Below are 55,985 nucleotides of genomic sequence, written 5' to 3' on the forward strand. Positions count from 1 at the left end.
CTCACACCGCGCGAATTCGCCTCGACCGCGCCCAAGCCTGCGGCGAAGAAACCGGCCTGCAAATGCTGATGGTTCAGGCGGGCACGGCCTCGCGGGTATCGGCGATCCAGCGCGCCAGATCGGCCTTGGCGCGCGCGGTGTAGGCCTCCTTGCGCACCTTCTTGCCGACGTCGTGAAGCGGCGGGAACAGGCCGAAATTGACATTCATGGGCTGGAAGGTCTCGGCCTCGGCATCGCCGGTGATGTGCGATAGCAGCGCGCCCAGCGCGGTGGTGGCGGGCAGGGGTTGCCAGTCACGTCCGGCCAGCTCGTGCGCGGCCATGATCCCGGCCACCAGACCGATGCTGGCGCTTTCGACATAGCCCTCGCACCCCGTCACCTGCCCGGCAAAGCGGATATGCGGCGCAGCGCGCAGCCGCAACTGCCGGTCGAGCACCTCCGGCGAATTGAGGAAGGTGTTGCGGTGCAGCCCGCCAAGCCGTGCGAATTCGGCATTTTCGAGGCCGGGAATCGTGCGGAACAGTTCGATCTGCGCGCCATATTTCAGCTTGGTCTGGAAGCCGACCATGTTCCACAGCGTGCCGAGCTTGTTGTCCTGCCGCAGCTGCACCACGGCATAGGGCCAGCGGCCTTGCGGAAATTCGGGCGTCACGTCGAAGGGATTGTCGAGCCCCACACCCTTCATCGGGCCATAACGCAGCGTTTCCCAGCCGCGTTCGGCCATCACCTCGATCGGCATGCAGCCGTCGAAATAGGGCGTGTCCTTTTCCCAGTCCTTGAAATCGCTCTTCTCGCCATCAAGCAGCCCTTGCACGAAGGCGCGATATTGCGCCTCGTTCATCGGGCAGTTGATATAGTCGCCGCCCTCGTTCGAGGCCGCGGTGGTCTTGTTCCAGCGTGACTGGATCCAGCATTTCGACATGTCGATGGAATCGCGGTGCACGATCGGGGCGATGGCATCGAAAAAGGCGAGCCGCTCGCTGCCTGTCGCCTTGACGATGCTGCCCGCCAGCGCTTCGGCGGTGAGCGGTCCGGTGGCAATGATGGTGAGGCCGGCGGCCGGCAGTTCATCCACCCGCTCGCGCACGATGGTGACATTGGGATGCCCGTGCAGCGCCTTTTCGACCTCGGCGGAAAAGACATCGCGGTCGACCGCCATGGCGCTGCCCGCCGGCACCCGCGCCAATTCGCCTGCCCGCATCACAAGGCTGTCGAGCATCCGCATTTCATGATGCAGCAGGCCGACAGCGTTTTTGGTGTCGTCATCCGAACGGAAGGAATTCGAGCAGACCAGCTCGGCCAGCCCGTCAGTCTGGTGGGCGGGGGTCATATCGCCGCTCCCGCGCATCTCCGACAGGCGCACCCTGAACCCGCGCCGGGCCAGCTGCCAGGCAGCCTCGCTCCCGGCAAGGCCGCCGCCGATGATGTGGACATCGTGATTTGTCGCAAGTGCTGTCATGGCGGGGCAGGTAATTGCGTGATAGCTCGCCTGCAAGCCCGATAGACGCACAGGGAGGCAGTACGGCAATGGCAAAGCAGGCGCTGATCGAACAACGCCCATGGCTGCTGGCGAGTATCGCGGCGGCGACGGCCTATTATTTCCTGCGCGACAATCCCGTAGGCGAGGGCACCTGGGGCCTGCTCGCCAAGGGGGCATCGGTCGGATTGCTGGCGCTTTATGCGCTGCTGCGCGTGCCGCACGGGCGGCGCGGACTGGACGGGGTGCTGCTGGTGATCGCGCTGGCGCTGGCATCGGCGGGCGATGTCGCGATCGAGCTCGATTTCCTTGTCGGCGGCGCCTTCTTCGCGGCGGCGCATGTGGTGGCTGTGGCGCTCTATCTCAGAAACCGCCATGCGCGCCCTTCGCCGGTGCAGAAGCTGATCGGCCTTGCCCTGCTGCTTGCCACGCCGGCGGTCAGTTACCTCTTGAGCGGTCAGCCAGAAATCGCGCTCTATGCCGCTTTCCTCGGTGCGATGGCGTCAGCGGCATGGATGAGCCACTACCCGCGCTACCGGGTGGGCACCGGCGCGGTGCTGTTTGTGGTGAGCGACTGGCTGATCTTCTCGCGCCTCGGTGCCTATGACCTCGCCCCGCTGCCCGATCTGTTGATCTGGCCGCTCTACTACGCCGGGCAAGTGATGATCGCGACCGGCATCGTGCAATGCTTGCGGGGCGAGCAGCCGGTCAGATAGCGCCTGCCGATTTTTCAGGCACACAGCAAAACGGGCAGGCGGCGATCACACCGGCTGCCCGTTTTTTCATCACGATGTCGCGTTATCGTGTCAGTCGGCTGTGGGCTCGCTGCCGCTGCCCATTTCCGCGGCAATCGCTTCTTCGGCCGGGTTTTCCGGCTCCTCGCTCTCGTCGATCAGCGCCGCGCCGACGATGTGTTCGTCCTTGGCAACGTCGAAGATCTTGACGCCGGATGACCCGCGTCCGGAGATCGCGAAGCCCTTGAGGCTCTCGAACCCGCCTTCGATCAGGTGGCGGAAATCGATCCCCAGCCGGATCAGCTTGGCCTGATCGGTCACCAGCATCAGTTGCGACCCGTGCTTCACCGGGAAGCTCGCCACAACCGGCCCGTTGCGGTCCGGATTGCTTTCGGGCGTGCCGATATTGGTGATCCCTTGCCCCCCGCGCGATGTGGTGCGGTATTCATAGGCAGAGGAGATCTTGCCGTAACCATTGGCGGTGATGGTGAGAATGAACTCCTCGGCCTCGGCCATTGCCGCCATCTGGTCTGCGGGCAGGGTGGGGGTGTTCTCGTTGTTCTTCCACGCTGCGGCACGCAGATAGGCATCGCGGGTTTCCATGTCGGCGGTCAGCGCATCGACCACCGCCATGCTGACGACCTTGCCACCCTTCTTGAGGCTCATGCCGCGCACCCCGATCCCGGTGCGGCTCTTGGTCTCGCGCGCGTCGGTGGCGGAGAAGCGGATGGCCTTGCCGGCATCGCTGGCGAGGAAGATCTCCTGATCCTCGGTCAGCAATTGCACCCCGATCAACCGGTCGCCCGATCCTTCGACAAAGCCCATCGCGTATTTGCCGGCGGTCGGGATGTTGGCGAAGGCGTCCATTGAATTGCGGCGCACCATGCCCTGTTCGGTGGCAAACACGATGTTGAGTTTCGACCAGCTCGCCTCGTCCTCGGGCAGGGGCAGTACGTTGGTGACGCGCTCTTCATCGCCAAGCGGCAGCAGGTTGACCATCGGGCGCCCCTTGGTCTGCGGTCCGCCTTCCGGCAGCTTCCACACCTTCAGGCGATAGACGCGGCCGGTGTTGGTGAAGAACAGCACCGGATTGTGGGTGGAGGTGACGAACAGCTCGACCACCGCATCCTCGTCCTTGGTCGCCATGCCGCTGCGGCCCTTGCCGCCGCGACCCTGTGCGCGGAAGGTGTTGAGCGCGGTGCGCTTGATATAACCGTCATGGGTGACGGTAACGACCATGTCCTCGCGTTCGAGCAGGTCCTCATCGTCCAGCCCGTCCCACGCAGGAGCGATTTCGGACAGGCGGGGGGTGGCATAGGTGGCGCGGATTTCGGCCAGTTCGTCGCGCATCACGCCATAGAGCTTCACGCGGTCGGCAAGGATCGAGAGATATTCCTCGATCGCGATCGCCAGCCCTTTCAGCTCCTCGCCAATTTCGTCGCGGCCCAGCGCGGTCAGACGGTGCAGGCGCAGTTCGAGGATCGCCTTCACCTGCCGTTCGGACAGGCGATAGGTGCCGCCGCTTTCATCGGCACTGGGTTCGATCGCTTCGACGAGGCGGATATATTGCGCAATGTCCCCGATCGGCCATTCCTTGGCCATCAGGCGGGCACGGGCTTCGGCAGGGTTGGGGGCCGAGCGGATCATCGCCACGACTTCATCGAGGTTCGACACCGCCACCACGAGGCCGAGCAAGATGTGCGCCCGTTCGCGTGCCTTGGCGAGTTCGAACTTGGTGCGGCGCGTGATCACTTCCTCGCGGAAGCTGATGAAGGCCTGGATGAAGTCGCGCAGGCGCAGCGTTTCCGGGCGGCCGCCACGGATCGCCAGCATGTTGGCAGGGAAGCTCGATTGCGCCGGGGTGTGCCGCCAGATCTGGTTGAGCACGACTTCGGCCGTGGCATCGCGCTTCAGATCGATCACCACGCGCACGCCTTCGCGCGAGGATTCGTCGCGGATGTCGCTGATGCCTTCGATCCGCTTGTCCTTGGCGGCTTCGGCGATCTTTTCGACCAGCGCGGACTTGCCGACCTGATAGGGGATCGAGGTGAAGACGATGCTTTCGCGACCCTCGCTCTTGGCGCCGCGTGTGCTTTCGATCTCGTGCCGGCAGCGCATCAGGATCGATCCGCGTCCGGTGGTGTAGGCCTGTCGTGCGCCATGCGTGCCGAGGATCAGCGGCGCGGTGGGGAAATCGGGGCCGGGGATGTATTCGATCAGCTCTTCCGAAGTGATCGCCGGATTGTCCATATAGGCAAAACAGGCGTCGATCACTTCGCCAAGATTGTGCGGCGGGACATTGGTCGCCATGCCGACCGCGATCCCGCCCGCGCCATTGACCAGCAGGTTGGGGAAGCGCGCCGGCAGCACCGTCGGCTCCTTGCGGCTGCCGTCATAGTTGTCGGTGAAATCGACCGTGTCCTTGTCGAGATCGTCGAGCAGGCTGTTGGCCACCCGCGCCAGCCGCGCTTCGGTGTAGCGCATCGAGGCCGGGGGATCGGGGTCCATCGAACCGAAATTGCCCTGACCGTCGATCAGCGGCACCCGCATCGACCACGGCTGCGTCATGCGCGCCAGCGCGTCATAGATCGCGGAATCGCCATGCGGGTGGTAGTTACCCATCACGTCGCCGACGATCTTGGCGCTCTTGCGGTAAGGCTTGCCGGCAACAAAGCCGCCTTCCTGGCTGGCGAACAGGATACGGCGGTGCACCGGCTTCAACCCGTCGCGCACATCGGGCAGCGCGCGGCTGACGATCACGCTCATCGCATAGTCGAGATAGCTCGACTTCATCTCGTCGACGATGTCGATGCGGTCAAAGCCGCCCATCGGCACCGGTGCGGGGGAATCGAGAATGTCGCTGTCGTCGCTCAAGGCCTGGCCCGTTTCTGCTGGTGTTCGTCTGCGCGCCTGTGCGCAGGGCGGTGGCCTCGCAAGGCCGGTGCTGGGCTTCTATCTAGTGCCGCATGCCGGCTTTCGCCACCTTTGCGCGCGAACACAGTGTGAACACGTGGCATTTTTCCACATGTGCCGCATCCTGAACGGAGTGGCCTTGTGACATTCAATGGCTGTTCAGCACGTCCTGTCTAGCGGGAATTGCAAATCTGCCGTGACCCGTCCAAAGGCTGGGGCAGACATACCGGCAGCTCCCCGCGCCATCGTGGCAAGGGCGCTGCGACAGTACTGGAGGATGCAGTGACCAATTTGTCTTCGCCCCGTCTTCGCAATCCCGGCCTTGCCCGCCAGCTGGCGCTTGCCATTGCTCTGGCCAGCGGCACCGCGGTGCTGGCGCTGCCGGGCTTTGCCGATCCGGCCCATGCCCAGCGCAAGAAGAAGGACAAGGAAGAAAAGGCCGATCCGGCCAAGCCGGTCTACTCCAAGGCCTTCGTTGACGGGTATCAGCCGCTCAACACTGCGGTCGGCACCGAGGGTACCGATGTCAACACGCTCAAGCCGCAGCTCGCCGCGCTCGTTCCGTTGGCGGTTTCGCCTGACGAACAGCTGGCGATGGGCGGTCTGCTGTTCAATGCCGGCATCAAGGCCAAGGACAACGCGCTCCAGCTTCAGGGCGCGGAAATGATGCTCGCCAGCGGCAAGATCAAGCCGGAGGAAGTGGCGCGCTACAACCTCGTCGCGTTCCAGATTGCTGCCAGCCTCAACCAGTACGAAAAGGCGCGGACCTATCTCCAGAAGGCGATCGACATGGGCTATTCCGCGCCCAATGTGACGACCTCCGACCTGCAGATGAACATGGCCGAGCTCTATTTCAGCGAGGAACGTTTCGTCGAAGGGCTGGGCTATCTCGATAACGCAATCAAGGCACGCAAGGCGCAGGGCGCCGAAGTCGATGCCAAGTGGTATCGCCGCGGCGTTTCGGTTGCCTATACCAATGAAATCGTCCCGCAGGTCTATGACTTCGTGCAGGCGTGGGTGATCGATTATCCGCAGCCTGAAAACTGGCGCGATGCGGTCAACCTCACCCGCAACCTCAATGATTTCGAGCCGGCGATCCTGCTCGATCTGCTGCGGCTCGGCAAAAAGGTCGGCACGCTGAAGGAGAAGAACGATTACATCTTCTTCATCGAAGCTGCCGATGCCCGCCGCCTGCCGAAGGAAGTGAAGGACCTGATCGACGAGGCCCGCGCCAACGGTGTCATCCCCAAGGGTTCGGATACTTTTGTCGATGAACAGATGGCGATTGCCAGCGGCCGTATCGCCACTGACCGGGCGGAACTTCCGGCGATGGAAAAGGATGCCAACGCCGCATCGGCGCAGCTGCGCACGGTGATCGCGGCGGGTGACGCCTTCCTCAGCTACAGCGATTATGCCAAGGCTGCCGGTTTCTACCAGAAGGCTGCGGGCATGGCCGGGGCTGACCGCAACCTCGTGCTGACCCGTCTGGGCATCGCCCAGATCGGTGCCGGCGACGCGGCGGCGGCGCGCGAAACCCTGTCGCAGGTCAGCGGCCCGCGGATGCCGGTTGCCAAGCTGTGGAGCGCCTACGCCGCCCAGCAGATGGCCGCGAGCGCGCCGGCTGCTCCGGCAGCAGCCAGCATGTAAGCCGCATCCGGAAACGCAAAACCGGGGGAGCGTCAGGCACAGTCGCCTGACGCTCCCCTTTTTTGTTATGGCGGGTGCCTGAAATGCAAGCCGCGCCGCGCTTGCGGGACGCTGCTGTCGCGCCTAAATGGCCTGCATGAACGACCTCGCCAGCACGCCGCAGCCCGAACCGACGGCAGAGCGCCCTGCGCGCCAGCGCAAGCCCGACTGGATCCGCGTGCGCGCGCCGGTCAGCGAAGGCTATCACGAGACGCGCCGGTTGATGCGCGATCTCAACCTCAACACCGTGTGCGAGGAAGCGGCCTGTCCCAATATCGGCGAGTGCTGGACCAAGAAGCACGCGACGGTGATGATCCTCGGCGATGTCTGCACGCGCGCCTGCGCCTTCTGCAACGTCAAGACCGGGATGCCGCGCGCGGTCGATCCGATGGAGCCGGAAAACACCGCCCTTGCCGCAGCCAAGATGGGGCTGGAGCACATCGTCATCACTTCGGTCGACCGTGACGATCTGCCCGATGGCGGGGCGAGCCAGTTCGTCAAGGTGATCGAGGCCCTGCGGCGCACCACGCCTGCCACCACAATCGAAATCCTCACCCCCGATTTTCGCGGCAAGATGCGCCGCGCGGTCGAGATGATCTGCGAGGCGGGGCCGGATGTGTACAACCACAACCTCGAAACCGTCCCCCGGCTTTACCCGACCATCCGTCCGGGTGCGCGCTACTATGCCTCGCTGCGGCTGCTGGAGGAGGTGAAGGCCCATAATCCGCTGATCTTCACCAAGTCGGGCATCATGCTGGGGCTGGGCGAACAGCGGCTGGAAGTTCATCAGGTGATGGACGACATGCGCAGCGCGGAAGTCGATTTCATCACCATGGGCCAGTATCTCCAGCCGACGCCCAAGCACGCGAAGGTCGAGGAATTCGTCACGCCCAAGGCCTTTGCCGCCTATGGTGCGATTGCGCGGGCCAAGGGCTTCCTGCAGGTCGCGTCGAGCCCGCTGACCCGTTCAAGCTATCACGCAGGCGACGATTTCGCGACCATGCGGGCGGCACGGGAAGCAAAGTTGGCGCGGGAGCGGGCTCGCGCCTGATGCCCGGGATCCGCGAAACCCGGCGGCTGCCCTACAGCGCCGAGCAGATGTTCGATCTGGTGGCTGATGTCGCCCGCTATGGGGAATTCCTGCCCTGGGTGATCGCCACCCGCGTGCGCAGCAATTCCGACACCGAGATGGTTGCCGACATGGTGGTCGGCTTCAAGGCGATCCGCGAAAGCTTTACCTCGCGGGTGAAGAAGGATCGCCCGCGCGAGATCGATGTCCATTACATCGACGGGCCGCTGTCCGATCTCGACAATGTCTGGACCTTCCGTGCGGTGGACGATCACACCTGCGAAATCGACTTTCTGGTCGAGTTCACCTTCAAGAACCGCCTGTTCGAAAAGATCGCCGGGCAATATTTCGACAAGGCGTTCCGCAAGATGGTGGAAGCCTTCGAAACCCGTGCCGCCGAGCTTTACGGCAGCAGCAATTCCAGCGCGCAAAGCGTCGCCTGACGCCGGATTTCGGCGCGGCCCTCAGGGCCTTCGCCGCCTTCGAAGAACTTGAGTTCGCCCTCGGGCTCGCCGGTGGCGTTGCGCACGACGCGGGCGAAGACCACTGTGCCCACCGGCTTCAATGCGGTCCCGCCGCCCGGCCCGGCCACGCCGCTGATTGCCACCGCGACATCGGCACCCGACCGGTCAAGCGCGCCTTTGGCCATCGCCCAGGCGCAGGCGATCGAGACGGCTCCGAAGGTTTCGATGATATCGCTCGCCACGCCGAGCATCTGCATCTTGGCTTCGTTCGAATAGGTCACGAAACCGCGGTCGAGCACCGCCGACGAGCCGGGAATTTCGGTCAGCGCCGCAGCCACCAGCCCCCCGGTGCAACTTTCTGCCAGCACGACCTTGCGCGATGCGGCGACGTTTTCGGCGACCACGCGGAAGGCAAGAGCAGTGATATCACCGGGGAGCAGGGACTGCGGCATGATGCTTACTTCTTGGCCGTGGTCTGGGCGGTGGCGGTGCCGCAGATCGGCGGGTTCTTGAGGTCTGCCATTTCGGCGATGAAGGCGAACAGCCCGCCGACATTTTCCGGCGGCAGCGGCGCGATCAGCTCCAGCCCGCGCTCGATCTTGCCGCAGGCATCGCCCTTGATCTCGCCCGCGATCATCTGGCCGACCATCCCGTCGACGAAGGGACGCAGCGCCTCTTCGGGAAGGGCGGAGAGCATGGCGGTCATATCGGCGTCCGAACCGCCTTTGGCCTTGTTCCCGTCGGCCATGAAGGTCTTGAGCAGGCGGAATGCGCCCGGCCAGGCCTTGTCCTGACCGTTGCGGAAGGTGGCGATGAAATCCTCGCCGCCGGTCGCTATGAAGCCATCCTTGGCGAGGCGATTGGCGCAGGCGGTGCGGGCCGCGTCAAAGGCGATCGGCATGGCATAGGTCACCGCATCGCCCAGATCGGCGGGGGCCACGCAGGCCTGTTGCTGGGCTTGTGCGGCCTGCGCGCCGGCAAGCGCTGCAAAGGCGAGGGCAGGGGCAATGATCCGGGTCGTCTTCATGATGTGCTTCCTTTTGCGGCACGGGTGACGAGAACAATGGCCTGTGCGGCAATGCCTTCGCCGCGGCCGGTGAATCCGAGCTTTTCGGTGGTGGTCGCCTTGATGCTGACCGCGCTTTCGGGGGTGCCCATGATTTGGGCAACCGCGGTGCGCATGGCAGGGCGGTGCGGGCCGATCTTGGGCGCCTCGCAGATCAGCGTCAGATCGACATTGCCTATTTCGTAGCCAGCCTCGGCGGCGAGGCTGACGGCGTGTTCGAGAAAGCGGCTTGAACGCGCCCCGCGCCATTGCGGGTCGCTGGGGGGAAAGTGGGTGCCGATATCGCCTGCACCGATCGCGCCGAGTACTGCATCGGTGATCGCGTGCAGCGCGACATCGGCATCGGAGTGGCCCGAAAGCCCCATGTCATGCGGGATTTGCACCCCGCACAGCCAAAGCTCCTCGCCTGCTTCCAGCCGGTGCACGTCGTAACCCTGACCGATGCGGAAGGAGGGGGCTGTCATGGGTTCGTCCAAATCCTCGGCAAAGGTGATTTTCTTCAGGCGCTCGTCTCCATCGACCAGCCGGACTGAACCGGAGCTTGCTGTCAGCACCTGCGCATCGTCACCGGCATCGGTTGCGCCTTCCCATGCGCGGTGCGCTGCAAGGATCGCGTCGAAACGGAAGGCCTGCGGGGTCTGCACGCGGCGCAGGCTCTCGCGTTCGGCCTTGCCGGCCATTGCCCCGTCGTTGCCCGCGATTGCTAGACTGTCGACCACGGGTAGCACGGGGATAGAGCCGGGGTTCTTGTCCAGTGCCGCTAGCAATCGGGCGATCACGGCGCGGGGCAGATCGGGGCGAGCGGCATCGTGGATCAGCACGCTTCCCGGTGCGGCGCCTGCCAGCGCCTCAAGCCCGGCCCGCACCGAATCCTGCCGCGTCACGCCGCCACTTGCGAACAGCAGTCCATCGATACCGGCCAGCGCCGTCTCGGCATGGTCGCGGGCATCGGCTGCGACCACCACCACCAGCGGATCGGCTCCCGCAGCGCGCAAGGTTTCGACCGAGTGGCGGATCAGTGCCTTGCCGCGCCAGCTGCGGAACTGCTTGGGCGTGTCGCCGCCGACGCGCAAACCCTTGCCCGCCGCGACCACGATCGCGGCAAACGGGGGAAGGGGGGGCTCTGTGGTCATTGCGGGGCCAGCGCTTAAGGTCTGGACGGGCTTTGGGCAATCCACTATGCGCCTGCCCAATTATTAGGCACACGCTCTGACATGACCACGCTTCCCACTCCTCCGGCGCTCAAGCAGATTGCCATTGGCCCGGTAACCGTCGCCGAACCGGTGCTGCTCGCGCCGATGACCGGCGTGACCGACATGCCCTTCCGCACGCTGGTGCGCCGCTATGGTTCTGGCCTCAATGTCACCGAAATGGTGGCGAGCGAGGCGGCGATCCGCGAAACCCGCGTCAGCCAGCAGAAATCGGCATGGGACCGGATCGAGGAGCCGGTCTCGATGCAGCTCGTCGGGTGCGATCCGGCCAGCATGGCCGAGGCCGCCAAGTTGCAGGAGGGCAATGGCGCGGCGATCATCGACATCAATTTCGGCTGTCCGGTGCGCAAGGTGGTGGGCCAGCTGGCAGGTTCCGCACTGATGCGCGAAGTGCCGCTGGCTGTCCGGCTGATGGAGGCCACGGTCAAGGCGGTGAAGGTGCCGGTGACGGTCAAGATGCGGATGGGCTGGGATCATTGCAGCCTCAACGCGCCCGAACTTGCGCGCATGGCCGAGGATATCGGTGTGCAGATGGTGACCGTGCACGGACGCACCCGCAACCAGATGTACAAGGGAAGCGCCGACTGGGCTTTTGTGCGCAAGGTCAAGGAAGCGGTGAACATCCCGGTGATCGTCAATGGCGACATCTGCACCATCGCGGATGCGGCCAAGGCGCTCGAACAATCGGGGGCTGACGGGCTGATGATCGGACGCGGCGCCTATGGCAAGCCGTGGCTGCTGGGGCAGGTGATGCACTGGTGGCGCACCGGCGAGGCGCGCGCGACGCCGGGGATGGAGGAGCAATATGCGCTGGTGGTTGAACACTACCGGCGGATGCTCGACCACTATGGCCGCGACACCGGCGTCAAGATGGCGCGCAAGCATCTGGGCTGGTACACCAAAGGCCTGCACGGTTCGGCCGAGTTTCGCAACATGGCCAATTTCATCGACGATGCCGATCAGGTGCTGGGCGAGATCGAGCGGTTCTACACCCCGTTCATGATGCAGCAGGCGGCCTGACGCATGGCCTCAGGCTCCGCTGCGACGGGCACAAGGCCCGATCCGCGCACGCAGATTGCCGGGCTGATCTTCGCTGTTCTGCTGATCGACGCCGACGGGGTGATTGCCGAGGTCAATCACGCCGCCGAAAACCTGCTCGGCACAAGTGCGAGCCGGTTGGTCGGAACGCGGTTGCTGGACCGGATCGGGCCGCTCGATGCGCGGGTCGAGGCCCGTCTGGCCCTGGGTGAGGACGGGTTGGTTGCCCGCGATCTGGCGATCCGTGCAGGCGAGGGCGAAGTGCGGATCAATCTCACCGCCTCGCCGCTGGGAGGCTTTCCGGGCTGGCGGGTGGTGACCATGTCACAGATCGGTCACGACGATGCCGCCCATCCTGCCAGCGACGAGGCGATGCTGAGCGCGCCCGCCGTGCTCGCGCACGAGATCAAGAACCCGCTCGCCGCAATCCGCGGGGCGGGGCAGCTGGTGGCGCGCAAGCTGCCCGATGCCGACAAGAAGCTCGCCCGGATGATCACCGACGAGGTTGACCGGATCGCCCGTCTGATCGACCGGATGCAGCAGCTGGGCAGCACGCGCACCGGGCCAGTCGATGCCTGCAACCCGCACGAGGCGATCCGCGCCGCGGTTGCCACCATGCGTGCCGCAGGCGCCGATCAGGGCGAATTCGAAATCCGCGAGGAGTTCGATCCGTCGCTCCCGCCAGTGCTCGCCAATCGCGATGCACTGGAACAGGTGCTGATCAATCTGGTCTCGAACGCGCGCGATGCGGCCTTTTCGACCGATGGTCCGGCGCTGGTGACGGTGCAGACCCGGTTTGTCAGCGGCATGGCCTTCAGCGCCATCCGCAATGGCCGGGCGGTGCCCCTGCCGATCGAAATCACCATCAGCGACAATGGTCCCGGAATCGATCCGGTGCTGCGCGACCATGTGTTCGAACCATTCGTGACCTCGAAGCCTTCGGGGCAGGGGCTGGGCCTGTCGCTGGTGCGCAAGCTGGTGCGCGACATGAACGGCAACGTCAGCCACGAACGCGATGCCCGTGCCGGGATCACCCACTTCCGCCTGCATCTGCCGCAGGCCCAGGACGAGGCGTAGCGCATGCCGTTTTCCGGTTCCGATCCGGTTCTGCTGGTCGAAGACGACGCAGCCATCGCGACGGTCATCATCGCCGCACTGGAGGATGAAGGCTTCAGGATCGCCCATTGCACCGGTATCGCCGCGCGCGACCGGTTGCTGGCGCAGGGGCGGTATTCGGTGATGCTGACCGATGTGATCCTCGACGATGGCGATGGCCTCGCTTCGCTGGCTTCGGTGCGCGAACGGGCGCCGGACATGCCGGTGATCGTGCTTTCGGCGCAGAACACGCTCGATACGGCGGTGCGGGCGAGCGAGAGCGAGGCATTCGAATACTTCCCCAAGCCGTTCGACCTTGACGAACTGGTCCATGCGGTGCGGCAGGCGGTCGGCCCGCGCGCTCCGGCAGGCGATGCGGCGGAAGAGCCGCTGCCCGGCAGCGACGGCGAGCGAATGCCGCTGGTCGGGCGCAGTCCGGCGATGCAGGGCGTCTACCGCATGATCACGCGGGTGCTGCGCAACGATCTGACGGTGCTGATCACCGGCGAAAGCGGTACGGGCAAGGAACTGGTGGCCGAAGCCGTGCATCAGCTCGGCCATCGCCGCACCGGGCCGTTCGTTGCAGTGAACACCGCGGCTATTCCTGCCGACCTCGTCGAAAGCGAGCTGTTCGGGCACGAGAAAGGCGCCTTTACCGGTGCCATCGCGCAGGCCATCGGCAAGTTCGAACAGGCCAATGGCGGCACGCTGTTTCTCGACGAGATCGGAGATATGCCGGCCGAAGCGCAGACCCGGCTGCTGCGGGCGCTGCAATCGGGACGCATCCGGCGCGTGGGCGGACGGCAGGAAATCGCGGTCAATGTCCGCATTATCGCTGCCACCAACCGCGATCTGACCCCGATGATCGCAGCGGGCACATTCCGCGAGGATCTGTTCTACCGCCTCAACGTCGTGCCGATCGAATTGCCGCCCTTGCGCGAACGGCGCGAGGATATCGCCGCGCTGGCGCAGCATTTCCTCGCGCTGGCGGCGGAGGACGGCCTTCCCCGCCGCCAGTTGAGTGCCGAGGCGATTGCCCAGCTCGAAGCGCGCAACTGGCGCGGGAATGTGCGCGAGTTGCGCAACGTGGTCTATCGCCTAGCACTGATGGCGCGCGAGGAGCGGATTGACGGCGACAGTGTGCTCGACATCATCGGACCGGAGATTGCCACAGGCAATCAGGCGGCGGATCAGGGGCAGGGCGGCTTCGGTGCGGCCCTGGCAGGATGGCTTGCGGCAGAAGCGCCGCCGCCCGGCGCCTTGTATCACCGGGCGCTGGCTGCCTTCGAAAAGCCGTTGATCGAATATGCTCTGGGGCGCACCGGCGGCAACCAGCTGCGCGCGGCCCAGCTGCTCGGCATCAACCGCAACACCCTGCGCAAGCGCATTGGCGAACTGGGTCTGGAGCCGGATCGCTTCTCGCCGCACTGACGGCGCGTATCGGCAACGGCTTGTCGGATAGGCCTTGCATTTTTGCCACACCATTGTTGTAAGAGTGCAACGATGGATCGTCCTGCCTCAACAGCACCGGCTCCCGCACCCCGGCAATTGCCGCGCTGGTGGCGCAATTTTGTCGTGGCAGCCCGGCGGGCCAACGTCTTTCTGTGGCTGGAAGTCGCCTCTGTCGTTGCGCTGGTGGCGGCTGTGACGGCGACCTACTTTGCCTTCAGCCGCTCCGATTCCACAGCCAGTCTGATGCCGACGATGCAGGTTTCGGTGCTGCTTATGGCGACGCTGGTTCCGGCAATGGCGTTGCTGGTGCTGATCGGGCGGAGGCTTGCGCTGCGGCGGGCAGCGGGCAGCGGGCAGCACGGCGCGGCTGCATGTGAGGCTAGTGTTCTTCTTCTCGATGGTGGCCGCGGTTCCGACGCTGCTGGTCGCGGGTTTTGCGGCGTTCCTGTTCCAGTTCGGCGTCGATTTCTGGTTTTCGGACGATTCACGCGGCCTGATGCAGAACGCCAATGCGCTGGCGCAGAGCTATTACGACGCCAACCAGCGCAACGTCGAACAGAACACCATCATCATGGCCACCGACATGCGATCGATCCTCGCGCGTGTGCCGATCACCGACCCCGATTTTCCCGATTTCTATGCCTATCAGGCGCAAGGGCGCGAAATATCCGAGAGCGCGGTGTTGCAGCGCATGCCCGATGGTTCGCTTCGCACCGCCGCCATTTTCAATCTCACCCGTGACAACAGCCCGCTGGATTTCAGCCAGAAGGCCTTGCCCAGACTGGATCAGGGAGAGTTTGCCGTGGTGGTCGGCGGGCCGGAGCGGATCGAGGCGATTGTGCCGATCGACCGTGACAGCGGCGTCTATCTCTACAATGCCCGTACCACCGAAGAAACGATGTTCAATTCGTGGTCGCGCGCGCAATCGATCGTGACCGCTTATGACCGGCTGACGGGCAGCGCGCGGATGCTGCAATTGCGCTTCAACATTGCGCTGGTGGCTGTCAGCCTGCTGCTGGTGGGGCTGGCGATCTGGTTCGCGCTGCGCTTTGCCGACCGGCAGGTGGAGCCGCTCACCGATCTGGTGGGGGCAGCGCGCAAAGTGGGGCAGGGCAACTTCGCGCTCCGGCTCGAAGGGCGCACCGGGGCGGACGAGATCGGCCTGCTCAACCGTGCCTTCAACCGCATGACCGCGCAGCTCGAAAAGCAGACGCAGGCCCTCGTCAGTGCCAACCGCCAGATCGACGACCGCCGCGCCTTTACCGAAGCCGTGCTGGAATCGGTCACCGCCGGCGTCGTCTCGGTTGATGCCGGGGCTTGCGTGACGCTGATGAGCTCGTCGGCGCAGGCGTTGCTTGTGCCCGATGATGCGCAGGGCATGATCGGCCATTCGCTCGAAACGCTCTCCCCCGAACTTGCCCGCATGATCGCGGACGGCAAGGAGCGGGCGATCATTACCCACGCCAAGGGCACCGAAATCCTGACCCTGGCGGTCAAGCTCGCCCCCGGCACGGCGGGCGGGCACGTGATCACCTTCGAGGATATCACCCGCCAGCTGCTCGATCAGCGTCAGGCGGCCTGGTCGGATGTTGCCCGGCGCATCGCGCACGAAATCAAGAACCCGCTGACGCCGATCCAGCTGGCCACCGAACGCCTCAAGCGCCGCTACCGCACGCAGGTGGGCGATGAAGACCGCGATCTGTTCGACGATCTCACCAACACCATTGTCCGGCAGGTCGGCGACCTCAGGAAGATGGTCGACGAATTCTCGTCCTTCGCGCGCCTGCCCAAGCCGGTGTTCCGCGACGAGGACGCGCTCGATCTCGTGCGGCAGGCGGTGTTTCTGCAGGAAGTCGCCCATTCCGGCATCGCCTTCAGCGTCGCCTCGTCCGAACTGATCGACCGCGAAGTGCGCTGCGACCGTCACCAGTTCGGCCAGGCGATGACCAATGTCCTCAAGAACGCGGTCGAAGCGGTCGAGGCCAAGGCGGCCGAGGCCAAGGGCGCATATGCCGGTGAAATCGCCGTCAGTATGCGCGATGCGGGCGATGCGATTGTCGTCACCATCGAAGATAACGGCATCGGCCTTCCTGCCGACCGTGAACGGATCACCGAACCCTATGTCACGACCCGCGAGAAGGGCACCGGCCTTGGCCTCGCGATCGTCAACAAGATCGTCGATGAACACGGCGGCGACATGAGTTTCGCCAGCACAGCCAATGGTGGCACACGCGTGACCTTGCGCTTTGCCCGCAATCCGCAGCCGATCGAAGGAAACGGCCTGTGAGTGCTGCGACCAGCCCGAACAACCCCCCAACCGGAGGACCCGCCCGATGGCGCTCGAAATCCTGATCGTCGATGATGAACGCGACATCCGCGAACTTGTCGCAGGCGTGCTGGGCGACGAGGGTTACGCCTGTCGCACCGCGGCCGACAGCACCGAAGCGCTGGCTGCAATCGACGAGCGGCGGCCCAGTCTGGTGCTGCTCGACGTGTGGCTGCACGGCAGCCAGATGGACGGGCTTGAACTGCTCGATGCGATCAAGCTGCGCGAACCCAATCTGCCGGTGATCATCTTCTCCGGCCACGGAAATATCGATACCGCCGTGGCGGCGGTCGGGCGCGGGGCGATGGATTTCATCGAAAAGCCGTTCGAGGCCGAGCGCCTGCTGTTGCTGGTCGAACGCGCGACCGAGACCGAACGGCTGCGGCGCGAGAATTCCCGCCTGCGCGAAGGCAGCTGGGGCAGCGCCGAGTTCACCGGCAATTCGCCCGCGATCAACGCGGTTCGTGCCACGCTCAAGCGGGTTGCGAGCACCGGCAGCCGGGTGCTGATTTCCGGACCGCCGGGCGCCGGCAAGGAAGTCGCCGCGCGCCTGCTTCACGGGTGGAGCGCGCGGGCCAATGGCGCCTTCGTGCTGGTCAATTCGGCCCGCATCACGCCCGAGCGGTTCGAGCAGGAGTTGTTCGGTGAGGAATCGAACGGCAAGCAGGTGCGACCCGGCCTGCTGGAAATGGCCGACGGCGGCACGCTCTATCTCGACGAGATTGCCGACATGCCGCTATCGACGCAGGCGCGCATCCTGCGGGTGCTGACCGACCAGAGCTTCGTGCGTGTCGGCGGCACGCGGCAGATCGGCGTGGATGTGCGCGTGGTGTCTTCCACCACCCGCGATCTGACGGTCGAGATGGCCGAAAAGCGGTTCCGCGAGGATCTGTTCTACCGGCTCAATGTGGTGCCGGTCGTGCTTCCCTCGCTGGCACAGCGGCGTGACGACATCCCCGCGCTCGCAGAGCATTTCTTCACCCGCTATTCGAATGATCAGGGCCTCGCGCCGCCCGAGATTTCAAGCGAGGCGATGGCCGCGCTGCAAGCCTATGACTGGCCGGGCAACGTCCGCCAGCTGCGCAATGTCGTGGAACGCACGATCATCATGACCCCGCGGGAAAAGCTCGGTACGGTCGAGCCTGACATGCTGCCGCCCGAAATCATCGGCGGCCAGATCGGGATTGCGGGGGAAAGTCTGTCCGCGATCATGGGCGTGCCCCTGCGCGAGGCCCGCGAAAGTTTCGAGCGGGAGTATCTGGCGATCCAGATCCGCCGTTTTTCGGGCAATATCTCCAAGACGGCGAGCTTTATCGGCATGGAACGGTCGGCGCTGCACCGCAAACTCAAGCTGCTGGGCATGGCAGATCGCCGCGAGGACGAGGACTGACAGGGCCTTCCTGCGATAGGGCGCGGAAAATCAAGCCTTGTCCCGCACCTCCGCAGGCGGCATTATAGCCAGCGGAAAGCCGGGTGACCCCGAAACTGCGGCAATCCGGAACCTGCGGACCGCAAGGGCGGCCGCCAAAAACAGGAGCCACGATCATGTCCAGCGGGCGAACGCTCTCCCCCCGTCCGGTTGCACGTGCTGCCACCCCCAGTGAAACCCGCAGCGGCGATGGCGGTAGCCAAACCGTGCGGGCGCAAGGCAATCTTCAGGATGCCTTCCTCAACCTGCTGCGCAAGAACAAGATTCCGGTGACCATGTTCCTGGTGAAGGGCGTGAAGCTGCAGGGTATCGTCACCTGGTTCGACAATTTCTCGATCCTGCTGCGCCGCGACGGGCAGTCGCAGCTGGTCTACAAGCATGCGATCAGCACGATCATGCCCGGCCAGTCGCTCGATCCGGCGCAGTTCGCCAGCCAGGCGGGCGGCAAGAAGCAGAAGCTGTTGCAGGATATCTTCCTCAGCCGCGTCGCCGAAGCGCATGTGCAGGTGACCATGTTCCTCGTGAACGGCGTAATGCTGCAAGGCCGCATCGCTGCCTATGATCTCTTCTGCATGCTGCTCGAACGCGACGGTGCGGTGCAACTGGCCTACAAGCACGCCGTTTCGACCATCCAGCCCGCCGGGCCGGTCGACCTGAGTGTCGATGATGACGGCGATGACAATGGGGCAGACGACTGAGCTTTGACCGCGAGTTCGAGGACGAGGTCACCCGCGGCGCGCGGGCCCTTGTGCTATGTCCGGACATCAAGGCGCTGCGTTACGATCTCGATGCGGCCGAGCGGCTTGCCGAGGCCGAAGGCCTTGCGCTGGCGATCGGTGTGGTCATCGCGCATTCGGCGATCCTCCCGATCCGCAAGATGCAGCCCAATACGCTGTTCGGATCGGGGCAGGTGCAGAACATTGCCGTGTGGTGCGAGCAATACGAGGCGGAGCTGGTCATCGTCGATGGCGCGCTGACCCCGATCCAGCAACGCAATCTCGAAGACCGGCTCAAACGCAAGGTGATCGACCGGACCGGCCTGATCCTCGAAATTTTCGGGGAGCGGGCGGCCACGGCTGAAGGGCGTTTGCAGGTCGAACTGGCACATCTCGATTACCAGCAGAGCCGGCTTGTGCGCAGCTGGACCCACCTTGAACGCCAGCGCGGCGGCTTCGGCTTCCTCGGCGGGCCGGGTGAAACCCAGATCGAGGCGGACCGGCGGATGATCCGCCAGCGCATGGGGCGGCTGCGGCGTGAGCTCGATCAGGTTCGCAAGACGCGCACGCTCCACCGCGAGCGGCGGGGCAGGGCGCCCTGGCCGGTGGTCGCACTGGTCGGCTATACCAACGCCGGTAAATCGACCCTGTTCAACCGCTTGACCGGCGCCGAGGTGATGGCCGAGGACCTGCTCTTCGCAACGCTCGATCCGACCATGCGGGCGATCAGCCTGCCGGGTGTCGAAAAGGCGATCCTGTCCGACACGGTGGGCTTCATTTCCGATTTGCCCACGCAGCTTGTCGCAGCCTTCCGCGCCACACTCGAAGAAGTCACCGCCGCCGATGTCATCTGTCATGTGCGGGACATGGCCAATCCTTCGCACGCAGCCCAGAAAAAGCAGGTGATGGAGGTGCTGGCCGATCTCGGCGTGGTGGACGGTGAAACCGGCACCAGCGACATTCCCATCCTCGAAGTGTGGAACAAGTGCGATCTTCTCGACGCTGTTTCCCTTGAGGAATTGCGAGAATCTGCGGTGGGGCAGGGTGCGGTGATCCTGTCGGCTGCGACCGGGGAAGGGGTGGCTGCGCTGGAGGCCGAACTGGCGCAATTGCTGACCGGCGGCGCTCGCGAAGTGACCTTCACCATTCCCGTGGCTGACGGGCGGCGCATCGCCTGGCTGCATGCCCATGGCGACGTGCTTTCGGAACAGGAAGGGGCCGAAACCGAAACGGGTCCGACGCGGCGGCTTACAGTCAGGCTGAACCCCAAGGAACTGGGGCAGTTTTCAGCACTTTCGTAAGTGATTGAGGAGTCTATTCGGCTTTCTTCACTGCCTGCCAGAGGCTTTCCTGCTGATCGAGCGAAAGCGAGGCAAAGGCTTCGCCGCCGAGCGCTTCCATGGCCCGGAAGCGGCGTTCGAACTTAGCATTGGCGCTTCGCAAGGCATCCTCGGCACTGATCCCGTGCGCCCGGACGAAATTGACGACGGCGAATAGCAGGTCGCCGGCTTCTTCAAGCTTGTGCTGGTCCGAGGAAGCGGTTTTGAGTTCAGCGATTTCCTCGGCAATCTTGGCCTCCGATCCCGAAGGATCGGGCCAGTCGAAGCCGGTCCGCGCTGCACGTTTCTGGAGTTTCTCGGCGCGCATCAATGCCGGCAAAGCCAGAGCAACACCATCAAGCGCGCTCGCGGTGCCCTTGGCAAGGCGTTCCGCGGCCTTGAGGTCTTCCCAGCGCGTTTCATCCATCGTGCCGGTTTCGCCCGCGAAGATGTGGGGGTGGCGCGCCTCCATCTTGTTGCTGATGGCACGGGCCACATCGTCAAAACCGAAATGACCGGCTTCCTCGGCCATGCGGGCGTGGAACACGACCTGAAGCAGCAGGTCACCGAGTTCTTCCTTCAGATCGGCCATGGCGCCGCGCGCGATGGCATCGGCGACTTCATAGGCTTCCTCGATGGTGTACGGCGCGATCGAGGCGAAATCCTGCGCGAGATCCCAGTCGCAGCCGCTCACAGGATCGCGCAGGCGGGCCATGATGGCGATCAGCCGGTCGAGAGGGGGCTGCGGCAGGTTGCTGTTCATCCCGATCCTTTGGGTTGATAATATATATTATGTAAAATTTAAAGCAGCGCGCTGTTGTTGCCCTGCGTGACCATGAACCACTCCACGATCAGGAACAGCCCACCGAAGATCGCGATCCATACCAGCGCCATGCGCAACAGCTGACCCCACCCGAGCCGGAAGGATGCCAGCGCACTGCCGGCCAGAACAAGCCACGCGGCGGTCGCAATCAGCGGCAGCAGCAAATCGGGGTTCACGCGATCATCTCCAGCCCGTCATAGCCAACGGTGACAAAGTCCGGCACCTCGTCACACAGCGAGCGGTAATCCATGCTCTTGTCGAGATGGCTGAGAACTACCCGGCCCGCGCGGCACTTTTCGCCAAGTTCGATCGCCATGGCCAGATGCGCATGGGTCGGATGCGGTTCGCGCCTCAGGCAATCGCTGACAAGGATATCGACCTTATAGAAAAGATCGATCATCTCGTCAGAAATCGCACTGAAATCCGTGGCATAGCCGATGCTCTTCCCATCCGCTTCGAAGCGGTATGCGGTGGTCTCGCCGGGCCCGTGTTCCATCTGGCACCAATCGACACCGAAGCCCGCAATCATCCGCAACCGGTCGAGCGTGTCGATGGTGCAGATCGTCGGATAGCCATCCTGCCCGGCAAAGACATAGCCGAAGCGCTGCCGCAAGCGCCGCACGGTTTCGGCCGAGGCAAAGCCGGGGATCGGTCCTGCCCGACCGTAACGCAACACCCGCAGATCATCGATCCCGTGGCAATGATCGGCGTGATCGTGGGTCCAGAACACCGCATCGATGCTGCCGATCCGGTTGGCCAGCAACTGCGCGCGGCAGTCCGACGAGGTATCGATCAACAGCCGTTTGCCTTCATCACTCTCGACCATGATCGAAACCCGCGTGCGGCGGTTGCGCGGTTCTTCCGGATCGCAGTCACCCCAGTCGCCCGTGCCGTCAGGCCCGCCGAGGCGCGGCACCCCGGTGGAGGTGCCCGACCCGAGCATGATCAGCTTCACCGGACAGCCTTGCTGAAAAGGTTGAAGAAATTGGCGGTGGTTACCTGCCTGAGGTGCTCGACCGCGATCCCGCGCAGGTCTGCAACGAAGGCTGCCGTGTCAGTGACGTAGGCAGGCTCGCACACTCTGCCCCGGTGCGGCACCGGCGCGAGGAAGGGGCTGTCGGTCTCAACCAGCAGCCGGTCTTCAGGGATCACTTTCGCAACCGCCTGCAAGTCCTTGGCGTTCTTGAAGGTCACGATGCCCGACAGCGAAATGGTAAGCCCAAGTTCCAACACCTTCCCGGCGAAATCGGCCGAGGCTGTGAAGCAGTGGATCAGCGCGGGGAAGGCCCCCTTCCCCATTTCCTCGGCGAGGATCGCGTGGGTGTCTTCTTCGGCATCGCGGGTGTGGATGATGAGCGGCAGCTGCGTTTCGCGCGCGACATCAATGTGCATGCGAAACAGGGACTTCTGCGCTTCTCTGTCCGACTTGTCGTAGTGGTAGTCGAGGCCAGTTTCGCCGATCGCGATGACCTTGGGGTGCCGCGTCGCCTCCAGCAGGGCGGCGCGCCCCAGGTCCTGATGCGCGTCGGCTTCGTGCGGGTGGATGCCGACGCTGGCGAAGACATCGGGTTCGCGTTCGGCGGTGCCGACCACCTGGGGCCACTCGCTCTGGCGGGTGGAGATGTTGAGAAAGGCCCCTACCCCTGCCGCCCGCGCCCGCGCCAGCACGCCATCGCGGTCCTCGACGAGGCCTTTGTATTCGAGGTGGCAGTGGCTATCGACCAGCATCGCGTCTCAGGCCTCCTCTGCGGGCAGTTCGAGACGGGGGAACAGCGGAGTCGGCGGCGCGACGGTAAAGCCGGTGGTGAGGAGGCGGGTGAACCAATCGGTATCGGCCAATGCGGCGTAGCTGCGTTCTTCCGGCGGAATGCCGAGCTGGTCCAGCAAAGCGCCGGCCTTGGCAGGCACCACAGGCTGGATCGCGATGGCGAGATCCCGCAGTGCTACGAACAGCGTTTGCAGCACGGCCTTCATCCGCTCGGGATCGGTCTTCTTGAGGCCCCAGGGTGCCTGTTCGTCGACATACTGGTTGCAGGCATAGACCGCGCGCATCCACGCCTCGATCCCGGTCGAGAAGTTCAGATCGTTGAATTCGCGCGGGAGTTCGGTCTCGCAGGCGATCTTGACCGTCGCTAGGAGCGCGGCATCTGCATCAGCATGTTCGAAGGCCTCAAGCTTGCCGTCCATGTTCTTCGCGATCATCGAAAGCGTGCGCTGGGCAAGGTTGCCGAAGCTGTTGGCCAGCTCCGCATTGGTCCGCAAAACAATCGCTTCGGGTGAATAGCTGCCATCCTGTCCGAAAGCGACTTCGCGCATCAGGAAATAGCGCAAGGCATCCACCCCGAACTGCTCGGCCAGCGCCAGCGGATCGGTGACATTGCCGAGCGACTTCGATTCCTTTTGCCCGCGGTTCAAAAGGAAGCCGTGGCCGAACACCTGTTTGGGCAGGGGCAGATTGGCGCTCATCAGGAAGGCCGGCCAGTAGATCGTGTGGAAGCGCACGATGTCCTTGCCGATCAAGTGCAGGCTGGCCGGCCAGAACTCGCCCATGTCGTCTGGATAACCCAGCCCCGTCAGGTAGTTGGTGAGCGCATCGACCCACACATACATGACATGGCCATCGCTCCCCGGCACCGGCACGCCCCAGTCGAACGAGGTGCGGCTGACGGAAAGATCGCGCAGGCCCTGTTCGACGAAGGCAATCATCTCGTTACGGCGGCTTGCCGGTTCAAGAAAGCCCGGTGTCTTGAGCAATTCAAGCAGTTGGCCCTGATACTTCGAAAGCCGGAAGAACCAGCTTTCCTCAACCGTCCATTCCACCGGAGTGCCCTGCGGCGAGAGCTTTTCCCCGCCCTCGCCGAGGGTCAGTTCGGCCTCGTCGTAATAGGCCTCGTCGCGGACCGAGTACCAGCCCTCGTAGCGGTCGAGATAGAGATCGCCCGCAGCCTCCATCGCCTGCCAGATCGCCTGGCTGGCGCGGTAATGATCAGGCTCCGAGGTGCGGATGAAGCGGTCATAAGACACGTTCAGAGCATCGCACATCTCACGGAAATAGCCGGACATTTCGTCTGCCAGATCACGCGGGGTGCGGCCCTGTTCCTCGGCCTTCCGGGCCATTTTGAGGCCATGCTCGTCGGTGCCGGTCTGGAACCGCACCGCACGGCCTTGCAGGCGCTGGAAGCGGGCGATCACGTCGGCCGCAATCGCTTCATAGGCGTGGCCGATATGCGGCCGCCCGTTGGGATAGGAAATCGCGGTGGTGATGTAGAAAGGGGTGTTGTCGCGCTCAGCCATGGGCCGGTTCGCTAGCGGGGGCGGCCGCGACAAGCAAGCTGCCGATCTCGAAGGGGAGCATGCCGGGATCGAAATTGGCCGTCGGGGCTTCGGCGGCAAGGCTGACAAGCGCGGAATAGGCGTCGATCAGCCGCGCGCGTGCCTGCTCGGTCCCGCAGTCGCGGGCCGCGCGCGCAACCAGCGACTGTGCCAGTTCGAGCACGGCCTGCACCCGTTCGCGATCGGCGCGCGGACCGATCAGCCGCGCCAGCTCCCCGCGCTGTGCAATGCTGCTGTCCGCGCCGGAAATCAGCGTGGTGATGGCTCTTGCGACCGGCTCCAGATCCTGCGCGGCAAAGCGCACAGCCGCGCCGAACGATCCTTCGGCTGCGGCAATGGCAGCAGGATCGGGCGGCAGGCCTTCATCAGTCAGCATCGCGGCGAGCTGGCTGTCGTCCAGCACCGGAAACCGCAAGGTCCGGCAGCGCGAGCGGATCGTCGGCAGCAGCCGCGCCGGGCGATGGGTGACCAGCAGGAAGAACGTGCCCGCAGGCGGTTCCTCCAGGCTTTTGAGCAGAGCGTTGGCGGCGGATTTTTCAAGGTCGTCTGCGGGATCGATAATGATGGCGCGCCGCGAACCCAGTGTCGGCCGGGTTGTCAGCCGCTTTTGCATGGCGCGGATCTGCTTGATGCGGATGCTGCGCGCCAGTTCGAAGGGCTTGCCTTCGGCCTGCGCCTTCTCGCCCTTGTCGTCCTTGGGACCATAGGTGAGCACGATGATGTCCGGGTGATCGCCCGGCGGTTGCGGCACGCCGGGCTCTGTCACCAGTTCGCGGGCGGCGGCCATGGCGAAGTCGCGCTTGCCGAGCCCCGCCTTGCCCGCCAGCAGCCAGCCATGATGCATCCGCCCGCCCGCCAGCGCATCGCGCCACTGGCGCCAGGCCTCGTCGTGGTTGGGCCAGCGCGTCATGCGCCTGCCCCGGTCAGGAACGGCGCGATGGCTTCCATCACGCGCCGATGCACATCCTGCGGATCGCCGATGGCATCGATGCGTGCAAAGCCTGCCGGGTCGCGATCTGCTAGCGTGCGGAAAGCGGCGGCGACGGCGCGGTGATAGTCGACCGGGCGGCCGCCGATCGCATCGCTGTCTGCCCCATCGCGCAAGGCAAGCCGCTCTGCCAGGGCCGCCTCGTCGCCTTCGAGCAGGATCACCCGGTCGGGCCGCAGTCCACCGCTGCCAAAGCCGTGTAGCGCGAGGATCGCCTCGTCGCCCAGTCCGCCAGCTCCGCCCTGATAGGCGCGGCTTGAATCGACGAAACGGTCGCACACCACCCATGCGCCGCGGGCCAGTGCGGGACGGATCAGGTGCGCGACATGGTCGGCGCGGGCGGCGGCGAACAGCAGGGCTTCGGCTTCTGCGGTCCACCCGCCGGTTTGCGCAACCCCCGGCGGTGCCAGCAGCAGCGCACGGATCGCTTCCGCGCCGGGTGTGCCGCCCGGTTCCCGCGTGGTCACCACCTCCAGCCCCCGCGCGCGCAGCGCCTCGGCCAGCAGGCGGGACTGGGTCGACTTGCCCGCTCCCTCCCCGCCCTCGAAGGCGATGAAGAACCCCTGCCGGACCGTCATGTGAACAGCCCCGCAATGGCATTGACGATCCGGTCGAGCGGCCCGGCGGTTGCCACGGCCTCGCCCGCAAACAGCGGGATGCGGGCCGGAGCCATGCCTTTGGCCGTAACTTCGAGGATCGCCACCTGATCGCCAGCCGCTAGCGGAGCTTTGAGCGGGCCGTCATAGCGGATGGTGGCCTGCAAGGGGCCGGTGCGACCCGCCACAAGGTTCACGGCGACAGGACCGCGAGCGACAAGGCTCACACTGCGGGCGTCGCCATTTTGCACCCGCGCTTCGCCGATCACTGCCCCCGCATCGAACAGGCGCCTGCGGTCGAAAGCCGAAAAGCCCCATTCGACATAGGAGCGTGCGAGCCGCCCGCGCAGCCTGCCGTTTTCCACGCCGGCCAGCACCAGAACCAGCCGCTGGCCGTTCCTTTGCGCGGTGCCGAGATAGGAAAAGCCTGCCTCGTTGGTGAAGCCGGTCTTGATCCCGTCGGCGCCCGGCACCTGTCCGATCATCGGATCGTGGTTGATCTGGGCAATGCCTTTGTAATCGAAGCCGCTGCGGCCGATGTAATAACCGACCTTGTCGGGATGGCGTGACAGCAGCGCGCGGGCCAGCGTCACCAGATCCTGCGCGGTGGTGAAGGTGCGCCCTTCGTCGGGCCAGCCGTTGGGGGTGCCGAAATGGCTCCCTGTCATACCCAGCGCCTGCGCCGTGCGGTTCATTTCCGCGGTCCAGGCCGCGACCGATCCGGCCTGCCCTTCGGCCAGCACCGCCGCCCCGTCATTGGCCGAGACATTGGCAATGCCCAGCAGCAGATCATCGACCCGGACCCTCTCTCCCGCATCGAGGAACATGGTCGATCCGGTGCGCCGCCAGTCCTTGGCGACCAGCGAGCTCATGGTGAAAACCTGTGCCGGATCCAGCTTGCCCGCCTCGATCAGTTCAAAGGCGAGATAGAGCGTCATCACCTTGGTCACCGACGCGGGCATGAAGCGCCGTCCGGCATTGCGGGCGTGCAGCACTTGCCCGCTGGTCAGATCGACCAGCATTGCAACCGGCGCCTCGGCTGCGCCCGGCACGGCGGGGGTGGCTGGCGTAGGCGCAGGAACCGCTGCGTCGACGGGAACGGCCAGCGCGGCGGAAACCAGCGCGAGCGGGGCGGCAAGAAAACGGGTGAGCATCATGGCCATTGCCCGGGGGCTATACCCGCAGGCCCATCCCTTGGCGAGGCGGTGCTGGGTTCAGTTCACGATTTCGTCAGCCAGCAGACCGACGCTGAGTGCGTAGTAGCTCGAACAGTTATATTCGAGGATGGCGCGATAATTGCCGGTCAGCAGCCAGGCGGGGGTGCCGGGGCCATCGGGCTGGAAGAATGACACCATGACGTCATCGGCCAGCCCGCCCTGTGCCGATACGCCGGCGGCCCGCCATTCGGCCACGGTCATCCAGCGGCTGAGCCGTTCGTGCACCCGCGGGCAAACCGGCGAGACCAGCCGCGAGCGATAGGGAGAGATATCGAAGCCGACAGGCACGGCGGCCCGCACGCCCCAGGGTTGGCCCGGCCGCCACCCGGCATCGCGGAAATAGTTGGCGACCGAGGCGAATGTGTCGGCGCGGTTGCTGAAGATATCCGCTCGCCCGTCACCGTCGCCGTCAGTGGCAAGGCGCAGATAGACGCTGGGCAGGAACTGCGGATTGCCGAAAGCCCCGGCATAGCTACCGACCAGCTGCGACCGGTCAAAACCCTTATCTGCAATCTTCATCAGCGCGACAAATTCGCTGGCGAACAGCTCGCGCCTGCGGCCTTCCCATGCCAGCGTGGCGAGGCTGCGGGCCAGATCGAAATCGCCCTTCACCCGGCCGTAGCTGGTCTCGTGCCCGAAAATGGCGACGATAATCTCGCCCGGCACGCCATACTCGCGCTCGATCCGGGCAAGCAGATCGCGGTGCTGGGCATAGACCGCCCGTCCCCCGCCGATCCGCGCCGCATCCACATGGGTCGCGATGTAGTTCGCCATCGGCGGATAGCCGCGGGTTGTGGCACTGCCGGGCTGGTTCTGATCGAGCCGGATCACGCGCGGATTGGGGGTGAGCCCGGCAGTCATGCGTTCGATGGTGCTCTCCGAAACCCCTTCGCCGCGGGCGCGTGCCTTGAGCAGTTCGAGGTAGGCATCGAACGCCAGCCCGTCGGCCGACACCGCCTGAGCCGCTGCTGGCGCTGAAGCCGGGGAGGCTCCCGCAATCGAAAAGGCGAGCACAATCAGGGCAGCGGCAGGGAAAAAGCGGGGAATCATCGCAGCAAGAGATGTCACACCTTGCGTGAATACCCAACAACCGAAACGGGATGACTTGGGCGTAAAGTCTGGCTAATGCGGCGAACCGACGCGGACAGGTGGCCGAGTGGTTTAAGGCAGCGGTCTTGGAGTCGGAGGCGCGATCAGCGCCGGAGACGTCACCGCAGGTGACAATACCGCCGTCTGGCGCTAGCCAGCCGCGTGATAGGACAGGTGGCCGAGTGGTTTAAGGCAGCGGTCTTGAAAACCGCCGTAGGTGCAAGCCTACCGTGGGTTCGAATCCCACCCTGTCCGCCACCGGCCCTCCGCTAGCCGCGTCGCGGCGGTTCGGCCGGGACCATCACCCCGATGATGATGCAGTTCTCTTCAAGTTCGGGGCCGGTCCTGGCGACTTCTACCGATGCATCCGTGATCGTGATGGTCTCAAGCACCTGGCGCCCTTCGCAATAGCCGCGGGTTGACAGTTCGTAGGTGCCGGGCGGCAGGTTGTCGAAGATGAAGCGGCCGGTGCCCGGTTCGCGCCGCTTGGGCCATTTGCGGCCATCGGACGATGTCAGTTCGGCCGCGTAGTAATAGTCTTTGGACGCGAACTTGCCGGTGACCCGGTAACGCGGTTCGCCATTGTCCGGCACAGTCTGGCATGCGGCGGTTGCCAGTGCCAGCGTCGCGCCCGCAGCGACCATGATCTGGCGAGCCGCACCGGTTTTCGCAGGCTTGAGTGCAATCGCGCCGCCGGGCGCCACCTTGGCGCGAACACATAACTCGGCCTCGCTGGCGAGCAGGTGTTCCGCGTCTTCGGCCGTCATCTGTTCGAGATCGTGAATGATCTTGTCGCACGTTGCGCAGTGCCGGTTGCAGCCTTGCGGGCTCATCGCCTCCCACGGCTCGGCGCAGAGCTTGGGAAACTTCACATAAAGATCGGACATGCCCACTCCCCTTTTTGAGCCTGCCGGCTACAACGCCCCCACCGGCATCGCCGCCGCCGAAACTGTGGCGGTTATGGCCTCGCGCTCCGCCGGTGACAAATCGGGATGCCACAGGTCGAAAATCAGGATCACGCGGAGCCGATCGGTCTCGTTCTTGGCCTCGTGCTCGATCGTGTCGTCGAACACCCATGCCTGCCCTTCGGCAAAATCCCGCGTGTCCGCGCCCACGCGGAACCAGCAGCGGTCCGGCACGATCAGCGGCAAGTGACACAGCAGGCGGAAATTGGCGACGCCGACATGCGGGGGAATGTGGGTGCGCGGCGCCAGGAGCGAAAACATCGCATTGGCCGCGCAGCCGGCAATCGCAGGCTGATCCATCCGCCCGAGGAACTCCATCGTGACCGGGCAATGAGCGGCATTGGCAGCCACGGTCTGGCCGCGTTCGATCAGGTGGATCGCCGTCCAGTCGCGATTGTGGTTGAGTTCGCGCCATTGGGCGAGCGGTTCGCTTTCGCCATATTTGACGTAAGGAACCAGTGCGGCGTCGGGCGCATTGGCGACGCGGTCCATCTCGGTGCGGATGTCGCCGAGCAGGCCTTCAAGTTCGCCCATCCACGGGAACAATTCGCGGTCGTGGAACTCCGCTTCGCGCAGGCCCGGATACTGGAAGTGGGTGGCCTCCGAATGATAGGCGCGGGTGCGGTGGGTGATGTTGCTGGCGAGGCGCGCGGCGCGGCGGCGCTCTGCCGGCGTCAGGTCGGCGCCGCAGGCCTCCACGGCGGCGTTGAGGCGGCGTTCCAGACCCTGCTGGTGTTCGGCCCACAAGGTCTCGGCGCGGGCGATGGCTTGCGCCAGCATCGGCGGCAGCGGATCGGGGCGGGCCTGCGCCAGCGCCCGGCCATACGCCTCGCCCGCTTCCGGATGCCCGGCCTGATCAAGCATCCGCGCCCGCATCAGCAGGTTCATGAAATCGAGCGGGGCCAGCGCCAGCGCCCGGTCGATCGCTTCCAGCGCCTTGACCGCCATGCCCGACATCTGGCGCACCGTGGCGAGCCGTTGCCAGAAGGCGGGAGACTGGGGCTCGCTTTGCGCGACCTGCTCCAGAATTGCCCGTGCCTGCGCGGCATTGCCCGCGGCCAAAGCGGCATCGGCAGCCTGAATGCGCTGTTCCATGGCAGGATCGGGCGTCGTCATGGCGCAGGCATGTGCCCAATCGGGCGGGATTTCAAGCTACGGCTTGCGCGGTTACCAGCCACACCTTGCAGGCCAGCATCACGCCTTCGCCTTCACGGTGGTTCGCGGTGAACAGCGCCAGCAGATCGTCACGCGCAGCCTGCTGCACGCCGGCGCCCTGTTCCTCCAGCACCCGGCCCACTGCCATCGATGCCAGCACGAAGTCGGTCGCTTCTTGAGGCGTTGCCCCCGCACCGCCGACCGGTTGCTGCCCCTGGTAGGTTGCCACATCCATGCCGGCAAAGCCTGCGCCGGTCAGCACCTCTTCAAGGTACCCGAGGTCTTCGAATGCGAAAGGACCCGGTGCGCGCGGCACGGCGGGCGGGATTTCGACATGGCGACGGGCCACGCCCATCACCTCCATCATCCACAGATTGTCGCGCGGGGCCGCCCACACGGCGAGATCGATCCGCGCACCCGGCTTCAGCATGCCGCGCAGGTTGGCGAAGGCTTGCACAGGTTCGGGAAAGAACATCGAGCCGAAGCGCGAGAACAACCGGTCGAAGGGTGGTTCATCCAGCCGCGCTGTGGCCGCGTCGGCGCACACGAAACGCGCCGTGCTGCCGGTCTCGGCGGCGCGCGCCGATGCCCGTTCGACCAGCATCGGCGCCACATCGAGGCCGAGCGCCGCGCCTTCCGGCCCCACCGCTTCGGCGATGGCGAGCGTGGTCGCCCCGCCGCCGCAACCGAGATCGAGCACGCGCTCGCCCGGTTGATATGCTGCGCGATCGAGCAGCGCGGCGCCGATGGGGGCGATCATGCCTTCGAAGCGGTCAAGGCTGGCGAGCCAGCGCGCACCCATCTCGCCCGCCCAGTCTTCGCCCTTCAGCGCCTCGGGTGCCTCGCTGCCCATCAGAAGTGCAGCGCCCGGCCATAGGCGTCGAGCACGCTTTCATGCATCATCTCGCTCAGCGTCGGGTGCGGGAAGACAGTCTGCATCAGTTCCGCCTCGGTTGTCTCCAGCGTCTTGCCGACGGTGTAGCCCTGGATCAGCTCGGTCACTTCCGCGCCGACCATGTGCGCGCCGAGCAGTTCGCCGGTCTTCGCGTCGAATACGGTCTTGATGAAGCCCTCCGCCTCGCCCAGCGCGATGGCCTTGCCGTTGCCGATGAAGGGGAAGTTGCCGACCTTGACCTCGTAACCGGCCTCCCTGGCCTTGGCTTCGGTCAGGCCGACCGACGCGATCTGCGGGCGGCAATAGGTGCAGCCGGGGATGTTGTTGCGATTGAGCGGGTGCGGGTGGACTTCGGTGTTGCCCATCTCTGCCGCGATGGCCTCGGCGCAGGTCACGCCTTCATGGCTCGCCTTGTGCGCCAGCCACGGCCCCGGTGTGCAATCGCCGATGGCCCACAGGCCCTTGGACTTGGTGCGGCCATAGGGGTCGATCTGGATAAATCCGCGATCCATGTCGGCGAGGCCTTCAAGCCCGATATTCTCGGTATTGGGGACGATGCCGATGGCGACGATCACGTGGCTGAAATCGCTGGTCGCGCTCTTGCCCGCCTTGTCCTTGATGGTGGCAGTGATGCCGGTGTCCGAGACCTTGATCGCCTCCACTCCGGCGCCGGTCATGATGGTGATACCCTGCTTCTTGAGGCTCTTTTCAAGAAAGGTCGAGACGTCCGCATCCTCCACCGGCACAATCCGGTCGAGCATTTCCACCACGGTTACCTCGGAGCCGAGGTCATTGTAGAAACTGGCAAATTCGATCCCGATCGCGCCCGATCCGATCACCAGCAGCTTGGAGGGCAGTTCGGTGGGGGTCATGGCGTGGCGATAGGTCCACACCCGCTTTCCGTCAGCAGGCGCAAACGGCAGATCGCGGGCGCGCGCGCCGGTGGCGACGATGATGTGCTTGGCCGACAGGGCTTCCTCGCCCTTTTCGCCCGTGACCGTCAGGCTGGTCGCGCCGGTGAGCGTCCCGGTGCCCATGTGCACGGCAATCTTGTTCTTCTTCATCAGGTGACCGATGCCCTGATTGAGCTGCTTGGCCACCCCGCGGCTGCGCTTGACGATGGCGGCGAGGTCCGCCTCGATGCCCTTTGCGACAAGGCCATAATCGCCCGCGTGCTGCATGTAATGGAAGATCTCGGCCGAGCGCAGCATCGCCTTGGTCGGGATGCAGCCCCAGTTGAGACAGATACCGCCGAGGTTCTCGCGCTCGACAATCGCGGTCTTGAGGCCCAGCTGCGCGCAGCGGATCGCTGCGACATAGCCGCCGGGGCCGGAGCCGAGCACGATCACGTCATATTCAGTAGCCATTGTCAGTCATCCTTGGGGAGGAGAAGTGTGGGATTGGCAAGCAGCGCCCGCGGGCGGCCATCCTCGCCGATCAGAACGAATTTGAAGGTGCCGCGTGCGACTTGCTGCGTCGCCTCGCCATTGCGCTCGCGCGCGATGGCCTCGGCGGTGATTGTGAGCGAGGTGGTGCCGGTGGCGAGGACGTCGCAATAGACGCTGAGCTCGTCCCCCACCGCCATTGCGCCCGGAAAGGCGAAGTCGGTTGCAGCAACGACCACCGCCTTGCCCTGCCCCACGCGGCTCGCGAGCGACCCTGCACCAAGGGCCATCTGCGCCATCAGCCACCCGCCGAACACCCCGCCATAGGGGTTGGTGTCGGCGGGCATGGCGGTGACGCGGATGAGGGGGGAGCGGTCAGGCATCTTGCTTTGCGATTGTTGGTCTTTGTGATCGCACACTCTTTCGAACAATAGGTGTCAGAATTCCCTCAAGCTCTCTTATCGCCGCTTCAATACTTGACCGAACAGGATCTTCCTTCTTTTGAGAGAAACCCCTCCAAATATTGGAGCGAATTTCTTGGGAATAATCAGGGTCTTTGTAGTTATCCTCCGCATATGCATCGGCGTAAATTCGTACAGTTTGGCGAGCTCGAATAATTTGAGCTAGAGATGCTTCAGCTTTTTCACCAAAGTATGCTCGTACGAAGGGGAGTAGTGACGCAGCCTCATCAAATTCAGGATCGAAGCGCCTCATACGCTGATAAAAAACATTCGCTTGGATGGTCTGCTTTCGTTTTGGATCGGCAAGGGCCTTAAACCACTCTTGGTCTGAGAGTTCGGCCTCTGAGTTCTGCAACTCCGTACCACTAGAAAATGGACTTCTTATCGCATCCAAGGCCGATTCAAGCTTATAGGCCGACGCAAGTGCACGTTCCGCGTAGTCCATTTCTCTCTCAGATTGCTTTTGCTCTCCATAATTTGACGCTGCGTTTCGGCCGAGTATTGCCGCAATAACAATGGCTATGGTACTCCCAACCGTACCAATCCCTGTAAGCATTGTACCCGTTGCAGACCAATCTATAGCCATCACACCACCAGCCCCATCGGGTTTTCGACGAGGCTCTTCAGCGCCTCCATCAGCTGCGCGCCGTCTGCGCCGTCGATGGCGCGGTGGTCGAAGCTGCCGGTGGCGCTCATGACGGTGGCGGGGACGATCTGGCCGTCCTCGACCCACGGACGCTGCTCGCCCGCGCCGACCGCGAGGATCATCGCCTGCGGCGGGTTGATCACCGCGTCGAACTGCTTGGTTCCGAACATGCCGAGGTTGGAGAGGCTCGCCGTGCCGCCCTGGAATTCGTGCGGTTGCAGCTTGCCGTCCTTGGCCTTGTTCGCCAGCGCCTTCATCTCTGTGCTGATCTCGGCAAGGCCCTTGCGGCCCGCGTCGCGGATGATCGGGGTGATGAGGCCCGAAGGCGCGGCCACCGCGACCGAGATATCCGCCCTCGTGAATTGCAGCAGCGTGTCGCCCTGGAAGCTGACATTGCACTTGGGCACGCGCTGCAATGCGCGGGCGAGCGCCTTGATCAGCAGGTCGTTGACCGACAGCTTCACGCCGTCTGCTTCAAGCGATTTGTTCAATTCCCCGCGCAGCTTGAGCAGCGCATCAAGGCGGATATCGACCGTGAGGTAGATGTGCGGGATGGTCTGCTTGGCCTCGGTCAGGCGGCGGGCGATGACCTTGCGGACATTGTTGAGCTTGACCGCCTCGTAAGGCGCATCGAGATCGCCGCCGAGGCTGGGGCCAGCCGCCGGTGCGGGGGTGGCAACGGGAGCCGGGGCACTTGCAGCCTGAGCCGGAGCGGGAGCCGCAGCAGCGGGGGTGAAGGCCTCGACATCCTCCTTGACGATGCGGCCATTGGGGCCGGTGCCCTTCACAAGAGCCAGATCGATGCCCTTGTCCGCCGCAATCCGCTTGGCGAGCGGCGAGGCGATGATGCGCTCACCCGATGCGGCCGGAGCGGCTGCGGCCGCGGGGGCAGCGACATGCGCCGGGGCAGGTGTAATTGCGCCGCCAGCCTTGACGATTGCGCTCTCGACATCTTCCTTGGTGATCTTGCCCTTGGGGCCGGTGCCGGTGAGGCTGCCAAGATCGATGCCGTTCACTTCGGCGAGCTTGCGTGCAGTCGGGGTGGCGGCAGGGCCTTCTGCGGCGGGCGCCTCGGCGGCAGGTGCCGGAGCAGGTGCGGCTTCCTCGCCCTCGACCGCAAGGCGGGCGATCACCGCGCCGACCTTAACGCCTTCGCTGCCTTCGCCGATCAGGATCTCGGCGATCACGCCTTCATCGACCGCTTCGAACTCCATCGTCGCCTTGTCGGTCTCGATCTCGGCCATCACGTCGCCCGATGATACCGTATCCCCCACCTTGACCAGCCAGCGCGCCAGCGTGCCTTCTTCCATGGTGGGCGACAAAGCCGGCATCCTGATGTCGATGGCCATGATCCGTGGTAACTCCCGTTGTCGATCCTTGGGGCTGTCTCTGGCCAATTCCCTAGCGTCGGGCAAGGGGCTGAATCGGGCGAAAGTGCGCAGGACTTGCCAATCCATACGAATGCATTGATACCCCCGCGGGTAACGGGGCCTGACAATCATGCGCACTTTTCTGGTCATCATCGACGAAAGCGAGGAGGCGACCGCCGCCTTGCGCTATGCCGCGCGCCGGGCTGTGGCGGTGGGCGGAGCGGTGCACCTGCTGGCGCTGGTCCCGCAGCAGAACTTCAGCGCTTTCGGTGCGGTACAGGCGACGATCGAGGCCGAGGCACGCGACCGCGCCGAAATGCTCGCCCATGGCGTTGCGGGCAATCTGCTGGCGGAAAGCGGGATCATGCCGACCATCTCGGTCAAGATCGGGCAGGGGCAGAAGATCGTCAGCGAATTCCTTGCCGATCACAAGGAAGTCGCCGCGCTGGTGCTGGGCGCGGCCAAGGGCAGCAATCCCGGACCGCTGGTGACGCATTTCTCGGTCGCTGCCGGATCGCTCCCCTGCCCGCTCTACATCATCCCCGCCGATTACGACGAGAGCGCCAACGCCTTGCTGGCGTGAAGGATCACTTCTTGCGCCCCTGATGGCGGATATTGCCGGGGCGTCCGCGCTTGCCGACCATGAACTTGCCCGCCTTTTTCGGCCCGCGATTGCGATCGTCAGGGCGTGTACCCCGTGGTTCGATCCGGCCTGTGTCGGCATCGGGCAGGACGAACTTCAGCGCCCCGGTGAGCGGATTGGCTTCGGCGAGTTTCAGCTTCAGCCGGTCGCCGCTGGCATAGGTCGTGCCGCTGTCCGAACCGACCAGCGCCTGCGCGGCTTCATCGTGGCGGAAATACTCGCCGCCCAGCGTCGAGATCGGCACCAGCCCGTCGCCGCCCAGCCCGACGATGGTGGCGAAGAAGCCGAAGGCCTGCACGCCGGTGATGCGGGTGTCGAACACCTCGCCCACCCGGCCTGAAAGCCACGCCGCTACATAGCGATCGATGGTGTCGCGTTCGGCCTCCATCGCGCGCCGCTCGGTCTGGCTGATCGCGTCCGAGACCTGCTGAAGGCTGGCGCGGTCGCGGTCCGACAGGCCGGAGGTGGCCGGGATCGAACCGGGCGGAGCGGGCTGTTCGAGCTTGTAGGCATCCACCAGCGCGCGGTGCACCAGCAGATCGGAATAGCGCCGGATCGGCGAGGTGAAGTGCGCGTAGCTGCCCAGCGACAACCCGAAATGTCCGGCATTGGCGGGGCCGTAATAGGCCTGCGTCTGGCTGCGCAGCACCGCCTCCATCACCAGCGCCTTTTCGGCCTCGTCGGAGATGTCCTTGAGCATCCGGTTGAACAGGCCCGGCGTCACCACCTGCCCCAGAGCCAGTTTCTTGCCCATCGTTGCTAGGTAATCGCGCAGGGCGATCAGCTTCTCGCGGCTCGGCGGTTCGTGGATGCGGTAGACCACCGGCGCCGTCTTCGCCTCCAGCGCCTTGGCCGCCGCGACGTTGGCGGCGATCATGAAATCCTCGACCACACGGTGCGCATCGAGCCGCTCGCGGATCGCGATTTCGGCAATCCGGCCCTGTTCGTCGAGCACCACGCGGCGTTCGGGCAGTTCGAGTTCGAGCGGATCGCGGGCATGGCGCGCATCGGCGAGCGCCTTCCATGCCGCCCAGAGGTTGCCGAGAATCCCCGCCACGTCGCCGCTCGTGTCGAGCGCAGTCGAGACACCCTCGTCTTGGCCTCTCGACTTCGCTCGAGGCGAACGGATGTCTCCATCAATGATCGCTTGCGCATCTTCGTAAGCGATATTGTGCGCAATCCGCACGAGCGCACGGGTAAAGCGGAAACTGCTGACCTTGCCATCGGCATTGATGTGCAGATGACAGGCCATCGCGGCGCGGTCTTCGCCCTCCTTGAGCGAGCAGACGTCGGCGCTCAGAACCTCGGGCAGCATCGGCACCACGCGGTCGGGGAAATAGACCGAATTGCCGCGCTTGCGCGCCTCGCGGTCAAGCGCAGAGCCGGGGCGGACGTAGAAGCTCACATCGGCAATGGCGACGAGCGCGTTGAACCCGCCCTGCCCGTCCGGCTCGGCCCAGATCGCGTCATCGTGGTCGCGCGCGTCGGCGGGGTCGATGGCGACGATGGGGAGGTGGCGGAGGTCTTCGCGTGCCTTGTCGGACAGCTTGAGCTTCGCAGCACGCGGCGCTTCTTCAAGCACCTCGTCAGGAAAAATGTGCGGAATGCCGTGCTTGGCAATCGCGATCATGCTGAAGGATCGCGGAGCGAGCGGATCGCCGATCACCTCGACCACTTTCACGCCTGCGCGTTCGGACCGGCCCACGCGTTCGGCGATCACCAGCTGACCCGCTTCGGCCTCGCCGCGGTCGGCGATGGGGGTGGATTGGCGCACGCGCTTGTCCACCGGCGCGAGCCACGCCTTGCCGGTCTTGTCGATCTCGACCACGCCCATCAGCCCCTCGGTGCGCGAGGGCAGCTTCTTCATTACATGGGCGCGCCAGCCCGTGTCGGTCTCCTCGGTGCGGGCGAGCACGCGGTCGCCGCGCTTCAGGGCGGGCGGGCGCTTTACGCCGGGCTTGGGACGCGGCTCGCGGATGGTGAGGCGCGGCGGTTTGCCGGGGGCTTCCGGGTCCCAGTTGTCGGGCTCGGCGATCAGATCCCCGTCGTCGACATCGACGATCCTGAGCGTCGTGACCTTGGGCACCCCGCCCATGCGGTGGAAGGCGCTCTTCTTGCCGTCGATCAACCCATCCTCGGCCATGTCCTTGAGCAGGGCCTTGAGCTTGATCTTCTCCTGCCCCTTCAGCCCGAAGGCCTTGGCGATCTCGCGCTTGCCGGCGGGAATGTCGGAAGACTGGATGAAGTCGAGCACTTGGCTCGCGGTCGGCATACCTTGGGGGAGTTTGGGGGGCTTGGGCATGGCGTAGCCCTATTCTCCCAACCCGTTCGTGTCGAGCGAAGTCGAGACACGCTGCGCCAAGTGGCCTCTCGACTACGCTCGAGGCGAACGGAGCTTATTCCTTCCCCACCGGCTCGAAAGCCCCGCCGGGGACGGCGCTGGAGACGGGCGAACAATACATCCCGGCACAGGCCGCCACGCCGAACATCCAGTCATCGCCGCGCAGCTTTTTAATGTGGCTGAACTCGCGTCCCTCGGCGGCAGCGGCGTCGTTCGCTTCCTTGGGGCCGTCGATATAGACCAGCGCGACATCCTCGCCCCAGTCTGGCGCGTCGGTGGCACGCGTGGCAACCGAATAGACCTGTGCGCCCGGCACAGCCTTCCACTTGAGCTCGGTGTCCACCCGCACCGCCGCATCAACCGTCACCTTGGGCGGCATCGGCGCGCGCGCGAGCGCGTCGAGCGCGCGCACGTTCAGCTTCGTCACCCCGGCGAGATAGTCGAAATCCATCTCCTCGATGGTGTCGCCGTAGAACACGCCGTCTTCGGTGCGCAGGTCCTGATGCTGGTGGTCGTAATCCTCGACCCCGACGGAGAAGCGGATCGCGGGGTAGCCCTTCTGGAGGAACGGCACCTGATCCCCGCCGCGTCCCATGCGGTCGGTGCGCCAGATCTGGCGGACCTGCATTTCGTCGGCGTGCTTCTCGGCCAGCCCCGCCACCCAGCGCGACAGGTTGCGCGAGGGCGTGTCGTTTTCGCCCCCGAACCGCGTCGCGGCAGCACGCAGGCGCTCGGTGAGATCGGCACGCGGGCCTTCGGAGAAGACGCGCACGATCTTCGGTTCGCAATAGCCGTCCTTGCCGCAGGAATTGCCGACGATGTCGTTGTTGAGCACCGCCTTCACGGTAAAGCCCTGGCGCTCGGCCCAATCGGCAAGGATGCGCCCGCCGTGCAGGCCCTGCTCCTCGCCCGAAAGCAGGGCGTAGATGATGGTGGCGGGATACTTCGTGCCGGACAGCACCCGCGCTGCTTCGATAACCAGCGCGGTGCCGCTCCCGTCGTCATTGGCGCCGGGCGCGTCGGAGGTCGCGTCCATCACGTCGGAAACGCGGCTGTCGATATGGCCCTGCACGATCACGACTTCGTTGGGGCGCTCGCCGCCGCGCTGGATGGCGACGGCGTTGCGAACGAGGGTCGGCGTGGGGACGCGCGGGCCGGTGACGGTCTCGCCCACGGGCAGCACCTCAAGGCAGCCGCCGCATGTCGCGCCGATGCGCCGGAATTCCTCAAGCCCCCAATCCACCGCCGCGCCGATCCCGCGCTTGGGGTCGGTCTGCGAGGAGAGGGTGTGGCGGGTGCCGAAGCTGACCAGCTTTTCAACGTCCGCCTTGAGTCGCTGCTGCGAGACATTGTCGGCAGGGTGGGTTTGGGCGGCGAGCGGGGCGGCCACGAGGGCGGTGAGGAGCATCAGTTTGCGCATGCCGCTTGGTTAGCGGGAAAGCACGGTCCGTTACAATCCCTCGTCGCCCCGGCCCCGAAGCCGGGGCTTGGCATTTCTTGCGACGAAGAGAGCCAAGCCCCATGTCAAGCACGGGGCGACGTGGCGTTTAGTAAGCCCGCGCCACCAGAATGCGCTCGATCGCAGGCTCGCCGGTGAAGATGCAGGTGCCGGTGGTCGCGTCACCGCCACGCGGCACGTTGCGGATTGTGAGCTTTACCGCCTTCAGCTTCTCGACCACGGCTTCAAGCGCCGCGCCGGTCGGCTTGGCCCACTCGACTTCGACCCAGCCGGGATATTTTCCGCCCTTTTCGAAGTGATCGACCACGGCCTGCCACTTGCTCACCCCGCGGGTAATGTTGGCATCGCGCCGCGCACGGGCCTCTTCATAAAGGCCCTGCTGGATCGCTTCGAGAACCGCGCCGGCCTCGGCCACGAAATCGGCATGCTGGGGATAGGTGAAGGCGGGCTTGCCGTTGGCGGCATTCCACAACTGGTCGCGGCGCAGCACGGCGATCTTGCCTTCGGCCATGTCGCGGGGGCCGACCTCGATGATGACGGGCGCGCCCTTGCGGACCCAGTCCCAGCGCTTGGCAGCCGCCTTGCCGGGCTTCACATCAAGCAGCACACGCACCCGCTCGCCCAGCGCGGCCTGCGCAGCCAGCGCGGCGCGCACAGTCTCGCAATAGGCGATCAGTTCGGCATCTTCCGGTGCTTCGCGCAGCATCGGAATGATGATGATCTGCTGCGGCGCGATCGCGGGCGGCACGCGCAGGCCATCGTCATCGCCATGGGTCATGATCACCCCGCCGATCAGCCGCGTCGACACGCCCCAGCTGGTGGTGTGGCAATATTGCTGGCTGCCTTCGCGGTCCTGATACTGGATGCCCGCGGCATGGGCGAAATTGGTGCCGAGATAGTGCGAGGTGCCGGCCTGCAACGCCTTGCCGTCCTGCATCATCGCCTCGATCGACCAGGTTTCGACCGCGCCGGGGAAACGCTCGTTCTCCGGCTTTTCGCCCGCGATCACGGGCAGCGCGAGATCATCTTCGGCACAGGCGCGGTACATTTCCAGCGCACGGTGGGTTTCGGCGAGCGCATCTTCGCGGGTTTCGTGTGCGGTGTGGCCTTCCTGCCAGAGGAACTCGCTGGTGCGCAGGAACATGCGGGTGCGCATTTCCCAGCGCACGACGTTGGCCCACTGGTTCGTCAGCAGCGGCAGATCGCGCCACGACTGCACCCAGCGCGCCATGGCATCGCCGATGATCGTTTCCGAAGTGGGGCGCACCACCAGCGGCTCTTCCAGCTTGGCCTCGGGATCGGGAATCAGCCCGCCCTTCCCGTCTGCAATCAGCCGGTGGTGGGTGACGACCGCCATTTCCTTGGCGAAACCCTCGACATGCTCGGCCTCGCGGGTGAAATTGGCGAGCGGGATGAACAGCGGGAAATAGCAGTTCTGCACGCCCGCGGCCTTGATCCGGTCGTCCATCAAGCGCTGGATGCGTTCCCAGATGCCATAGCCCCACGGCTTGATCACCATGCACCCGCGCACCCCCGATTCCTCGGCGAGGTCGGCGGCACTGATGACTTCCTGATACCACTTGGCGAAGTCGTCTTCGCGCTTGACGGTGAGCGCGTGGCGGATCTGGGACACGGCGATTGGCTTTCTGACTGGAGTTGCGCGGCACGCGCCGCAAAGCGCGCCCCGATTGCGCTATTTGCCGAGTTCGTCCAGCTTCTTTTGCATCGCGGCCATCTGTTCGCGCAGGCTCGCGAGCTCGTCGGAGGGCGGGGTCGGAGCCTTTGCCTTGGGCTTGGCCACGCCGGGCATGAACACATCGGCCGCGGCGCGCATCATGGCCATGTTGGTTTCGTGGATCGCGGCAAAGGGCGTGGCGCTGATGCCCTTTTCAAAGGCTTCGCGGATCTTCGACTGGTTTTCACGGAAATTGGCCATGCTGGCTTCGAGATAGGACGGCATCAGCGCCTGCATCGAATTGCCGTACATGCCGATCAGCTGGCGCAAAAAGCTGACAGGCAGCATCTGTTCGCCGTTGGCTTCCTCATCCATGATGATCTGGGTCAGGATCGAATGGGTGATGTCGTCCCCGCTCTTGGCGTCGAGCACCTGAAACTCGACATTCTCGCGCACCATTTTGGCGAGGTCTTCGAGCGTGATGTAGCTGGAAGACGCAGTATTGTAGAGCCGCCGGTTGGCGTATTTCTTGATGATGATGGCATCGCCTGGTTCACCCGATGCCGCTTTCGCCCTGCCGACCATTGTTGTTTGACCCCGTGTTTTCTGTCCCGGTTTACATCTCTTAGCACTTGCACAAGGTGCGGTGCAACATCGCCGGGAAGAAAGCTCAGCTGCCGCGCAACCGGCGTCCGATCGTGGTCAGCATTTCATAGGCAGTCAGCCCGTTTTGCTGCGCAGCATCATTGATATCCCACGGCACTCCGGCCCAGTCGCCCGCGGCAAGACCGGGGGCCTCGGACAGGTCGACCACCACCATATCCATCGACACCTTGCCGAGGATCGGCAGGCGGTGCCCATCCGCCATCAGCGCATTGCCCGGCCCGCGTGCGCGCAGGAAGCCATCGGCATAGCCCATCGAAACCGTGCCGACCCGCATCGGGCTGCGGGCGATGAAGGCGGCATTGTAGCCCACGCCCTCGCCCGCCGCGATGTGACGGCATTGCAGCACCTGCGCCTCGACGCGGGCGACGGGGCGGATCACCCCTGCAAGCCCGGCTCGCGGCACGCCGCCGTAAAGCGCGATACCCGGGCGGGTAAGATCGAAGGCGAAATCCTGACCCAGCGCGATCCCCGCGCTGTTGGCGAGGCTGAGACGGCGCGGGGCGAGGCCAGCGGCGACCTCGCGAAAGGTGCGCCACTGGCGCTGGTTCATCGCGCTGTCCTCGTCAGCGCTGGCGAGGTGGCTCATCAGGATGTCGATATCGAGCGCGGCGATGCGCGGATCGCTTGTCTCGGCAGGGCCGATGCCGAGCCGGTTGATCCCGGTATCGACCATCAGGTGGCAAAGCCCGCCTCCCGTGGTGCTCCAGCGCTCGGCCTGTTCAAGCGAGTTGATCACCGGCACCGCGCCGGTGCTGCGGGCATAGGCGCAATCGGCATCGCTCAGCGGGCCATGCAGCACCGCGATCTGTTCCGGCGGCACGTGGCGCGCAACCGCGGCAACCTCGCTCCAGTGGGCGACGAAGAACGTGCCGCAGCCCGCATCGCGCAGCACCGGCACGCAAGCGTCGACACCCAGACCGTAGCAATCGGCCTTGACCGCCGCTCCGGCGCAACCACTCCCCGACAAGGCATCAAGCGCCTGCCAGTTCGCCGCGAGGGCGGTGGTATCGACCGTCAGCCGCATCGTCGTCGGCGGCGGCGCGGGATCAGTCATCGGTAAAATCTCTCGGTGGGCCGCCGGGAATGCCCCACCATGCGACCAGCAAGCCGAAGCCGACCACTGCCATGGTGTACCACAGCCCCGCATAGATATCCCCGGTGCGCGCCACGATCACGCCCGCGATCAGCGGCAAGAACCCGCCGAGATAGCCCGCGCCGATGTGATAGGGGATCGACATCGAGGAATAGCGGATGCGCGGCGGAAACATCTCCGACAGCAGCGCCGCGACCGATCCATAGGTCAGCGCGGACAGCATCCCCAGCGCCAGCAACACGCCGACAATGCCGATGATGTTCGCAAACGGCGGTTGCTGCTTGGCGAAATCGAACCCGTATTGGCCCAGCGCTGCATGGATGCCGCTGCGCCGCGCAGCGCCATCGGTCAGCCATGCCGGATCAATGGCAACCGGATTGCCGCCGGCCGTCAGGCTCAGGGTCTCGCCGGGGGTGAGAGTATAGGCGACGCCAGACGCGGTCAGCGTCTCCAGCACCTTGCCGCAATCGGTCTGCTCGCGCTGGAACATTTCGGCAAAAGGATCGGTGTGGCATTCCGGCCCGCTGACGATGATCGGCGTGCGCTCTGCCGCTTCGGCCAGCTGCGGGTTGGCAAAGCTGCCCATCAGCCAGAACAGCGGGAACAGCAGCGCCAGCGTCGCCGCCGCGCCGATGATGATCGGCCGCTTGCGCCCGACTCTGTCCGACCACTTGCCGATGATGACATAGAAACCCATCACGATCAGGCCCGATACCAGCAGGATCAGCTCCACCGTCAGATCATCGACATGCATCGGCCCGCGCAGGAAGCTCATTCCCGAAAAGAAGGCGGTGTACCAGATCGTGGTCAGGATGCCGGTGATCCCGAACAGCGCGACAAACAGCCGCTTGGGGTTGCCGGGATAGGTCATGCTTTCGACAAAGGGATTACCCGAAGTCTCGCCAGCGGCCTTCATCGCCTGGAACACCGGGCTTTCCGACAGCTTGAGCCGCATCCACAGCGAAATCAGCAGCAGGATGATCGACAACAGGAAAGGCACGCGCCAGCCCCATGCGGCAAAGGCATCCGCCGGGATCAGAAAGCGGCAGGCCAGCACCACGATGATCGACAGCACGAAACCACCCGCCACGCTCGCCTGGATGAAGCTGGTGTAAAAGCCGCGCTTTTCGGGCGGGGCGTGCTCGGCGACATAGATCGCAGCGCCACCATATTCGCCGCCAAGCGCCAGCCCCTGGATCACGCGCAGCAGGATCACGATGATCGGCGCGGCCATCCCGATGGTATCGACCGTGGGGATCAGGCCCACCCCGGCGGTCGCAATCCCCATCAGCGTGACCGTCACAAGGAAGGTATATTTGCGCCCCAGCCTGTCCCCCAGAAAGCCGAACAGCACCGCGCCCAGCGGGCGGAAGGCAAAGCCGACCGCGAAGGTCGACCACACCAGCAACAGTCCCAAAGTCTCGTTATCGGTGGCGTAGAAAGCGTCCTTCAGGATGTAGGCCAGCGTGCCGTAGATGAAGAAATCATACCACTCGAAGATGGTGCCGGCGGATGATGCGCCGATAACCAGCCGGATTTCCTTCTCGGACGGCTCGCGGTCAGCGAGCGCCTGCGCCTCTGCCATATCCCTGTATCCCCTTGGCCCCAGCGGGCGACCTCTTGATCGATGTCCCTAGCGTCAGGCGGCGACGGTTGAAAGCGCCTCGCACGCGGCATTCCACGGCAATAGCAGCGCGCCGTGACGACCGGGATGATCGCGCGCCGGTGCCAGCGCCGCGATGCCCGGCCATGCGGGAAGTTCGCCCTCGCCTGCCAGCCATGCGGCGAGTCCTTTGGCCGTCAGGCGGATATTGCCCGGAATATCCCCTCTGATCGACTGCGCCATCAGCGCTGCCGAGGCCTGTCCGATGGCGCAGGCTTTGACTGTCATGCCGATGTGCGAAACAAGGCCGTCGTCATCCAGCGCGAGGCCGAGCGAAATCGCGCTGCCGCAGGTGCGCGAGCGCGCTTCGGCCCTGAGCGGCAGGTCGTCGGTGAGCGGGAAAGCTGCCAGTCCCGTTGCCAGTCCCAGAAGTTCGGGCGTGTAGAGTTTGGACGACACGCGCGCAGTCACAGGCGGTCAGCGCGCAGCCTTGGCGGCCGCGGCTTCCTGCAGTTCGGTTTCGCGGCGCAGCTGGTCACGGCGGACCGCGATCATCGGCACCAGCTGGCGCGAAAAGCTGTCGGCGGCAGCATAGGTGCGCGCCGTGGTGATCCATGTCGGGCGGCCCTTGTAACCCCAGCTGTCGTCGAACCCCATGACCAGCAGCGAGAACGCGAACACCGCGATCAGCACGCCCTTGAGCGCGCCGAACCCGAAGCCGAGCACGCGGTCGATCGGGCCGAGAATGGCGCCATCCGAAGCCTCGCTCGCATTGCCGGTAATCACCTTCATCGCCGCATAGGGGATCAGCAGCAGCAGCACGAAGCCCAGCAGCGGGGTCGCCGGTTCGGCATTGTAGAGGTTGCGCAATGCCTCGGTCAGATAGGGATGCATGAAATGGAGCGCGAAGGCCGCCATCACCCATGAGGCGAGCGAAAGCACCTCCTGCACCAGTCCGCGCATGAACCCGCCGACGGCAGCAACGCCGACGATGATGAGGATGAGGAAATCGAGACCGGCCATGAAGCCAGTGATTATGCGCTGCCCATCACCTGGTCAACGAGGTTCGCAAGTGCGGTAAGTCCGCGATAATCCGCCTCTTGCGATCCGCTTGCCGCGCCAGCGGGGCCATAGCAGCGCGCAAAGCCGAGCTTTGCCGCCTCGCGCAGGCGCAGCGGGGCATGGGCGACGGGGCGGATTTCGCCGGCAAGGCTGATCTCGCCGAACCATGCCGCCTTGTCGGGCAAGGGCCGGTCGGCAAGCGCGGAAACCAGCGCGGCGGCCACCGCAAGGTCCGCCGCAGGATCGGTCAGGCGGTAACCGCCCGCAATGTTGAGATAGACTTCGGCCGAGGAGAAATTCAGCCCGCAGCGCGATTCGAGCACGGCGAGCAGCATCGCCAGCCGCCCGCTGTCCCACCCCACCACCGCCCGTCGGGGAGTTGCGCCCGATTGCAGGCGCACGATCAGCGCCTGGATCTCCACCAGCACCGGCCGCGTGCCTTCCAGCGCGGGGAACACCGCGCTGCCCGCCAGCGGCGTCTCCCGCCCCGAAAGGAATAGCAGCGAGGGATTGGCAACCTCCTCCAACCCTTCGGAAGCCATCGCGAACACGCCGATTTCGTCCACCGCGCCGAAACGGTTCTTGAGCGCGCGCAGGATGCGATACTGGTGCGAGCGTTCCCCCTCGAAACTCATCACCACATCGACCATGTGTTCGAGCACGCGGGGGCCGGCGATCGTGCCGTCCTTGGTGACATGCCCCACCAGCACCAGCGCACAGCCGCTTTCCTTGGCGTAGCGGATCAGTTCCAGCGCGCAGCCGCGGACCTGCGAAACCGTGCCGGGCGCGCCTTCGATGGTGTCGGAATGCATCGTCTGGATCGAATCGATGACCAGCAATGCGGGCGGATCGCCCTGCCCTAGCGTGGTGAGAATATCGCGGACCGAGGTTTCCGAGGCGAGCCGGATCGGCGCGTCGGCCACGCCCATGCGCGATGCCCGCAAGCGAACCTGACCGGCGGCTTCCTCACCGCTGACATAGACGACATCGTTTCCGCCCCGCGCAATCGTCGCCGCGGTCTGGAGCAGCAGCGTGGATTTGCCGATGCCGGGATCGCCGCCCAGCAACACCGCGCTGCCCGGCACCAGCCCGCCGCCCAGCGCACGGTCGAATTCGGCAAGGCCGGTGGACTTGCGCACCGGCAGCTGCGACGGCGCATTGAGCGGTTCGAACGCCACCTCCCGTCCGCCGCGTGACAGATCATGCTTCTGCGAGAACACCGTGGCCGGCACATCCTCGACAAGGGTGTTCCACTGCCCGCAGTCGGCGCATTGGCCCTGCCAGCGGTGGGAGACCGAACCGCATTCCTGACACACATAGCGACGCTTGGTTTTTGCCATAGCTCGCTGCCTTATCGAGAACAGATAAAGAACGCAATTGCATTGCGTGTGTTCTCCCCGCTAGACACTTGCCATGCGGCAAAAGGAATTGCGCCTTGCTCTGGTATGTTACGGCGGGGTCAGCCTGGCGGTTTACATGCACGGCATCACCAAGGAGGTGTGGCACCTTGCCCGCGCCAGCCGTGCCTTCCACCACCCTGCCGCGACCCCGCTGGACGGCGCGGCGGCGGCCTATCGCGATTTTCTCGGGCTGATCGAACGCGATCACGGCCTGCGCCTGCGGGTGCTGCCCGATATCCTCACCGGGGCGAGCGCGGGCGGAATCAATGCGGTGTTTCTGGCGCAGGCGATCCATAGCGGGCACAGTCTCGAACCGCTGACCGATCTGTGGCTGACCAACGCCGATGTCAGCAAGCTGACCGATCCCGATGCCGAACCCGTGTGGCGCTTTGCCAAGTTCTGGGCCCAGCCGATTGCCGAATGGTTCCTGCGCCGCCCCGGCAATGCGGTGAGCGCGACCGTCTCCCCCGAAACCCGCAAGGAAGTGCGCCACAAGGTTTCCCGCTTCGTGCGCGGCCGCTGGTTTGCGCCGCCCTTTTCGGGCAGCCGCTTTTCGGGGATGCTCTACGAAGCCCTGACACGCATGGCCGCCGAGGGCGATGGCGAGCCGCTGTTGCCGCCGGGCTATCCGGTCGATCTGGTGGTCACCGCTACCGATTTCCGCGGCCATGCCGAAACCCTGCGCCTCAATTCCCCGCCGCAGGTGGAGGAGACCGAACACCGCCTGCCGATCTGTTTCCGCGCGCGGGTCGGGGATGATCCGGCGGCGGGCATCGGCGACCGGCTCGAACTGGTGCTGGCAGCGCGGGCGACCGCGAGTTTTCCCGGTGCCTTCCCCCCGCTCGTCGTGGCCGAGATTGACGCGCTGGCGGCCGAACAGCGGCACCACTGGGCCTCGCGCGGGGCGTTCCTCAGCCGCATCATGCCGGTCCATGCGCAGCGCGGAACGATCGACGAGGTATCGCTGATCGACGGCGCGGTGCTGGTCAACGCCCCGTTCGGCGCGGCGCTTTCGGCCTTGCATGGCCGCCCCGGCCAGCGCGAGGTTGACCGGCGGTTCGTCTATCTCGATCCGCGTCCCGACGGTGGCGGCCCAGCCCCCGGCACCCGCACCCGCACCGTGGGCTTTTTCGGCGCGATTTTCGGTTCGCTTTCGACCATCCCGCGTGAACAGCCGATCCGCGACGATCTGGAACGGATCGCCCTGCAATCGCGCGACGCGGCGCGGCTCAAGCGGATCGTGATGGACCTGCAACCCGATATAGACCGGGCGGTGGAAAAGCTGTTCGGCTTCACCTTCCTGCTCGACCGGCCCACGCCCAAACGGCTCGCCGGATGGCGGGCCAAGGCCCAGCAGGCGGCGGCCGAGCGGGCGGGTTATGCCTTCGGCGCCTATGCCTCGACCAAGCGGGACGGCATTCTCGACGCGCTGGCGCGGCTGACATTGCGGGCGGCAGGCATGCGGGAGAGCGATCCGGCGCCGCTGTTCGAAGCTCTGCGCCGCGAACTTGCTGCGCGCGGCATCGACCGGCTGACCGACGCCCATGGTGGGGCCAATGCCGGCGCCATCGCCTTCTTTCGCGCCCACGATACGGGCTTCCGCATCCGCCGCCTGCAATTGCTGGCGCGCAAGCTGTCCCGCGACTGGGAGCTTGATCCCGATATCTCCGACGATGCGCTCGACCGGGCGCGGGACCGGCTCTACGGCATTCTCGCGCTCTATTACCGCGCCGACGAGGATGTGCTTCGCTCGCCGCGCTTTCAGGCGATCGCGGCAAAGGGCGTTGAGAACCCCGGCGCGGTGCTCGATTTTCTTGCGGCGGAGCGCCTCTTGCCCGCAACCGATCTGGCCGCCGAAGAACTGCTGATCGACATGCTGGAGGACATGCCCAAAAACCTCAAGCGGCGGATGCTGCTGACCTATCTGGGCTTCCCGTTCTACGATGTCGCCACCCTGCCCCTGTCGCGGCGCGAGGGGCTGGATGAATTCAACCCCGTCAAGATCGACCGCATCTCGCCCGACGATGCCCGCAGCATCCGCGAGGGCGGCACCGCGGCAACCTTGCGCGGGATCGAGTTCTACAATTTCGGCGCCTTCTTCAGCCGCGATTACCGCGAGAACGATTACCTGTGGGGGCGGCTGCACGGGGCCGAGCGGATGATCGACCTTGTCGCCTCGACTGTCAGCGGCGGGGTGGCCGAGCAGACGCTGCGTTCTGCCAAGCGTGCGGTGTTCCTCGCCGTGCTGGAGGAAGAGGAGATCGCCGGTCGCTGCCAGCGCGGGTTGATCGACCAGATCCGCAGCGAGGTTTACGAGCGGATGGGTTGAGAACACGTCCGTTCGTGCCGGGCGTAGTCAGTTTGTGACTATCCCGAAAAACAGCAGCATCACCAGCCGCGCATCCTCTGGCGTGGTGCCGAAGCCGGGCGCGGCATTGTGGAATTGCCAGGGGGAAAACAGCAGCAACCGGTTGAAGCGGGCGGGCACGCGCAGGGTGCGTTCCCACTTGGCGGGCTGCGTGGTGTCCTTGTTCACCACATCCTCGACCAGCGCGTTCACATCGGCATAGCCCGTGGCCGCGATCTTCGCCGGGTCTTGCGGTACGGCTTCGAGGCCTGTGCGCTTGTGGCGGAAGAAATCGGTGCCGCCCGCTTGCGGCAGCGCGCAATCCTCTGGCCGCGAGAGGTAGAGGATGCCCGAATAGGCCGCCGGATCGATATGCACCCCGCTGCGCCCCTTGTCGCCCTTGCGCGTCAGGCGGCAGTGGCCGTGCTGCGTGCCGCGCGCGGGGCCAAGCCTAAGACCGAGCAGCCGTGACACGGCAGCGTCGATCCCCGCCGTATCGAGCGCAGACAACGAATTGCGCCCCGGAAAATTGCCGTTCTGGTGCGCTGGATCATAGTCCAGTGCCAGCGCCGCGCGGCGCGCCGCCCAAGGGTCCTTCAGGAAATCGTCAACGATCAGGAGTGAGGGCAGCACGGTGCAGCCCTCAGCCCCCGAACACGTCTTTCAGCTTGTCGAAAAAGCCGCGGCTTTCGGGGCATTCGTCACCGGTTTCGGTGGCCTTGAACTCCTCCAGCAGCTCTTTCTGGCGGCGGGTCAGCTTGGTCGGGGTTTCGACCGCAATCTCCACCACCAGATCGCCGCGCCCACGCCCTTGCAGCACGGGCATCCCCGCGCCGCGAATGCGCAACTGCTTGCCCGACTGGATCCCGGCGGGAATATCGAGCCGGTTGGTCGAGCCATCGAGATCGGGAATCTCGACACAGCCGCCCAGCGCCGCGGTGGTGAAACTCACCGGAATGCGGGTGGCCAGCGTGGTGCCCTCGCGTTCGAACACCGCATGGGGTTTGACGTGGAGAAAGATGTAGAGATCGCCCGGAGGCGCGCCGCGTTGCCCCGCCTCGCCCTTGCCGGACAGACGGATGCGGGTGCCGGTATCGACGCCGGCGGGAATATCGACCTTGAGCGTCTGCGCCTTGTCGACCCGCCCTTCCCCGCGGCACGAACGGCACGGGCTTTCGATCACGCTGCCGCGCCCGCTGCATGTGGGGCATGGCCGCTCGATCACGAACAGCCCCTGCTTGGCGCGCACAGAACCCATGCCGTTGCACAGGTTGCAGGTGCGTTCCGATGTGCCGGGGGTTGCGCCCGATCCGTCGCAGGTGTCGCAGGCTTGCGAGACTTCGATCTCGATTTCGGTGGATTTGCCGTGGAACGCCTCTTCGAGCGACACCTGCATGTCGTAGCGCAGGTCGGCCCCGCGACGGTTCTGCTGGCGCTGCGCGCCACCGCCGCCGAATGCGCCGCCGAAGATGGTTTCGAAGATGTCGCCGATATCGGCAAAATCGCCGCGCCCGCCGCCAAAGCCGCCGCCGAACGGCCCGCCACCGCCGCCGCCGTTCATCCCTTGCGTGAAGGCTTCGTGGCCATAGCGGTCATAGGCCGCGCGCTTTTGCGGGTCCTTGAGGCAGTCGTAGGCTTCGTTGATCGCCTTGAACTTGGCTTCGGCGCTCGCATCGCCCGGATTGCGGTCCGGATGGAACTTCATCGCAAGCTTGCGATAGGCGCTTTTGAGCGTGGCGCCATCGGCATCGCGGGCACATTCCAGCGTGGCGTAATAGTCGGTCTGGGTAGCCATTATTCAGCCTTCCTAACCCACCCGTCACCCCCGCCCGGGCGGGGGTCCAGCTTCACTTGCCGGGTGGCTGAAGCCTAGCTGGATTCCCGCCTGCGCGGGAATGACGCGGTGGTATTCAGGTTAATCGCTTAGCCCTTCTTGTCTTCGTCGACCTCGGAGAACTCGGCATCGACGACGTCTTCGGCCGGAGCCTCTTCCGCCGCCGCAGCCTCGCCGTCCGGGCCGGCAGCCTGCTGCTGTTCGTAGATCTGCTGGCCCATCTTCATCGCCGACTGGGTCAGCGCCTGCGCCTTGGCATTGATGTCATCGGCATCGCCGCCTTCGAGCGCGGTCTTGACCGCCGCGATGGCTTCCTCGACCTCGGTCTTGGTGGCCGCGTCGATCTTCGACCCGTGCTCCTCAAGCTGCTTTTCGGTCGCGTGCACCAGACTGTCGGCCTGATTGCGCGCTTCGGCGGCAGCCCGGCGCTTCTTGTCTTCCTCGGCGAAGCGTTCGGCGTCCTTCACCATCTGGTCGATGTCGGCATCCGAAAGACCGCCCGAAGCCTGGATCTTGATCGTCTGCTCCTTGCCGGTGCCCTTGTCCTTCGCCGCCACCGAGACAATGCCGTTGGCGTCGATGTCGAAGGTCACTTCGATCTGCGGCACGCCGCGCGGTGCGGGGGGAATGCCGATCAGGTCGAAATTGCCGAGCAGCTTGTTGTCCGCCGCCATCTCGCGCTCGCCCTGATAGACCTTGATCGTCACCGCGTTCTGGTTGTCTTCGGCGGTGGAGTAGGTCTGGGTCTTCTTGGTCGGGATGGTGGTGTTGCGATCGATCATGCGGGTGAACACGCCGCCCAGCGTCTCGATGCCGAGCGAAAGCGGGGTCACGTCGAGCAGCAGCACGTCCTTGACATCGCCCTGCAGCACGCCCGCCTGAATGGCCGCGCCCATGGCGACGACTTCATCGGGGTTGACGCCGGTGTGCGGCTTGGCACCGAAGAACTGTTCCACCACTTCGCGCACGCGCGGCATGCGGGTCATCCCGCCGACAAGGATCACCTCGTCGACCTGATCCTTGGTGATGCCGGCATCGGCCAGCGCCTTCTTGCACGGATCGAGCGTGCGCTGGATCAGCCCGTCGACCATCTTTTCAAGATCGGCGCGGGTGATCGTTTCCACCAGATGCAGCGGAGTGGTGCTGCCGCCTTCCATGCGGGCGGTGATGAAGGGCAGGTTGATTTCGGTGGTCGCCGCGCTCGAAAGCTCGATCTTGGCCTTTTCCGCCGCTTCCTTCAGACGCTGCAAGGCGAGCTTGTCGGTCTTGAGGTCCATGCCCTCCTTCTTCTTGAAGGAGTCCGCGAGGAACTCGACAATCGCGTTGTCGAAGTCTTCACCGCCGAGGAAGGTGTCGCCGTTGGTCGACTTCACTTCGAACACGCCGTCGCCGATTTCGAGGATCGAAACGTCGAAGGTGCCGCCGCCAAGGTCATAAACGGCGATGGTCTTGCCGTCGTCCTTGTCCATGCCATAGGCGAGTGCGGCCGCGGTCGGCTCGTTGATGATGCGCAGCACTTCGAGGCCGGCGATCTGGCCGGCATCCTTGGTTGCCTGACGCTGGGCGTCGTTGAAATAGGCGGGCACGGTGATCACGGCCTGCGTCACGGTTTCGCCGAGATAGCTCTCGGCGGTTTCCTTCATCTTCTGGAGAATGAAGGCGGAAACCTGCGACGGGCTGTAATCCTCGCCGCCGGCGTTCACCCACGCATCGCCGTTCTTGCCCTTGGTGATCTTGTAGGGGACCAGCTCCATGTCCTTCTTGGTCAGCGGGTCTTCGAACCGGCGACCGATCAGGCGCTTGATCGCGAACAGGGTGTTGTCGGGATTGGTCACCGCCTGACGCTTGGCAGGCTGGCCGATCAGGCGCTGGCCATCCTTGGTGAAGGCCACGATCGAAGGCGTGGTGCGCGCGCCTTCGGAATTTTCGATCACCTTGGGCTTGCCGCCATCCATGACAGCAACGCAGGAGTTGGTGGTGCCGAGGTCGATACCGATTACTTTACCCATGATTACCCCATCCATTAGGACATTGTTGGACACCGCCCGGCTGCGCTTCCCGCAAGAGGCAAAGCGCTTGGGCAGCTCGATTGTGAGCGCGATATAGGTGCGGTTTTGCTTGGCACAAGAGACGCCGCACCCTAGTTTTCGGCCCATTCCAGACGGAGACAATTCAAAGTGCACACCATCAGACACGCCGCCCTTGCCATCATCGGGGCAACCACCCTGCTGACGCTTTCCGCCTGTGCGGGCGAGGCAGAGGCTCCGGCAGATCAGACGCAGGCAAGCGCGGGGCTGACCATCGCCAATGCCAGGCTGGTGCTCGCCCCTGTCAGCGGCAATCCGGCAGCGGTCTATTTCGATCTTTCCTACAGCGGAAAAGGGGACGTAACCCTCGCCGATGTCGATATCGAAGGGGCGGGCATGGCGATGATCCACGAAATGGCCGAAAAGGACGGGGTGATGACCATGTCCGATCCCGGACCGGTTGCCCTTGCCGATGGCGCGACCGTGACCTTTGCCCCCGGCGGGCTGCACGTGATGGCGATGGAGCCTTCTTCCGATTGGCAGCCGGGCGGCACGGTCAATGTCACCGTGATCCTTTCCGATGGCACCAGCCAGACCGTCGCCGCCGCAGTGCGCGCCGCCGGGGACGACCGCTGAACGCGCCGCTGACCGGGCTGGATGCAGCAGAGGCGGCAACGCCCGCGCTGCCCGCCTGCCCGGTCGGCGGGGAGCGCCCGCTGTCGCCGGGCGAAATCGCGCTGGCCCGCAGCATGTTCGGCGATGCGATCGATTACGGCGCGGTGCGGATCCGGCGCCGGAAATTCTTCCCGTTCCACCCGCGCGGGGTGACGATGGCGCCGATGGGCCACCTGCACTTTCACCCGCAGGCCGCGCATTATTGCGAGGATTTCGCCGCAGCGCCGCTGCACCATCAGGCGCATTTCATCCATGAAATGGTGCATGTGTGGCAGGCGCAGACATTGGGCCGCTGGTATCTGGTCCTGCGCCGCCACCCGCTGTGCCGCTATGACTACGCGATCAAGCCGGGCTGGATGCTGGCGCAATACGGGATCGAGCAGCAGGCCGAGATCGTGCGTCACGCCTTCCTGCTGCGGCAGGGCGCCAGTGTTCCAGGCGCCCCGCCCGTTGCGACATATGCCGCGATCTTGCCGTTTGATGCTGCCTAGTCCGGCTTCTTGGCCACCGCCACCATCGCAGCGCGCAGCAGGCGGTCCTTGATCATCCAGCCGGCCTGCATCTCCGACACGACGGTGCCCGGCTCCTGATCATTGGTCGGCACTTCGAGCATCGCCTGATGCTGGTTCGGGTCGAGCGGCAGGCCAACGGCGGCGATGCGGGTGATGCCGTGGCTGGCGAACACCTTTTCCAGCTCGCGCTGGGTCGCCTCGATCCCGAAGACGAGGCCCTTCATGCTGTCATCTTCGCGCAGGGATTGCGGGATGGCATCGATGGCGCGCGACAGGTTGTCGGCCACGCTCAGGATATCGCGGGCAAAGCCGGTCGCGGCGTAGGCGCGGGCCTCGTCCTTCTCGCGCTCCAGCCGGCGGCGCACGTTCTGGGTTTCGGCCTGCGCGTAGAGCACATCCTGCTTGGCCGCTTCCAGATCGCGCCGCAGCGATTCGAGCGCTTCGGCCATGGCGTCTTCGCCTGCGGTGGCGCCGCCTTCGCGCAGGTCTTCGGGCACGCCCTTCAATTCGTCTTCCGCCGCCTGATCGAGCGGCTTGTCGTTACCAGTCATGTTGTGTGGCTTTCCATTCAAGCGATGAGCTTGCCCAGCGAACGGGCTGTCAGATCCACCATGGGGACAACCCGCGCGTAATTCAACCGCGTCGGGCCGATCACACCCAGCACGCCGACGACCCGCCCCTCGCGATCGCGATAGGGCGAGGCGATGACAGAGGAGCCGGAAAGCGCGAACAGGCGGTTTTCCGAGCCGATGAAAATGCGCGTCGCATCGGCCTCGCGCGCCGAATCCAGCAGCTCGGCCACCGACTGCTTGTTTTCAAGATCCTCAAGCAGCATCCGCACCCGCTCGATATCGCCGAGCGCTGCCTCGTCGAGCAGGTTGGCCGCGCCGCGCACGATCAGCACGGGGCGCGCGGCGGCATCCTCGCTCCAAACCGCAAGCCCGCGCTCGACCAGATCGCGGCTTGCAGCATCGAGCTGCGAGCGGCCCGCGTTGATTTCGCTGCGCATCGCCTGTGCGGCTTCGGCCAGCGTGCGGCCGGCGAGGCGGGCGGTGATGTAATTGCTCGCCCGGTCAAGCGCGCCTGCGCTGATCGCGCCGCCGATGTCGAGCACGCGGTTCTCCACGCCCCCGTCCTCGCCCACCAGAACAGCGAGCGCCCGCCCCTGTCCCAGATCGACGAGGGAGAACTGTGCCAGCCGCTGTTCGCGCGGCGCGACCAGCACCATGCCTGCGGCGCCCGAAAGATCGGAGAGAATCGCGCTCGCCTGTTTCAGCGCCGCCTCGACCGGTCCGGCCTCGGCCAGCCGCGCTTCGATCGCGGCCTGTTCCTCGCGCGTCGGCTCGGCCACGCGCATCATGCCGTCGACGAAAATCCTGAGGCCCGCATCGGTCGGCATCCGCCCCGCGCTGGTATGGGGCGCAGCGAGCAGGCCGGCGGTCTCCAGATCGGCCAGAACCGAACGGATCGAAGCCGGCGAGAGGTTGAGCGTGCCGTCCGCCGCCAGCGTCTTGGAGCCGACCGGCTGCCCGCTGGCGATATATTCCTCGACCACCCGCTGGAAAATGTCGCGGGCGCGCTGGGTCAGTTCGGTAACGGGAAGCGAGGCCATGGGCGCAATCTTAGTCTTTGCGCTTGCCGCGACAAGTGGCCCGCGCCTAATGGCCCCGCACTCATAAAAGGACACCCCATGCGCCCTTCAGGACGCGCGCCCGACGAAATGCGCGCCA

52 protein-coding genes, 1 tRNA gene and 1 pseudogene (2 of these 54 cut by a window edge) are annotated in these 55,985 nt (G+C 65.1%); 19 read left to right on the plus strand and 35 right to left on the minus strand.

Annotated elements, in window-relative coordinates; translation table 11 throughout:
• A protein-coding gene (locus tag ACU0AG_RS04665) for an EF-hand domain-containing protein (protein ID WP_482781397.1) crosses the window boundary here: on the plus strand, positions 1 to 69 show its final stretch. The gene continues 381 nt to the left of window position 1, outside the view; the window shows 69 of its 450 coding nt (coding positions 382-450); the start codon falls outside the window, past its left edge; its stop codon occupies positions 67 to 69.
• A 4-nt stretch (positions 70 to 73) separates the two neighbouring features.
• Here ACU0AG_RS04665 and trmFO read toward each other — a convergent pair whose 3' ends face one another.
• Complete coding sequence (gene trmFO, locus ACU0AG_RS04670) at positions 74 to 1,459, minus strand: methylenetetrahydrofolate--tRNA-(uracil(54)-C(5))-methyltransferase (FADH(2)-oxidizing) TrmFO (protein ID WP_482781094.1); 1,386 nt, start codon at positions 1,457 to 1,459, stop codon at positions 74 to 76.
• A gap of 68 nt (positions 1,460 to 1,527) precedes the next feature.
• On the opposite strand from trmFO, the gene ACU0AG_RS04675 reads away from it, so the two are divergent.
• Positions 1,528 to 2,193 carry a lysoplasmalogenase family protein gene (locus tag ACU0AG_RS04675; protein ID WP_482781095.1) on the plus strand — a complete coding sequence of 222 codons (666 nt, stop codon included), beginning with the start codon at positions 1,528 to 1,530 and terminating at the stop codon, positions 2,191 to 2,193.
• Positions 2,194 to 2,283: 90 nt separating this feature from the next.
• On the opposite strand, the gene gyrA is transcribed toward ACU0AG_RS04675, so the two are convergent.
• Entirely contained in the window at positions 2,284 to 5,085 is a 2,802-nt protein-coding gene (gene gyrA, locus ACU0AG_RS04680) for a DNA gyrase subunit A (RefSeq protein WP_482781096.1), read from the minus strand.
• A gap of 321 nt (positions 5,086 to 5,406) precedes the next feature.
• On the opposite strand from gyrA, the gene ACU0AG_RS04685 reads away from it, so the two are divergent.
• From ACU0AG_RS04685 to ACU0AG_RS04695, 3 genes are all read left to right on the plus strand, one after another.
• Positions 5,407 to 6,771, plus strand: coding sequence for a hypothetical protein (locus ACU0AG_RS04685; protein WP_482781097.1), 1,365 nt, complete (start codon positions 5,407 to 5,409; stop codon positions 6,769 to 6,771).
• Positions 6,772 to 6,907: 136 nt separating this feature from the next.
• Positions 6,908 to 7,861 (plus strand): lipoyl synthase, encoded by a 954-nt coding sequence (gene lipA, locus ACU0AG_RS04690; RefSeq protein ID WP_482781098.1) that lies wholly within the window; start codon positions 6,908 to 6,910, stop codon positions 7,859 to 7,861.
• A complete protein-coding gene (locus ACU0AG_RS04695; RefSeq protein ID WP_482781099.1) occupies positions 7,861 to 8,322 on the plus strand; it encodes a type II toxin-antitoxin system RatA family toxin in 462 nt (153 codons plus the stop codon). The genes lipA and ACU0AG_RS04695 overlap by 1 nt, the downstream gene beginning before the upstream one ends.
• Here the strand turns inward: ACU0AG_RS04695 and ACU0AG_RS04700 are convergent.
• The 3 genes from ACU0AG_RS04700 to ACU0AG_RS04710 are packed head-to-tail and all read right to left on the minus strand — an operon-like array spanning position 8,283 to position 10,542.
• A complete protein-coding gene (locus tag ACU0AG_RS04700) occupies positions 8,283 to 8,795 on the minus strand; it encodes a CinA family protein (protein ID WP_482781100.1) in 513 nt (170 codons plus the stop codon). The genes ACU0AG_RS04695 and ACU0AG_RS04700 overlap by 40 nt on opposite strands.
• A 5-nt stretch (positions 8,796 to 8,800) precedes the next feature.
• Positions 8,801 to 9,370, minus strand: coding sequence for a hypothetical protein (locus tag ACU0AG_RS04705; protein ID WP_482781101.1), 570 nt, complete (start codon positions 9,368 to 9,370; stop codon positions 8,801 to 8,803).
• Positions 9,367 to 10,542 (minus strand): bifunctional 2-C-methyl-D-erythritol 4-phosphate cytidylyltransferase/2-C-methyl-D-erythritol 2,4-cyclodiphosphate synthase, encoded by a 1,176-nt coding sequence (locus ACU0AG_RS04710; protein WP_482781102.1) that lies wholly within the window; start codon positions 10,540 to 10,542, stop codon positions 9,367 to 9,369. Before ACU0AG_RS04710 ends, ACU0AG_RS04705 begins: the two co-directional genes overlap by 4 nt.
• Positions 10,543 to 10,623: 81 nt before the next feature.
• Between ACU0AG_RS04710 and dusB the strand changes: the two genes are divergently transcribed.
• The 8 genes and pseudogenes from dusB (at position 10,624) to hflX (ending at position 19,977) form a co-directional block, all read left to right on the plus strand.
• A complete protein-coding gene (gene dusB / locus ACU0AG_RS04715) occupies positions 10,624 to 11,640 on the plus strand; it encodes a tRNA dihydrouridine synthase DusB (protein WP_482781103.1) in 1,017 nt (338 codons plus the stop codon).
• A gap of 3 nt (positions 11,641 to 11,643) precedes the next feature.
• Positions 11,644 to 12,735 (plus strand): two-component system sensor histidine kinase NtrB, encoded by a 1,092-nt coding sequence (locus ACU0AG_RS04720; RefSeq protein ID WP_482781104.1) that lies wholly within the window; start codon positions 11,644 to 11,646, stop codon positions 12,733 to 12,735.
• A gap of 3 nt (positions 12,736 to 12,738) precedes the next feature.
• On the plus strand, positions 12,739 to 14,184 hold the full coding sequence (locus tag ACU0AG_RS04725) for a sigma-54-dependent transcriptional regulator (RefSeq protein WP_482781105.1): 1,446 nt from the start codon (positions 12,739 to 12,741) through the stop codon (positions 14,182 to 14,184).
• A gap of 72 nt (positions 14,185 to 14,256) precedes the next feature.
• Positions 14,257 to 14,466, plus strand: a pseudogene (locus tag ACU0AG_RS04730) (hypothetical protein); the annotation flags it as partial.
• A 112-nt stretch (positions 14,467 to 14,578) separates the two neighbouring features.
• Positions 14,579 to 16,492 carry a sensor histidine kinase gene (locus ACU0AG_RS04735; protein ID WP_482781106.1) on the plus strand — a complete coding sequence of 638 codons (1,914 nt, stop codon included), beginning with the start codon at positions 14,579 to 14,581 and terminating at the stop codon, positions 16,490 to 16,492.
• A 46-nt stretch (positions 16,493 to 16,538) separates the two neighbouring features.
• Positions 16,539 to 17,921, plus strand: a complete 1,383-nt coding sequence (ntrX, locus tag ACU0AG_RS04740; RefSeq protein WP_482781107.1) for a nitrogen assimilation response regulator NtrX — start codon at positions 16,539 to 16,541, stop codon at positions 17,919 to 17,921.
• 155 nt (positions 17,922 to 18,076) lie between these two features.
• On the plus strand, positions 18,077 to 18,658 hold the full coding sequence (gene hfq / locus ACU0AG_RS04745) for an RNA chaperone Hfq (protein ID WP_482781108.1): 582 nt from the start codon (positions 18,077 to 18,079) through the stop codon (positions 18,656 to 18,658).
• A 50-nt stretch (positions 18,659 to 18,708) separates the two neighbouring features.
• On the plus strand, positions 18,709 to 19,977 hold the full coding sequence (gene hflX, locus ACU0AG_RS04750) for a GTPase HflX (RefSeq protein ID WP_482781109.1): 1,269 nt from the start codon (positions 18,709 to 18,711) through the stop codon (positions 19,975 to 19,977).
• A gap of 13 nt (positions 19,978 to 19,990) precedes the next feature.
• On the opposite strand, the gene mazG is transcribed toward hflX, so the two are convergent.
• Genes mazG through ACU0AG_RS04795 form a run of 9 tightly spaced genes read right to left on the minus strand, consistent with a single transcriptional unit; the run spans position 19,991 to position 28,002 of the window.
• On the minus strand, positions 19,991 to 20,758 hold the full coding sequence (gene mazG, locus ACU0AG_RS04755; protein WP_482781110.1) for a nucleoside triphosphate pyrophosphohydrolase: 768 nt from the start codon (positions 20,756 to 20,758) through the stop codon (positions 19,991 to 19,993).
• A 38-nt stretch (positions 20,759 to 20,796) separates the two neighbouring features.
• Positions 20,797 to 20,994, minus strand: coding sequence for a hypothetical protein (locus tag ACU0AG_RS04760; RefSeq protein ID WP_482781111.1), 198 nt, complete (start codon positions 20,992 to 20,994; stop codon positions 20,797 to 20,799).
• Positions 20,991 to 21,773, minus strand: coding sequence for an MBL fold metallo-hydrolase (locus tag ACU0AG_RS04765; RefSeq protein ID WP_482781112.1), 783 nt, complete (start codon positions 21,771 to 21,773; stop codon positions 20,991 to 20,993). Before ACU0AG_RS04765 ends, ACU0AG_RS04760 begins: the two co-directional genes overlap by 4 nt.
• Positions 21,770 to 22,546, minus strand: coding sequence for a TatD family hydrolase (locus ACU0AG_RS04770; protein ID WP_482781113.1), 777 nt, complete (start codon positions 22,544 to 22,546; stop codon positions 21,770 to 21,772). Before ACU0AG_RS04770 ends, ACU0AG_RS04765 begins: the two co-directional genes overlap by 4 nt.
• A 6-nt stretch (positions 22,547 to 22,552) precedes the next feature.
• A complete protein-coding gene (gene metG, locus ACU0AG_RS04775; protein WP_482781114.1) occupies positions 22,553 to 24,112 on the minus strand; it encodes a methionine--tRNA ligase in 1,560 nt (519 codons plus the stop codon).
• The gene (locus tag ACU0AG_RS04780) at positions 24,105 to 25,061 is read right to left on the minus strand and encodes a DNA polymerase III subunit delta' (protein WP_482781115.1); all 957 of its coding nucleotides are present in this window, start codon (positions 25,059 to 25,061) and stop codon (positions 24,105 to 24,107) included. Before ACU0AG_RS04780 ends, metG begins: the two co-directional genes overlap by 8 nt.
• Positions 25,058 to 25,717: a dTMP kinase gene (gene tmk, locus ACU0AG_RS04785; protein ID WP_482781116.1), complete on the minus strand. Its 660-nt coding sequence runs from the start codon at positions 25,715 to 25,717 to the stop codon at positions 25,058 to 25,060. Before tmk ends, ACU0AG_RS04780 begins: the two co-directional genes overlap by 4 nt.
• A complete protein-coding gene (locus ACU0AG_RS04790; RefSeq protein ID WP_482781117.1) occupies positions 25,714 to 26,898 on the minus strand; it encodes a D-alanyl-D-alanine carboxypeptidase family protein in 1,185 nt (394 codons plus the stop codon). Before ACU0AG_RS04790 ends, tmk begins: the two co-directional genes overlap by 4 nt.
• 51 nt (positions 26,899 to 26,949) lie before the next feature.
• Positions 26,950 to 28,002: a lytic murein transglycosylase gene (locus tag ACU0AG_RS04795; RefSeq protein WP_482781118.1), complete on the minus strand. Its 1,053-nt coding sequence runs from the start codon at positions 28,000 to 28,002 to the stop codon at positions 26,950 to 26,952.
• A gap of 207 nt (positions 28,003 to 28,209) precedes the next feature.
• Here ACU0AG_RS04795 and ACU0AG_RS04800 point away from each other — a divergent pair.
• Positions 28,210 to 28,299, plus strand: a tRNA-Ser gene (locus ACU0AG_RS04800).
• An 11-nt stretch (positions 28,300 to 28,310) separates the two neighbouring features.
• Here the strand turns inward: ACU0AG_RS04800 and ACU0AG_RS04805 are convergent.
• From ACU0AG_RS04805 to ACU0AG_RS04835, 7 genes are read right to left on the minus strand one after another with little or no spacing between them, the layout of a single operon-like run.
• A complete protein-coding gene (locus ACU0AG_RS04805; RefSeq protein ID WP_482781119.1) occupies positions 28,311 to 28,928 on the minus strand; it encodes a peptidase associated/transthyretin-like domain-containing protein in 618 nt (205 codons plus the stop codon).
• Between the two features lie 27 nt (positions 28,929 to 28,955).
• The gene (locus tag ACU0AG_RS04810; protein WP_482781120.1) at positions 28,956 to 30,122 is read right to left on the minus strand and encodes an aspartyl/asparaginyl beta-hydroxylase domain-containing protein; all 1,167 of its coding nucleotides are present in this window, start codon (positions 30,120 to 30,122) and stop codon (positions 28,956 to 28,958) included.
• Positions 30,123 to 30,153: 31 nt separating this feature from the next.
• Complete coding sequence (locus tag ACU0AG_RS04815; protein WP_482781121.1) at positions 30,154 to 31,014, minus strand: class I SAM-dependent methyltransferase; 861 nt, start codon at positions 31,012 to 31,014, stop codon at positions 30,154 to 30,156.
• Positions 31,014 to 32,423, minus strand: coding sequence for a dihydrolipoyl dehydrogenase (gene lpdA / locus ACU0AG_RS04820; RefSeq protein ID WP_482781122.1), 1,410 nt, complete (start codon positions 32,421 to 32,423; stop codon positions 31,014 to 31,016). Before lpdA ends, ACU0AG_RS04815 begins: the two co-directional genes overlap by 1 nt.
• Before the next feature lie 2 nt (positions 32,424 to 32,425).
• Positions 32,426 to 32,824, minus strand: a complete 399-nt coding sequence (locus ACU0AG_RS04825) for an acyl-CoA thioesterase (protein ID WP_482781123.1) — start codon at positions 32,822 to 32,824, stop codon at positions 32,426 to 32,428.
• Complete coding sequence (locus tag ACU0AG_RS04830; protein WP_482781124.1) at positions 32,817 to 33,488, minus strand: hypothetical protein; 672 nt, start codon at positions 33,486 to 33,488, stop codon at positions 32,817 to 32,819. The genes ACU0AG_RS04825 and ACU0AG_RS04830 overlap by 8 nt, the downstream gene beginning before the upstream one ends.
• A complete protein-coding gene (locus tag ACU0AG_RS04835) occupies positions 33,488 to 34,897 on the minus strand; it encodes a 2-oxo acid dehydrogenase subunit E2 (protein ID WP_482781125.1) in 1,410 nt (469 codons plus the stop codon). The genes ACU0AG_RS04830 and ACU0AG_RS04835 overlap by 1 nt, the downstream gene beginning before the upstream one ends.
• 151 nt (positions 34,898 to 35,048) lie before the next feature.
• On the opposite strand from ACU0AG_RS04835, the gene ACU0AG_RS04840 reads away from it, so the two are divergent.
• Positions 35,049 to 35,501: a universal stress protein gene (locus tag ACU0AG_RS04840; RefSeq protein ID WP_482781126.1), complete on the plus strand. Its 453-nt coding sequence runs from the start codon at positions 35,049 to 35,051 to the stop codon at positions 35,499 to 35,501.
• Positions 35,502 to 35,505: 4 nt separating this feature from the next.
• Here the strand turns inward: ACU0AG_RS04840 and rnr are convergent, their stop codons facing one another.
• The 9 genes from rnr to radA all read right to left on the minus strand — a co-directional run bounded on the left by rnr (position 35,506) and on the right by radA (position 46,800).
• A complete protein-coding gene (gene rnr / locus ACU0AG_RS04845; RefSeq protein WP_482781127.1) occupies positions 35,506 to 37,833 on the minus strand; it encodes a ribonuclease R in 2,328 nt (775 codons plus the stop codon).
• Positions 37,834 to 37,957: 124 nt separating this feature from the next.
• Complete coding sequence (locus ACU0AG_RS04850; protein ID WP_482781128.1) at positions 37,958 to 39,322, minus strand: M20/M25/M40 family metallo-hydrolase; 1,365 nt, start codon at positions 39,320 to 39,322, stop codon at positions 37,958 to 37,960.
• A gap of 127 nt (positions 39,323 to 39,449) precedes the next feature.
• Positions 39,450 to 40,994 (minus strand): aminoacyl--tRNA ligase-related protein, encoded by a 1,545-nt coding sequence (locus tag ACU0AG_RS04855; RefSeq protein WP_482781129.1) that lies wholly within the window; start codon positions 40,992 to 40,994, stop codon positions 39,450 to 39,452.
• A 60-nt stretch (positions 40,995 to 41,054) separates the two neighbouring features.
• Positions 41,055 to 41,621, minus strand: coding sequence for a polyhydroxyalkanoate synthesis repressor PhaR (gene phaR, locus ACU0AG_RS04860; protein WP_482781130.1), 567 nt, complete (start codon positions 41,619 to 41,621; stop codon positions 41,055 to 41,057).
• A gap of 85 nt (positions 41,622 to 41,706) precedes the next feature.
• Positions 41,707 to 42,756 (minus strand): alanine racemase, encoded by a 1,050-nt coding sequence (gene alr, locus ACU0AG_RS04865; protein ID WP_482781131.1) that lies wholly within the window; start codon positions 42,754 to 42,756, stop codon positions 41,707 to 41,709.
• Complete coding sequence (locus ACU0AG_RS04870; protein ID WP_482781132.1) at positions 42,749 to 44,380, minus strand: MFS transporter; 1,632 nt, start codon at positions 44,378 to 44,380, stop codon at positions 42,749 to 42,751. The genes alr and ACU0AG_RS04870 overlap by 8 nt, the downstream gene beginning before the upstream one ends.
• Before the next feature lie 54 nt (positions 44,381 to 44,434).
• A complete protein-coding gene (locus ACU0AG_RS04875; RefSeq protein WP_482781133.1) occupies positions 44,435 to 44,857 on the minus strand; it encodes an iron-sulfur cluster assembly scaffold protein in 423 nt (140 codons plus the stop codon).
• Positions 44,858 to 44,875: 18 nt separating this feature from the next.
• Positions 44,876 to 45,421: a CvpA family protein gene (locus ACU0AG_RS04880; protein WP_482781134.1), complete on the minus strand. Its 546-nt coding sequence runs from the start codon at positions 45,419 to 45,421 to the stop codon at positions 44,876 to 44,878.
• A gap of 11 nt (positions 45,422 to 45,432) precedes the next feature.
• The gene (gene radA / locus ACU0AG_RS04885; RefSeq protein WP_482781135.1) at positions 45,433 to 46,800 is read right to left on the minus strand and encodes a DNA repair protein RadA; all 1,368 of its coding nucleotides are present in this window, start codon (positions 46,798 to 46,800) and stop codon (positions 45,433 to 45,435) included.
• A 73-nt stretch (positions 46,801 to 46,873) separates the two neighbouring features.
• Here radA and ACU0AG_RS04890 point away from each other — a divergent pair, with 73 nt between their 5' ends.
• Positions 46,874 to 49,189 carry a patatin-like protein gene (locus ACU0AG_RS04890; RefSeq protein WP_482781136.1) on the plus strand — a complete coding sequence of 772 codons (2,316 nt, stop codon included), beginning with the start codon at positions 46,874 to 46,876 and terminating at the stop codon, positions 49,187 to 49,189.
• A 27-nt stretch (positions 49,190 to 49,216) separates the two neighbouring features.
• Here ACU0AG_RS04890 and ACU0AG_RS04895 read toward each other — a convergent pair whose 3' ends face one another.
• The 3 genes from ACU0AG_RS04895 to dnaK all read right to left on the minus strand — a co-directional run bounded on the left by ACU0AG_RS04895 (position 49,217) and on the right by dnaK (position 53,050).
• Positions 49,217 to 49,840 (minus strand): DUF6445 family protein, encoded by a 624-nt coding sequence (locus ACU0AG_RS04895; RefSeq protein WP_482781137.1) that lies wholly within the window; start codon positions 49,838 to 49,840, stop codon positions 49,217 to 49,219.
• A gap of 10 nt (positions 49,841 to 49,850) precedes the next feature.
• Positions 49,851 to 51,002, minus strand: coding sequence for a molecular chaperone DnaJ (gene dnaJ / locus ACU0AG_RS04900; protein WP_482781138.1), 1,152 nt, complete (start codon positions 51,000 to 51,002; stop codon positions 49,851 to 49,853).
• 128 nt (positions 51,003 to 51,130) lie between these two features.
• Complete coding sequence (dnaK, locus tag ACU0AG_RS04905; protein WP_482781139.1) at positions 51,131 to 53,050, minus strand: molecular chaperone DnaK; 1,920 nt, start codon at positions 53,048 to 53,050, stop codon at positions 51,131 to 51,133.
• 168 nt (positions 53,051 to 53,218) lie between these two features.
• On the opposite strand from dnaK, the gene ACU0AG_RS04910 reads away from it, so the two are divergent.
• Together ACU0AG_RS04910 and ACU0AG_RS04915 are read left to right on the plus strand one after the other, a co-directional pair.
• Positions 53,219 to 53,704, plus strand: coding sequence for a copper chaperone PCu(A)C (locus ACU0AG_RS04910; protein ID WP_482781140.1), 486 nt, complete (start codon positions 53,219 to 53,221; stop codon positions 53,702 to 53,704).
• A gap of 113 nt (positions 53,705 to 53,817) precedes the next feature.
• Positions 53,818 to 54,234, plus strand: coding sequence for a vgr related protein (locus ACU0AG_RS04915; protein WP_482781141.1), 417 nt, complete (start codon positions 53,818 to 53,820; stop codon positions 54,232 to 54,234).
• Here ACU0AG_RS04915 and ACU0AG_RS04920 read toward each other — a convergent pair.
• A complete protein-coding gene (locus ACU0AG_RS04920; RefSeq protein WP_482781142.1) occupies positions 54,231 to 54,806 on the minus strand; it encodes a nucleotide exchange factor GrpE in 576 nt (191 codons plus the stop codon). The two genes, ACU0AG_RS04915 and ACU0AG_RS04920, sit on opposite strands and share 4 nt — an antisense overlap.
• 17 nt (positions 54,807 to 54,823) lie before the next feature.
• A complete protein-coding gene (gene hrcA / locus ACU0AG_RS04925; protein ID WP_482781143.1) occupies positions 54,824 to 55,867 on the minus strand; it encodes a heat-inducible transcriptional repressor HrcA in 1,044 nt (347 codons plus the stop codon).
• Between the two features lie 78 nt (positions 55,868 to 55,945).
• Between hrcA and rph the strand changes: the two genes are divergently transcribed.
• Positions 55,946 to 55,985: the 5' portion of a ribonuclease PH gene (gene rph / locus ACU0AG_RS04930; RefSeq protein WP_482781144.1), read on the plus strand. Its footprint extends 674 nt past the window's final position; only the first 40 of its 714 coding nucleotides appear in the window; it begins with the start codon at positions 55,946 to 55,948; the stop codon falls past the right edge of the window.

This window comes from Erythrobacter sp. RANMB8 (genome assembly GCF_056848235.1).

What these genes read in the sequence shown, in the direction of transcription:
- ACU0AG_RS04675 (WP_482781095.1), top strand. Translation starts at nt 1,528, where the DNA reads ATGGCAAAGCAGGCGCTGATCGAACAACGCCCATGGCTGCTGGCGAGT.
- ACU0AG_RS04815 (WP_482781121.1), bottom strand. Translation starts at nt 31,014, where the DNA reads ATGGGCAGCGAGGCACCCGAGGCGCTGAAGGGCGAAGACTGGGCGGGC.
- phaR (WP_482781130.1), bottom strand. Translation starts at nt 41,621, where the DNA reads ATGGTCGGCAGGGCGAAAGCGGCATCGGGTGAACCAGGCGATGCCATC.
- ACU0AG_RS04840 (WP_482781126.1), top strand. Translation starts at nt 35,049, where the DNA reads ATGCGCACTTTTCTGGTCATCATCGACGAAAGCGAGGAGGCGACCGCC.
- ACU0AG_RS04835 (WP_482781125.1), bottom strand. Translation starts at nt 34,897, where the DNA reads ATGGCCATCGACATCAGGATGCCGGCTTTGTCGCCCACCATGGAAGAA.
- ACU0AG_RS04830 (WP_482781124.1), bottom strand. Translation starts at nt 33,488, where the DNA reads ATGGCTATAGATTGGTCTGCAACGGGTACAATGCTTACAGGGATTGGT.
- ACU0AG_RS04810 (WP_482781120.1), bottom strand. Translation starts at nt 30,122, where the DNA reads ATGACGACGCCCGATCCTGCCATGGAACAGCGCATTCAGGCTGCCGAT.
- ACU0AG_RS04795 (WP_482781118.1), bottom strand. Translation starts at nt 28,002, where the DNA reads ATGATTCCCCGCTTTTTCCCTGCCGCTGCCCTGATTGTGCTCGCCTTT.
- ACU0AG_RS04880 (WP_482781134.1), bottom strand. Translation starts at nt 45,421, where the DNA reads ATGGCCGGTCTCGATTTCCTCATCCTCATCATCGTCGGCGTTGCTGCC.
- ACU0AG_RS04870 (WP_482781132.1), bottom strand. Translation starts at nt 44,380, where the DNA reads ATGGCAGAGGCGCAGGCGCTCGCTGACCGCGAGCCGTCCGAGAAGGAA.
- lipA (WP_482781098.1), top strand. Translation starts at nt 6,908, where the DNA reads ATGAACGACCTCGCCAGCACGCCGCAGCCCGAACCGACGGCAGAGCGC.
- ACU0AG_RS04790 (WP_482781117.1), bottom strand. Translation starts at nt 26,898, where the DNA reads ATGGCCATGATGCTCACCCGTTTTCTTGCCGCCCCGCTCGCGCTGGTT.
- ACU0AG_RS04695 (WP_482781099.1), top strand. Translation starts at nt 7,861, where the DNA reads ATGCCCGGGATCCGCGAAACCCGGCGGCTGCCCTACAGCGCCGAGCAG.
- dnaJ (WP_482781138.1), bottom strand. Translation starts at nt 51,002, where the DNA reads ATGGCTACCCAGACCGACTATTACGCCACGCTGGAATGTGCCCGCGAT.
- ntrX (WP_482781107.1), top strand. Translation starts at nt 16,539, where the DNA reads ATGGCGCTCGAAATCCTGATCGTCGATGATGAACGCGACATCCGCGAA.
- mazG (WP_482781110.1), bottom strand. Translation starts at nt 20,758, where the DNA reads ATGAACAGCAACCTGCCGCAGCCCCCTCTCGACCGGCTGATCGCCATC.
- ACU0AG_RS04920 (WP_482781142.1), bottom strand. Translation starts at nt 54,806, where the DNA reads ATGACTGGTAACGACAAGCCGCTCGATCAGGCGGCGGAAGACGAATTG.
- dusB (WP_482781103.1), top strand. Translation starts at nt 10,624, where the DNA reads ATGACCACGCTTCCCACTCCTCCGGCGCTCAAGCAGATTGCCATTGGC.
- ACU0AG_RS04725 (WP_482781105.1), top strand. Translation starts at nt 12,739, where the DNA reads ATGCCGTTTTCCGGTTCCGATCCGGTTCTGCTGGTCGAAGACGACGCA.
- rnr (WP_482781127.1), bottom strand. Translation starts at nt 37,833, where the DNA reads ATGCCGACCGCGAGCCAAGTGCTCGACTTCATCCAGTCTTCCGACATT.
- hfq (WP_482781108.1), top strand. Translation starts at nt 18,077, where the DNA reads ATGTCCAGCGGGCGAACGCTCTCCCCCCGTCCGGTTGCACGTGCTGCC.
- radA (WP_482781135.1), bottom strand. Translation starts at nt 46,800, where the DNA reads ATGGCAAAAACCAAGCGTCGCTATGTGTGTCAGGAATGCGGTTCGGTC.
- ACU0AG_RS04915 (WP_482781141.1), top strand. Translation starts at nt 53,818, where the DNA reads ATGTTCGGCGATGCGATCGATTACGGCGCGGTGCGGATCCGGCGCCGG.
- ACU0AG_RS04770 (WP_482781113.1), bottom strand. Translation starts at nt 22,546, where the DNA reads ATGCTGGTCGATAGCCACTGCCACCTCGAATACAAAGGCCTCGTCGAG.
- tmk (WP_482781116.1), bottom strand. Translation starts at nt 25,717, where the DNA reads ATGACGGTCCGGCAGGGGTTCTTCATCGCCTTCGAGGGCGGGGAGGGA.
- trmFO (WP_482781094.1), bottom strand. Translation starts at nt 1,459, where the DNA reads ATGACAGCACTTGCGACAAATCACGATGTCCACATCATCGGCGGCGGC.
- hrcA (WP_482781143.1), bottom strand. Translation starts at nt 55,867, where the DNA reads ATGGCCTCGCTTCCCGTTACCGAACTGACCCAGCGCGCCCGCGACATT.
- dnaK (WP_482781139.1), bottom strand. Translation starts at nt 53,050, where the DNA reads ATGGGTAAAGTAATCGGTATCGACCTCGGCACCACCAACTCCTGCGTT.
- ACU0AG_RS04825 (WP_482781123.1), bottom strand. Translation starts at nt 32,824, where the DNA reads ATGCCTGACCGCTCCCCCCTCATCCGCGTCACCGCCATGCCCGCCGAC.
- ACU0AG_RS04850 (WP_482781128.1), bottom strand. Translation starts at nt 39,322, where the DNA reads ATGCGCAAACTGATGCTCCTCACCGCCCTCGTGGCCGCCCCGCTCGCC.
- ACU0AG_RS04890 (WP_482781136.1), top strand. Translation starts at nt 46,874, where the DNA reads ATGCGGCAAAAGGAATTGCGCCTTGCTCTGGTATGTTACGGCGGGGTC.
- lpdA (WP_482781122.1), bottom strand. Translation starts at nt 32,423, where the DNA reads ATGGCTACTGAATATGACGTGATCGTGCTCGGCTCCGGCCCCGGCGGC.
- ACU0AG_RS04805 (WP_482781119.1), bottom strand. Translation starts at nt 28,928, where the DNA reads ATGTCCGATCTTTATGTGAAGTTTCCCAAGCTCTGCGCCGAGCCGTGG.
- ACU0AG_RS04780 (WP_482781115.1), bottom strand. Translation starts at nt 25,061, where the DNA reads ATGACGCGCTGGCCCAACCACGACGAGGCCTGGCGCCAGTGGCGCGAT.
- ACU0AG_RS04705 (WP_482781101.1), bottom strand. Translation starts at nt 9,370, where the DNA reads ATGAAGACGACCCGGATCATTGCCCCTGCCCTCGCCTTTGCAGCGCTT.
- ACU0AG_RS04710 (WP_482781102.1), bottom strand. Translation starts at nt 10,542, where the DNA reads ATGACCACAGAGCCCCCCCTTCCCCCGTTTGCCGCGATCGTGGTCGCG.
- metG (WP_482781114.1), bottom strand. Translation starts at nt 24,112, where the DNA reads ATGGCTGAGCGCGACAACACCCCTTTCTACATCACCACCGCGATTTCC.
- ACU0AG_RS04700 (WP_482781100.1), bottom strand. Translation starts at nt 8,795, where the DNA reads ATGCCGCAGTCCCTGCTCCCCGGTGATATCACTGCTCTTGCCTTCCGC.
- alr (WP_482781131.1), bottom strand. Translation starts at nt 42,756, where the DNA reads ATGACTGATCCCGCGCCGCCGCCGACGACGATGCGGCTGACGGTCGAT.
- ACU0AG_RS04720 (WP_482781104.1), top strand. Translation starts at nt 11,644, where the DNA reads ATGGCCTCAGGCTCCGCTGCGACGGGCACAAGGCCCGATCCGCGCACG.